55 protein-coding genes (1 of these 55 cut by a window edge) are annotated in these 57,508 nt (G+C 60.4%); 33 read left to right on the forward strand and 22 right to left on the reverse strand.

What is annotated here, in order from left to right; genetic code table 11:
* Window positions 1-390 precede the first annotated feature (390 nt).
* From KVT38_RS04715 to KVT38_RS04725, 3 genes are read right to left on the reverse strand one after another with little or no spacing between them, the layout of a single operon-like run.
* On the reverse strand, window positions 391-663 hold the full coding sequence (locus KVT38_RS04715) for a hypothetical protein (protein ID WP_217592537.1): 273 nt from the start codon (window positions 661-663) through the stop codon (window positions 391-393).
* A 25-nt stretch (window positions 664-688) separates the two neighbouring features.
* Window positions 689-913: a helix-turn-helix transcriptional regulator gene (locus KVT38_RS04720; RefSeq protein WP_217592538.1), complete on the reverse strand. Its 225-nt coding sequence runs from the start codon at window positions 911-913 to the stop codon at window positions 689-691.
* A gap of 2 nt (window positions 914-915) precedes the next feature.
* Window positions 916-1,362, reverse strand: coding sequence for a hypothetical protein (locus KVT38_RS04725; RefSeq protein ID WP_217592539.1), 447 nt, complete (start codon window positions 1,360-1,362; stop codon window positions 916-918).
* Between the two features lie 231 nt (window positions 1,363-1,593).
* Between KVT38_RS04725 and KVT38_RS04730 the strand changes: the two genes are divergently transcribed.
* The 3 genes from KVT38_RS04730 to asd all read left to right on the forward strand — a co-directional run bounded on the left by KVT38_RS04730 (window position 1,594) and on the right by asd (window position 5,272).
* A complete protein-coding gene (locus KVT38_RS04730) occupies window positions 1,594-1,869 on the forward strand; it encodes a hypothetical protein (protein WP_217592540.1) in 276 nt (91 codons plus the stop codon).
* Window positions 1,870-1,958: 89 nt separating this feature from the next.
* Complete coding sequence (locus tag KVT38_RS04735) at window positions 1,959-3,713, forward strand: methyl-accepting chemotaxis protein (RefSeq protein ID WP_217592541.1); 1,755 nt, start codon at window positions 1,959-1,961, stop codon at window positions 3,711-3,713.
* 461 nt (window positions 3,714-4,174) lie between these two features.
* A complete protein-coding gene (gene asd / locus KVT38_RS04740) occupies window positions 4,175-5,272 on the forward strand; it encodes an aspartate-semialdehyde dehydrogenase (RefSeq protein ID WP_217592542.1) in 1,098 nt (365 codons plus the stop codon).
* 114 nt (window positions 5,273-5,386) lie between these two features.
* Here asd and KVT38_RS04745 read toward each other — a convergent pair whose 3' ends face one another.
* The gene (locus tag KVT38_RS04745) at window positions 5,387-6,268 is read right to left on the reverse strand and encodes a helix-turn-helix domain-containing protein (protein ID WP_217592543.1); all 882 of its coding nucleotides are present in this window, start codon (window positions 6,266-6,268) and stop codon (window positions 5,387-5,389) included.
* 190 nt (window positions 6,269-6,458) lie between these two features.
* On the opposite strand from KVT38_RS04745, the gene KVT38_RS04750 reads away from it, so the two are divergent.
* Complete coding sequence (locus KVT38_RS04750; protein ID WP_217592544.1) at window positions 6,459-7,283, forward strand: sugar phosphate isomerase/epimerase family protein; 825 nt, start codon at window positions 6,459-6,461, stop codon at window positions 7,281-7,283.
* Window positions 7,284-7,604: 321 nt separating this feature from the next.
* Here the strand turns inward: KVT38_RS04750 and trpB are convergent, their stop codons facing one another.
* The 4 genes from trpB to KVT38_RS04770 form a co-directional block, all read right to left on the reverse strand.
* The gene (trpB, locus tag KVT38_RS04755; RefSeq protein WP_217592545.1) at window positions 7,605-8,768 is read right to left on the reverse strand and encodes a tryptophan synthase subunit beta; all 1,164 of its coding nucleotides are present in this window, start codon (window positions 8,766-8,768) and stop codon (window positions 7,605-7,607) included.
* A gap of 154 nt (window positions 8,769-8,922) precedes the next feature.
* Window positions 8,923-9,903: a sensor domain-containing diguanylate cyclase gene (locus tag KVT38_RS04760; RefSeq protein ID WP_217592608.1), complete on the reverse strand. Its 981-nt coding sequence runs from the start codon at window positions 9,901-9,903 to the stop codon at window positions 8,923-8,925.
* A 27-nt stretch (window positions 9,904-9,930) separates the two neighbouring features.
* A complete protein-coding gene (locus tag KVT38_RS04765) occupies window positions 9,931-10,737 on the reverse strand; it encodes an alpha/beta fold hydrolase (RefSeq protein WP_217592546.1) in 807 nt (268 codons plus the stop codon).
* Between the two features lie 205 nt (window positions 10,738-10,942).
* Window positions 10,943-11,161, reverse strand: a complete 219-nt coding sequence (locus KVT38_RS04770) for a hypothetical protein (protein ID WP_217592547.1) — start codon at window positions 11,159-11,161, stop codon at window positions 10,943-10,945.
* Window positions 11,162-11,366: 205 nt separating this feature from the next.
* Between KVT38_RS04770 and KVT38_RS04775 the strand changes: the two genes are divergently transcribed.
* Window positions 11,367-13,031: an ABC transporter substrate-binding protein gene (locus KVT38_RS04775; protein WP_217592548.1), complete on the forward strand. Its 1,665-nt coding sequence runs from the start codon at window positions 11,367-11,369 to the stop codon at window positions 13,029-13,031.
* Between the two features lie 68 nt (window positions 13,032-13,099).
* Here the strand turns inward: KVT38_RS04775 and KVT38_RS04780 are convergent, their stop codons facing one another.
* Window positions 13,100-14,443, reverse strand: coding sequence for an aminotransferase-like domain-containing protein (locus KVT38_RS04780; protein WP_217592549.1), 1,344 nt, complete (start codon window positions 14,441-14,443; stop codon window positions 13,100-13,102).
* Window positions 14,444-14,577: 134 nt separating this feature from the next.
* Here KVT38_RS04780 and KVT38_RS04785 point away from each other — a divergent pair, with 134 nt between their 5' ends.
* From KVT38_RS04785 to KVT38_RS04805, 5 genes are all read left to right on the forward strand, one after another.
* On the forward strand, window positions 14,578-15,657 hold the full coding sequence (locus KVT38_RS04785) for a DMT family transporter (RefSeq protein WP_217592550.1): 1,080 nt from the start codon (window positions 14,578-14,580) through the stop codon (window positions 15,655-15,657).
* Between the two features lie 424 nt (window positions 15,658-16,081).
* Entirely contained in the window at window positions 16,082-16,933 is an 852-nt protein-coding gene (locus KVT38_RS04790) for an NAD-dependent epimerase/dehydratase family protein (RefSeq protein ID WP_217592551.1), read from the forward strand.
* Window positions 16,934-17,055: 122 nt separating this feature from the next.
* Window positions 17,056-17,838, forward strand: coding sequence for a sporulation protein (locus KVT38_RS04795; protein WP_217592552.1), 783 nt, complete (start codon window positions 17,056-17,058; stop codon window positions 17,836-17,838).
* A 476-nt stretch (window positions 17,839-18,314) separates the two neighbouring features.
* On the forward strand, window positions 18,315-18,869 hold the full coding sequence (locus tag KVT38_RS04800; protein ID WP_217592553.1) for a MerR family transcriptional regulator: 555 nt from the start codon (window positions 18,315-18,317) through the stop codon (window positions 18,867-18,869).
* 5 nt (window positions 18,870-18,874) lie between these two features.
* The gene (locus KVT38_RS04805) at window positions 18,875-19,327 is read left to right on the forward strand and encodes an SRPBCC family protein (protein ID WP_217592554.1); all 453 of its coding nucleotides are present in this window, start codon (window positions 18,875-18,877) and stop codon (window positions 19,325-19,327) included.
* A 635-nt stretch (window positions 19,328-19,962) separates the two neighbouring features.
* Here KVT38_RS04805 and KVT38_RS04810 read toward each other — a convergent pair.
* Complete coding sequence (locus KVT38_RS04810) at window positions 19,963-20,175, reverse strand: DUF378 domain-containing protein (protein WP_217592555.1); 213 nt, start codon at window positions 20,173-20,175, stop codon at window positions 19,963-19,965.
* A gap of 222 nt (window positions 20,176-20,397) precedes the next feature.
* Window positions 20,398-21,390, reverse strand: a complete 993-nt coding sequence (locus KVT38_RS04815) for a glycoside hydrolase family 43 protein (protein ID WP_217592556.1) — start codon at window positions 21,388-21,390, stop codon at window positions 20,398-20,400.
* A gap of 205 nt (window positions 21,391-21,595) precedes the next feature.
* Here KVT38_RS04815 and KVT38_RS04820 point away from each other — a divergent pair, with 205 nt between their 5' ends.
* From KVT38_RS04820 to KVT38_RS04845, 6 genes are all read left to right on the forward strand, one after another.
* Window positions 21,596-23,383, forward strand: coding sequence for a cache domain-containing sensor histidine kinase (locus KVT38_RS04820; RefSeq protein WP_254638989.1), 1,788 nt, complete (start codon window positions 21,596-21,598; stop codon window positions 23,381-23,383).
* Window positions 23,380-24,168, forward strand: a complete 789-nt coding sequence (locus KVT38_RS04825; protein ID WP_217592557.1) for a response regulator transcription factor — start codon at window positions 23,380-23,382, stop codon at window positions 24,166-24,168. The genes KVT38_RS04820 and KVT38_RS04825 overlap by 4 nt, the downstream gene beginning before the upstream one ends.
* A gap of 107 nt (window positions 24,169-24,275) precedes the next feature.
* Window positions 24,276-25,685 carry an ABC transporter substrate-binding protein gene (locus KVT38_RS04830; protein WP_217592558.1) on the forward strand — a complete coding sequence of 470 codons (1,410 nt, stop codon included), beginning with the start codon at window positions 24,276-24,278 and terminating at the stop codon, window positions 25,683-25,685.
* A gap of 69 nt (window positions 25,686-25,754) precedes the next feature.
* Complete coding sequence (locus KVT38_RS04835; protein ID WP_217592559.1) at window positions 25,755-26,723, forward strand: carbohydrate ABC transporter permease; 969 nt, start codon at window positions 25,755-25,757, stop codon at window positions 26,721-26,723.
* Window positions 26,724-26,726: 3 nt separating this feature from the next.
* The gene (locus tag KVT38_RS04840; protein WP_217592560.1) at window positions 26,727-27,581 is read left to right on the forward strand and encodes a carbohydrate ABC transporter permease; all 855 of its coding nucleotides are present in this window, start codon (window positions 26,727-26,729) and stop codon (window positions 27,579-27,581) included.
* Window positions 27,582-27,654: 73 nt separating this feature from the next.
* Window positions 27,655-28,971, forward strand: a complete 1,317-nt coding sequence (locus KVT38_RS04845; protein ID WP_368859052.1) for an extracellular solute-binding protein — start codon at window positions 27,655-27,657, stop codon at window positions 28,969-28,971.
* 314 nt (window positions 28,972-29,285) lie between these two features.
* Here the strand turns inward: KVT38_RS04845 and KVT38_RS04850 are convergent, their stop codons facing one another.
* From KVT38_RS04850 to KVT38_RS04880, 7 genes are all read right to left on the reverse strand, one after another.
* Entirely contained in the window at window positions 29,286-30,104 is an 819-nt protein-coding gene (locus tag KVT38_RS04850; protein ID WP_217592562.1) for a carbohydrate ABC transporter permease, read from the reverse strand.
* Window positions 30,105-30,121: 17 nt separating this feature from the next.
* Window positions 30,122-31,093, reverse strand: a complete 972-nt coding sequence (locus KVT38_RS04855; protein WP_217592563.1) for a carbohydrate ABC transporter permease — start codon at window positions 31,091-31,093, stop codon at window positions 30,122-30,124.
* A 19-nt stretch (window positions 31,094-31,112) separates the two neighbouring features.
* Window positions 31,113-32,462: an ABC transporter substrate-binding protein gene (locus KVT38_RS04860; RefSeq protein ID WP_217592564.1), complete on the reverse strand. Its 1,350-nt coding sequence runs from the start codon at window positions 32,460-32,462 to the stop codon at window positions 31,113-31,115.
* Between the two features lie 60 nt (window positions 32,463-32,522).
* Entirely contained in the window at window positions 32,523-33,311 is a 789-nt protein-coding gene (locus KVT38_RS04865) for a tyrosine-protein phosphatase (protein ID WP_217592565.1), read from the reverse strand.
* Window positions 33,312-33,344: 33 nt separating this feature from the next.
* On the reverse strand, window positions 33,345-34,166 hold the full coding sequence (locus tag KVT38_RS04870; RefSeq protein ID WP_217592566.1) for a metallophosphoesterase family protein: 822 nt from the start codon (window positions 34,164-34,166) through the stop codon (window positions 33,345-33,347).
* Window positions 34,167-34,358: 192 nt separating this feature from the next.
* Window positions 34,359-35,009, reverse strand: coding sequence for a GntR family transcriptional regulator (locus KVT38_RS04875; RefSeq protein WP_217592567.1), 651 nt, complete (start codon window positions 35,007-35,009; stop codon window positions 34,359-34,361).
* Window positions 35,010-35,669: 660 nt separating this feature from the next.
* Complete coding sequence (locus KVT38_RS04880; RefSeq protein ID WP_217592568.1) at window positions 35,670-36,434, reverse strand: SDR family oxidoreductase; 765 nt, start codon at window positions 36,432-36,434, stop codon at window positions 35,670-35,672.
* A gap of 166 nt (window positions 36,435-36,600) precedes the next feature.
* Here KVT38_RS04880 and KVT38_RS04885 point away from each other — a divergent pair, with 166 nt between their 5' ends.
* Entirely contained in the window at window positions 36,601-37,107 is a 507-nt protein-coding gene (locus KVT38_RS04885) for a GNAT family N-acetyltransferase (RefSeq protein WP_217592569.1), read from the forward strand.
* A gap of 19 nt (window positions 37,108-37,126) precedes the next feature.
* Here KVT38_RS04885 and KVT38_RS04890 read toward each other — a convergent pair whose 3' ends face one another.
* Window positions 37,127-37,600, reverse strand: coding sequence for a DinB family protein (locus KVT38_RS04890; protein WP_217592570.1), 474 nt, complete (start codon window positions 37,598-37,600; stop codon window positions 37,127-37,129).
* A gap of 84 nt (window positions 37,601-37,684) precedes the next feature.
* Between KVT38_RS04890 and KVT38_RS04895 the strand changes: the two genes are divergently transcribed.
* The 8 genes from KVT38_RS04895 (at window position 37,685) to KVT38_RS04930 (ending at window position 42,698) form a co-directional block, all read left to right on the forward strand.
* Window positions 37,685-38,407: an ArsR/SmtB family transcription factor gene (locus tag KVT38_RS04895; protein WP_217592571.1), complete on the forward strand. Its 723-nt coding sequence runs from the start codon at window positions 37,685-37,687 to the stop codon at window positions 38,405-38,407.
* Window positions 38,404-39,084: an aspartate/glutamate racemase family protein gene (locus tag KVT38_RS04900; protein ID WP_217592572.1), complete on the forward strand. Its 681-nt coding sequence runs from the start codon at window positions 38,404-38,406 to the stop codon at window positions 39,082-39,084. Before KVT38_RS04895 ends, KVT38_RS04900 begins: the two co-directional genes overlap by 4 nt.
* Window positions 39,085-39,290: 206 nt before the next feature.
* Window positions 39,291-39,734 (forward strand): SRPBCC family protein, encoded by a 444-nt coding sequence (locus KVT38_RS04905; protein ID WP_217592610.1) that lies wholly within the window; start codon window positions 39,291-39,293, stop codon window positions 39,732-39,734.
* Window positions 39,735-39,899: 165 nt separating this feature from the next.
* The gene (locus tag KVT38_RS04910) at window positions 39,900-40,235 is read left to right on the forward strand and encodes a PadR family transcriptional regulator (protein ID WP_483298156.1); all 336 of its coding nucleotides are present in this window, start codon (window positions 39,900-39,902) and stop codon (window positions 40,233-40,235) included.
* A gap of 2 nt (window positions 40,236-40,237) precedes the next feature.
* Entirely contained in the window at window positions 40,238-40,801 is a 564-nt protein-coding gene (locus tag KVT38_RS04915; RefSeq protein WP_217592573.1) for a DUF2812 domain-containing protein, read from the forward strand.
* Window positions 40,802-40,895: 94 nt separating this feature from the next.
* Window positions 40,896-41,345, forward strand: a complete 450-nt coding sequence (locus KVT38_RS04920) for a DUF1905 domain-containing protein (RefSeq protein WP_217592574.1) — start codon at window positions 40,896-40,898, stop codon at window positions 41,343-41,345.
* Between the two features lie 14 nt (window positions 41,346-41,359).
* Window positions 41,360-42,202, forward strand: a complete 843-nt coding sequence (locus KVT38_RS04925) for an SDR family oxidoreductase (protein WP_217592575.1) — start codon at window positions 41,360-41,362, stop codon at window positions 42,200-42,202.
* A 97-nt stretch (window positions 42,203-42,299) separates the two neighbouring features.
* Window positions 42,300-42,698, forward strand: a complete 399-nt coding sequence (locus tag KVT38_RS04930; RefSeq protein WP_217592576.1) for a hypothetical protein — start codon at window positions 42,300-42,302, stop codon at window positions 42,696-42,698.
* Window positions 42,699-42,777: 79 nt separating this feature from the next.
* Here the strand turns inward: KVT38_RS04930 and KVT38_RS04935 are convergent, their stop codons facing one another.
* Complete coding sequence (locus KVT38_RS04935; RefSeq protein WP_368859053.1) at window positions 42,778-43,455, reverse strand: stalk domain-containing protein; 678 nt, start codon at window positions 43,453-43,455, stop codon at window positions 42,778-42,780.
* A 178-nt stretch (window positions 43,456-43,633) separates the two neighbouring features.
* Here KVT38_RS04935 and KVT38_RS04940 point away from each other — a divergent pair, with 178 nt between their 5' ends.
* From KVT38_RS04940 to KVT38_RS04970, 7 genes are all read left to right on the forward strand, one after another.
* Entirely contained in the window at window positions 43,634-44,203 is a 570-nt protein-coding gene (locus KVT38_RS04940) for a spore coat protein (RefSeq protein ID WP_217592577.1), read from the forward strand.
* A gap of 203 nt (window positions 44,204-44,406) precedes the next feature.
* On the forward strand, window positions 44,407-45,378 hold the full coding sequence (locus KVT38_RS04945; protein WP_217592578.1) for an ABC transporter permease: 972 nt from the start codon (window positions 44,407-44,409) through the stop codon (window positions 45,376-45,378).
* On the forward strand, window positions 45,375-46,250 hold the full coding sequence (locus KVT38_RS04950; protein WP_368859054.1) for a carbohydrate ABC transporter permease: 876 nt from the start codon (window positions 45,375-45,377) through the stop codon (window positions 46,248-46,250). The genes KVT38_RS04945 and KVT38_RS04950 overlap by 4 nt, the downstream gene beginning before the upstream one ends.
* 62 nt (window positions 46,251-46,312) lie before the next feature.
* Window positions 46,313-47,911, forward strand: a complete 1,599-nt coding sequence (locus KVT38_RS04955; RefSeq protein ID WP_217592579.1) for an extracellular solute-binding protein — start codon at window positions 46,313-46,315, stop codon at window positions 47,909-47,911.
* Window positions 47,912-47,973: 62 nt separating this feature from the next.
* A complete protein-coding gene (locus tag KVT38_RS04960) occupies window positions 47,974-50,328 on the forward strand; it encodes a helix-turn-helix domain-containing protein (protein WP_217592580.1) in 2,355 nt (784 codons plus the stop codon).
* 37 nt (window positions 50,329-50,365) lie between these two features.
* The gene (locus KVT38_RS04965) at window positions 50,366-54,085 is read left to right on the forward strand and encodes an OmpL47-type beta-barrel domain-containing protein (protein WP_217592581.1); all 3,720 of its coding nucleotides are present in this window, start codon (window positions 50,366-50,368) and stop codon (window positions 54,083-54,085) included.
* A 35-nt stretch (window positions 54,086-54,120) separates the two neighbouring features.
* Window positions 54,121-55,047, forward strand: coding sequence for an exo-alpha-sialidase (locus tag KVT38_RS04970; protein ID WP_217592582.1), 927 nt, complete (start codon window positions 54,121-54,123; stop codon window positions 55,045-55,047).
* Window positions 55,048-55,167: 120 nt separating this feature from the next.
* Here KVT38_RS04970 and KVT38_RS04975 read toward each other — a convergent pair whose 3' ends face one another.
* The gene (locus KVT38_RS04975; protein WP_217592583.1) at window positions 55,168-55,833 is read right to left on the reverse strand and encodes a YitT family protein; all 666 of its coding nucleotides are present in this window, start codon (window positions 55,831-55,833) and stop codon (window positions 55,168-55,170) included.
* A 170-nt stretch (window positions 55,834-56,003) separates the two neighbouring features.
* Here KVT38_RS04975 and KVT38_RS04980 point away from each other — a divergent pair, with 170 nt between their 5' ends.
* A complete protein-coding gene (locus tag KVT38_RS04980; RefSeq protein ID WP_217592584.1) occupies window positions 56,004-56,456 on the forward strand; it encodes an Lrp/AsnC family transcriptional regulator in 453 nt (150 codons plus the stop codon).
* Between the two features lie 225 nt (window positions 56,457-56,681).
* Here the strand turns inward: KVT38_RS04980 and KVT38_RS04985 are convergent, their stop codons facing one another.
* Window positions 56,682-57,508, reverse strand: partial view of an AAA family ATPase gene (locus tag KVT38_RS04985; RefSeq protein WP_254638990.1) — the 3' portion only. 508 nt of this gene lie beyond the right edge of the window; 827 of the gene's 1,335 nt are visible here — the last part of the coding sequence; its start codon lies off the right edge, out of view — the gene reads right to left on this strand; it ends in the stop codon at window positions 56,682-56,684.

The following is a 57,508-nucleotide window of genomic DNA, read 5'->3' on the forward strand; positions in this document are numbered from 1 at the left end:
CGCGATTTTGGGCTATTTTGGAGTGTCAGGTGAGCGGCGGGGTTGCGAGCGAGGGGGGGAGTGCGAGAATAGCGCGATTTTGCGCTATTTTGGAGTATCAGGTGAGCGGCGGGGTTGCGAGCGAGGGGAGTGAGTGCGAGGATAGCGCGATTTTGCGCTATTATGGAGTGTCAGGTGAGCGGCGGGGTTGCGAGCGAGGGGGGGAGAGTGCGAGGATAGCGCGATTTTGCGCTATTTTGAAGTGTCAGGTGAGCGGCGGGGATGCGAGCGAGGGGAGTGAGTGCGCGAATAGCGCGATTTTGCGCTATTTTGGAGTATCAGGTGAGCGGCGGGGTTGCGAGCGAGGGGAGTGAGTGCGAGAATAGCGCGATTTTGGGCTATTTTGGAGTGTTAGGTGAGCAGCATGAAGTTCGGACCGAGCAGAAACGTCCAATCGTGAATCACCTTCAGCAAGATGCCGGAAGCCTTGTGCGCGGCGGCATCGGGCGCGGCTGTGCCTACGGCGGACACGACGAGGATCGGCTCCATCGCCGCACCCAGAACCACTTGAGCGCCGTGCACGGCGCTTTGTGCGAGACAATCGGTGCCGTTCAGGATCGGATCGTACAGCAGGAGACCCGCGATCGAAGATGCCGCCGCGAGGATAAAGAAGATGCCGGCCATCCTGGAGGCAAGCGTGCTCGAATACTTACTCTACTGCGTCTTCTCCATAGAAGAACACCTCTTCCAAAGGTCGTTTAAAAGCGCGCGCGATGCGGAAGGCCAGCTCCAGCGACGGGGAGTAGTTGCCCTTTTCCAATGCCACGATCGTCTGCCTCGTTACGCCCGTCAGTTCCGCCAACTGCTGCTGCGTCATCTCGTCGTGGTTGAACCGCAGCCTCCGGATATGATTGCCAACCAGGTTCTTGCCCATCGCTAGACGCCCCTCCGGTAGTGGTACAGCCTCGTCGCGGAGCCGGTCACGTCCGAGAGGAAGCCGGCGGCGATCAGGATGACGAACATCGCTTGCGAAGGTTGGCCGGCCGCCAGCGTGCCCATCGACGCCAGAAAGCCGAGGACGAACACCAGGAACGAGTTGCGGAACGCCTTCAGGTCGATCAGCTTGTCGAGCTCGTCGGCGAACGAAGGCTCCTTCTCTCCGGTCGCCATCCGATGGACGATGTTGAAGACGATGCCGATGACGATGTGCGCGAATATCGAGACAAGCGTCAGAATGAGGACGAAGGAGCCCCAGTAGCGAAAGATTTCGTCGGTCTCTGCGCCGGCGCCTGGATGCCGCGGGTACATGATCGACGAATACACTGCGAAAATCAGGACCGCGCTGATCAGCGATACGATGCTCTTCTTTTCTTGATAGGCCATGCGATTGTTCTCCCCTTATTTTGAGTTAAGTTTGGTATTCATAATGTAATATATTTATTACACTATGTAAAGTATATTTTACATTTAAGGTAATAGAACGGGCCAGCACCGACGTCTAGGTATCCAAGTTTTCATAAGATGAACTTCATAAGCATCCATACGGATTCATTCCCGGAAGCAAGCCGCCGATATGCTAGTAGTAAGGTTTTATAAGGAAGGGGCCACGACAGCATGCAGCGACTGAAGTTTATTTACCGCTTTTTTCTTATTCAACCGCTTTGGTTCAGGGTTTTGGCGCCGGCGGCGCTGCTCTTGTCGATTCTCTTGAGCAGCTCGACGTTTGGCGAGGACGCCGCTTACAAAGGCGGAGCCAAGCTGGCGGCGGCAGTCTTCTTCGGATTATGGGGCATACCGTTCCGGCGCAACCGGCAGCTCGCGATCATTTTCTTCGCGCTGGCCGCGTTAAGCTTATATTTGGCGGTAAATACCTTCGTGCAAGCAGGATAAGACGTAGTCTAAGCGAACTATATTTAAGTCGAGATTTCGGGAAAATCAGGAGATCTTGTCGCAAATCATAAAAGGGAGCATGGGCCCGCATGTCTAGATTTCACAACCGCCTTGTATTCAAGCTGTCGGTCATGATACTGACGCTCCTCGTCATCTTGTCCGCCACACTCATTTATTTGCAGGTTCGCAGTACGAAGCAAGCCAGCGAGGAGGCGATCGGCAGCATCGGCATGCATATCGCGGAGGCTTATGCGGGGCAGTTCGATATCGCATCCTATGAGAAATTCACCAAGGACGAGAAGGAAAACGATCTCTATTGGGGCTTGCGCAACGCGCTGAATCGTTATCGGCTTGAGATCGGTGCGCTGTATGTATACACGGTAAAATTCGACGACCTCGGTCAGCCTGTAATTCTGATCGACGGCCAGCCGAAGAACGAAAAGACCGCGTCTCCGATCGGCGAGGTCACCGACATGCCGAAGGCGGCGATCGCCGACGTGCTGACGGGCAAGACGGCCAAGACCGGCATTCTTCACAATCCCGAATACGGCGACTACCTCTCCTCGTTCGCGCCGCTTCGCGACGCAGGCGGGAAGGTGATCGGCGCGCTCGGCATCGATACGGACGTCGCCGTGTCGAATACGATTTTTCGGGACGTCCTGAGAAAAAGCATGTCGGCATTCGTACTTATGGGTGCGCTTACGCTGCTCGTCTTTTTGCTGATCGCCTGGTTCATGGCCCGTGCGCTCCGGCCGCTCGGCACGATCGTCCGCAGCGCGGAAGCGATGGCCGCCGGCGATCTCGCGGGGGCGCAGCGTCTGCTGGGCGCGCGGCGCGTCCGGTCGAAAGACGAGATCGGGCAAGCGTATGCCGCCATGACGGGGATGACCGACCGGCTGAGCGTCACGCTTGGAGGTGTGATGCAGGACGTGACCGCGACGACGGCGGATCTCGTTCGTTCGACCGACCAATCCGGCGCTGAAGCAGAGCGGATGGTCGGGCTTAACGAGCGGATGGAGCAATCGATCGCGCAATTGGCCGACGGGGCGGCGCATCAACGCACGGGCGCTGAAGAGAGCGCGAGGTCGATGGAAGAGATCTCGCAGGCCATTCAGCGCGTCGCCGAAGCGTCGTCGAGCGTCGCCGCGGCTTCCGCGGACGCGCTGGCGACGGCGGAGCACGGCAGAAGCGCCATCCTCGTGCTCAAGGAGCAGGTCGGATCGATGTCCGCCGTCGCCGAGCAGACGACGGGCTCGGTACAGCTGCTGAACGGCTATATGCAGGAGATCAAGCCGGTCCTCCAATCGATCGTGAGCAACGCGGATCAGACGAAGATTCTTGCGCTGAACGCGTCCATCGAGGCGGTGCGGGCCGGGGAGCATGGCGCGGGCTTCGGCGTCGTGGCCGGCGAGATTCGCAAGCTTGCGGAGGCGGCCGCCGCGTCCGCGACGCAGGTCACTGCGCTGCTGGACCAGATACGCGGCGAGTCGGCGCAGATCGGGGAGCGGATGGCCGCGGAAGCGATGGAGATGACGAGAGGCAGCGACCTGTCCGGCGAAGTGGCTTCGCTCTTCGACGATACGGTAGACCGGTTCGTCTTCGTGAACGGCCATATTCAGGAGATCTCGGCGGCTGCCGAGCAGCTGCTTGCAGGCTCCGAGGAGGTCGCGGCTTCGGTCGAGCAGATATCGCAGATCTCGGCGGTGAGCGCGGACAATACGGTGTCCATCCAGCGGATGTCGACCGAACAGCTCGAAGCGGCGCGGCGGATCGCCGACACGACGGCCCAGCTCAAGAAGAGAGGCGCCGTGCTGGAAGCGGCTGTCGCCAAGTTCAAGCTGTAACCGCGTATTCGAATATTTGCTAATTATATTTTTGCAAAAAACAATTTCTCTTTTTTCCGGTATCCTGTAAAATAAGTCCACAACGAAATGCGATGAAGAGAAGCGTCGATAAACGGATTTCTTGACAGAGAACCCCGGGAGCTGAGAAGGGGGAGAAGTCGTTATCGATAAAAAGACTCTGAGCAGCGCGCCGGAATCCGTATCCGATCACGGGGATGGCGCGACAGGAGCTCCTGTTACAGAGCTAGAGTATGGGCATGACGGCATGCCCAACTCGTAGAGGCGGTTACGGCGACGTATCCGCGAACTTGGGGTGGTACCGCGAGAATCCAATCTCGTCCCTAAGACTGGCAGCAGTCTTGGAGGGCGGGATTTTTTGCTGTTCCGGCGGAAGCGTGGCTATCATGCAATAAAGAATGCACGATTAAATTGAATCTGAAATTGGAAGGGGAGCGATCTTTGTGTCGCAATTGCTGAGAGCAGGTATCGTCGGAGGAACGGGAATGGTCGGCCAGCGGTTCGTTCAACTGCTGGATGGGCACCCTTGGTTTAAAGTCACGGCCATCGCGGCCAGCGCAGGTTCGGCGGGGAAGACGTACGAACAGGCCGTGCTGGGCAGATGGAAGCTGGATACGCCGATTCCGGAGGCGGTCAAGTCCATCGTCGTGCAGGACGCCTCGATCGTCGAGGAGTTCGCGGCGGACGTCGACTTTATTTTCTGCGCGGTAGATATGAAGAAGGATGAGATCAAGGCGCTTGAGGAAGCGTACGCCAAGACGGGCACGCCCGTCGTGTCGAACAACTCGGCGCACCGCTGGACGCCCGACGTGCCGATGGTCATCCCGGAGATCAATCCCGAGCATCTGGACGTGATCGCCGCCCAGCGCGAGCGTCTGGGCACCGCGACCGGATTCATCGCGGTGAAGCCGAACTGCTCCATTCAGAGCTACGTGCCGCTGCTGCACGCGCTGCGGGAGTTCGAACCAAAGACGGTCGTCGCCTCGACCTACCAGGCGATCTCGGGCGCAGGCAAGAACTTCGCGGACTGGCCGGAGATGCTCGACAACGTCATTCCTTACATCGGCGGCGAGGAAGAAAAAAGCGAGCAAGAGCCGCTGCGCATCTGGGGCAGCGTGAAGGGTGGCGCGATCGCCCCCGCAAGCGAGCCGCAGATCACGACACAGTGCATCCGCGTCCCGGTCACGGACGGCCATCTGGCCACGCTGTTCGTCTCGTTCGAGCGCAAGCCGTCGCGTGAAGATATCCTCTCACGCTGGGCGAGCTTCAGCGGACGGCCGCAGGAGCTGGGACTGCCGAGCGCGCCCAAGCAGTTTATCACGTACTTCGAGGAAGACAACAGGCCGCAGACGAAGCTCGACCGCGACCTCGAAGGCGGCATGGGCATTTCCGCAGGCCGGTTGCGCGAAGATTCCTTGTACGACTTCAAGTTTGTCGGCCTCTCGCACAATACGCTGCGCGGCGCGGCGGGCGGCGCCGTGCTGATCGCCGAATTGCTCAAGGCGGAAGGCTACATTAAGGCCAAGACGTCCGCTCAATAAGGAACGGGCTGCCGCCCGGTACACTGCGCAAGCCACTCGGCGACACGTCGAGGAGCTTGCGCTATTTTTGCTACTGCCAGGCTTCCACCTGGCTCCTCGCCTTGCTCGCGCCGCTCACCGCTCGTTCCTTGCCTTGATCGTCCTGGCGTATTCGGACGGCGTCATGCCGACGGACTGCTTGAATTGACGCGAAAAATAATGGACGCTGCTGTACCCGAGCAGGTTCGAGATCTCGGTCAAATTGTAAATATCCTCGCGGATATAAGCTTTGGCGCGCTCGATCCGCAGGCGGTTCAGGTAGACGATGATGCCGGTGCCGACCGTTCGCTTGAACAAAATGTTCAACTGCGTGCGGCTCATGCTGAATTGTGCGGACAGGCTGTCCAGCGTGACTTTGGCGGACAGGTTCTGCTCGAGGTACGCGATGATGCGTTTGCCCATGTGCGCGCTCTGATTTTCCGCGGTGGTGGACATGAGCTGCCCGGCCTGCTGCCTTGCAGACCGCGCTTGGCGGATGAGAAGGATGAGCAGTTGCTCCAGGTAGAGCTTGAACAGTTGTTCCGCGGCGAACGCGGCTTCGGGCCGTGGGACGATCGGATATTGGTTCAGGCCGAAGGCGTCCAGTCCTTCCTTCATGAGCCGGGCGAGCAGCGCATGCTCGCCTGTTCCGATGCGGAACAGCTTGTTTTCGTCGAAAAAGGCCATCGCTTCGTCGTCGCAGCGAAAGGTGACGATAAACAGGTTGGGCGCCTTGCTGCCGGTGCTCTCCAGCTGGTGGAGTTCGTTCGGACTATGCACGAGAATGTTGCCCTGGTTCAGCCGATAGTACCCCGACCCCGTATTCGCGTTCACCTCGCCTTTGTCGACGTAGACGATCTCCCAGAAATCATGGCTTTCCGCGACGTATTGCGCCCGATTGGACTGCTCGAAGTAGTAGCAGGTGTAAATGTCGTTCACGACGAGCTGCTGGCGCAGCCTGTGCTTGATAAAATCCATCCATCCTTCCCCTCCGAACTAAAGTATAAACTTTCCGTTCGATTATGCAAAAGAGAGTGCAAAATTCCCGACAAATTTTCTAAATCAAGCCGCGGGGAAACGGGCTATGATGGGGCTAGCAAACTTACAACGCCGATGGGGGACGCGGGCTGCGTCTTGCGTTTTGGCGGATACGGGGAGGGCTTGAGTCTTGGAAATCGGCGTTATTCATACGATCGATGCAAAAGCGCAGGGCAATATGTTCAAGGTCGTCAGCGATTACGGATTCGGCGTGTGCCAGTTGAATTCGTGGAATATGGCCGACTGCACGCCGGAAGTGGCTGCGCGGGTCGTCAAGGAGTCGGTTGAGGCTGGCGTTCGCGTCTGCGCGGTATGGGCGGGCGTGCCGGGGCCGGCGGCGTGGAACTTCACGCAGGGGCCGCTCACGCTGGGTCTCGTGCCGGAAGCTTACCGCGAGGAGCGGGTGAAGGCGCTGAAGAGCTGGGCGGATTTTGCGTCATGGATCGGCGCCCCAGCGATCATCACGCACGTCGGATTTATCCCGGAAAATATGACGGATCCCGCTTATCCCGCGGTCGTCGAAGCCGTTCGCGAGGTGGCCGCGTACTGCGAGAGCAAGGGGATCGGCTTCTGGTTCGAGACGGGGCAGGAGACGCCGGTCGTGCTGCTGCGCACGATCCAGCGCGTCGGCACGTCCAACCTCGGCATCAACCTCGATCCGGCCAATCTCATCCTGTACGGCAAAGGCAATCCGATCGACGCGCTGGACACGATCGGCGCCTACGTGCGCAACGTCCACGTGAAGGACGGGCTGTACCCGACGGACGGCGACAACCTGGGCGAGGAAGTCCGGGCCGGCACGGGCAAGGTGAACTTCCCCGCGTTCGTGCGCAAGCTGAAGGAGATCGGCTTCACCGGCGAGTACATCATCGAGCGCGAGATCACCGGCGAGGAACAGCGGCAGGACATCCTGCGCACGACGGGCGATCTGAAGCAGTGGCTGCAGGAGGCTTGAGCGGCGGCGCGCAAGTTGGCCCGGCGCGAAGTTTTGGGCAGTGAAGCGAAGCGGAAAGTGCCAACGTAGATCGATAGTTGGCCGGTGCGCGGCGCTGTAGGGCATGAAGTGTCGTCGTAGATCGATAGTTGGCCGGCGCACGACGCAGAGGAGCATGAAGTATCCAAGTAGATCGATACTTGGCCCACGCACGGCCCAGCAGAGCACGAAGTATCCACATAGATCGATAGTTGGCATCCGAGCACGGCGCCGCAAACCGCAAAAAGCCGCCCCCAACATGACTTGGGGGCGGCTTTTTGCACGCTCACGGGCGTTGCTGGTTCACTTTTTCAGCATATGGAACACTTGCTCGACGTCCTTGTCGCCGCGGCCGGACAGGTTGACGATAAGGATGTTGTCCCGCGTCAGCGTCGGCGCCAGCTTCTTGGCGTGGGCGACCGCGTGCGCGCTCTCCAGCGCCGGCACGATGCCCTCGGTGCGCGACAGCTCCTGGAACGCCGCCAGCACTTCGTCGTTGGTGACCGTCACATACTCTGCGCGGCCGGACACCTTCAGGTGGCTGTGTTCCGGTCCGATGCCCGGATAGTCGAGTCCGGCGGCGATCGAGTAGGTTTTGCGCGGCTCGCCCGCTTCGTCCAGCAGCACCAGGCATTTGAAGCCGTGGATGATGCCCGGCACGCCTTCGGTCAGCGTCGGGGCCTGGTCGGGCTCGACGCCGATGAGACGCACGCCCGGCTCGTCGATGTAGTGCGCGAACGCGCCGATCGCGTTGCTGCCGCCGCCTGCGCAGGCGATGACGGCGTCGGGCAGCCGGCCTTCCTTCTCCAGGATCTGCCGTTTGGACTCCTCGCTGATGATCGCCTGGAAGTGCTTGACCATCGTCGGAAACGGATGCGGCCCGACGGCCGAGCCCAGCAGGTAGAACGTATTCTTATAGTTTTGCACCAGATCGCCCAGCGCCTCGTCGACCGCGTCCTTCAGCCGGCCCTGCCCCTTGTCGACAGGGATAACCTTCGCGCCAAGCAGCTCCATGCGGAATACGTTCAGCGCCTGCCGCCTCGTATCCTCGGCGCCCATGTAGATGACGCAGTCCATATTGAACATGGCGCAGGCCGTCGCCGTCGCGACGCCATGCTGTCCGGCGCCCGTCTCCGCGATGATGCGCTTCGCGCCCATCCGCTTGGCGAGCAGAATCTGGCCGATCGCATTGTTGATCTTGTGCGCGCCCGTATGGTTCAGATCCTCGCGCTTGAGATAGATCTTGGCGCCGCCCCAGGCATCGGTCAGACGCTCCGCATAGGTCAGCGGGCTCTCGCGGCCGACATACTCCCGCAGGTAATAGCGCAGCTCCTCTTTAAATTCGGGATCGTCCCTGAACTTGTAAAATTGCTCGCTAAGATAGCTTAGCACTTCCTGCAATTCCGGCGGCACAAAGCTGCCCCCGAACTCCCCGAAGTATCCTTCCTGCAGCGTCTCCTGGCTCATGCAAGCGCCTCCACATGTAAGATTGCGATTTCTCGCGTTACTGCTTCCAGCGTATCACAGAAAGGCTGCGGACAGTAGTCTCAACATGACCGTTTTCGGCGCGGTTCGAGCATGCGGGCGCGAATGGCGGCCGGGTTTTCAAAGCGGCTATGCGTTATAATTCGGCCTCCGCGTGCGTGACGCGATTGCGCCCGCCGGCTTTGGAGGCGTAGAGCGCCTGGTCGGCCCGATTCACCAACGACTCGTCGGTATCGCTCGGAGAGACCGTCGCCGCGCCGACGCTGATCGTGATGCGGAGCCCCTCCCAGGAGGCGGCCTCTACGCCGGCGCGATACCGTTCGGCGGCTTCCAGGGCGCTTGCGCGGTCCGCGCCGGGCATAAGCACGACAAATTCTTCGCCGCCGAACCGGGCTGCGATGTCGGCCGAGCCCGATGCCGTGCGCAGGAGCGCAGCGAGGCTTGCGAGCACCAGATCGCCGACGGGATGTCCGTAGGTATCGTTGATCCTTTTAAAATGATCGATATCCAGGATGAGCAGCGAAAAGGGCTGCCCGGTCCGCGCGTTGTCTTCCAGCAGCGCAGCGAGGCTGTCCTTGAAAAAGCGGCGGTTGCGAAGACCCGTAAGCGGGTCCGTCGTGGCCAGCGCTTCCCACTGCGCGTTAAGCCGGAGCAACTCCTGCTGCTTGGCTTCGTATTCGGCGTGAAGCTGCTCCAGCCGCATGTTCGCCTCGTGCGTAGCCTGGTATAGCGCTTCAAGCTGCGTTTTTGTCCGCAAAATGTCTTTTTCATGCTCGATACGCTTGTTCATCTCCAAGGCGACGCAATCGATGAAGAGCTCGCCTCCGCGCTCCTGCCGAACGCCGTTCATCAGAACGGGGAGGTCCCGCCCGTCCTTCGTCCGCAGGGCGAGATACATCTCTTTGACATGTCCGTATAGCTGTATGTATGGATAGAAATAGGTATGGAAAAAAAGCCGGTTGGCAACCGACAGGATCGATTCGACGTGCCGATTCGCCAACTCCAGGCTGTCGTATCCGAGCATATGGAGCATCGTCCGATTGACCGACCGGAGAAGCAAACCTTCGGCGGTAATCGAGAAGTAGCCGCAAGGGGCGTCGTTTAGCTGTGCGTCCAGTTCCATTTGACTGCCTTTCTCCGCGGCCTAGGCGTCGGTCAAGTATTGCCGGATGAGTGATGTCGTTTCTTCCGGATGGCTGAGATGCGGGTAGTGGCCTTTGGCGTTCATCGTCCGAAGCGTGCTGTTCCTCAGGTGCGCATGCAAATAATTGCCGACCTCGATCGGCGCGATGCTGTCTTCGGCGCACTGCAGGATCAGGGCCGGCACAGGCGCGCGGTCGAGCTCTTGGCGGCAGTCGGACAGGAACGTGACCTCCGCGAATTGCCTGGCGATATGCGGGTCCCTGGAGCAGAAGCTCTGCTCGAGCTCCTCGGTCAGCTCGCCGCGATCGGGGTCTTGCATCGCGATCGGCGCCATATAACTGGCCCAGCCGATGAAGTTCATCTCCATCATGTCGAGCAAAGCCTGAATCTCACCCGCGTCGAAGCCGCCGAAGTAATCGGGCGCATCGTTGACATAACGCGGAGAGGCGCCGATCATCACGATCCGGTCGAATCGGCTCCCGTCGCGAATCGACGCGAGCAAGCCAATCATTCCGCTGACAGAATGCCCGACGAATATCGCGTCCCGCAGCTGCAGCGCGTCCAGAATCTCGTTCACGTCCTGGGCATACCCGCGCAGATCGCCGTACTTGCTTGCATCGTAATATTGTAGCTGCGACCGGCCGGAGCCGACGTGATCGAATAATACGACGCGGTAATCCGCTTCGAAGCCGGGCACGATGTAGCGCCACATGTCCTGATCGCAGCCGAAGCCGTGCGCGAACACGATCGTCCGCTCCCCTTTACCCAGCACTTTTACGTTGTTCCTTGCGAAAATATCGATCGTCATCGGCGTACCCTCTCCATAGCGATACTATTATAGACAAAATTCGATTTTATTCGATACATTGGATTGTTGTTTATTATAGCGGACAGAAGACGAGAGCGCGACAATCGTTTAGTTATTTGGCCGTACGCAGCGCAAATAGGGCCGGAAGGGCTACCTGTGCGGCGCCCTGGCGACCCGAAGTTATGGGCGGCGGCGATCGCCTTCGCTAGAACAGCTTTTTAAACGAGCCGATGAGGTCTCCCGCCTTATCCGCAGTCAGTTTGGCGCGGACGCCGGCAATCATCGCGTTGACCTGGTCGTCCGGCAGATTGACGCCGACGATCGTCTCGATCGCGGCGGCAGGATTGTGCTTGAACTTCTCCGCGATGCCCTTGTCGTTCTTGATCCTGGCGACGATGTCCTCGACTTTTTGCTTGATATCCATCGTATATTCTCCTCCTCATCCATTTGTACGTTGCCTATACACTTCTCTATCTAAACCGAATGCGGCGGCATTAAGCACGCGAACCAAATTTGTAGTTAAATTTGCCTATTATAGTGGCGATAATTTCGACAAAATCCGATAATATGAATACACAACCACGAAGAAACGAAGAAACGAATCGCAGCAGCGATAAGGAGTTACGAATATGAAGTTCAAGCTCGCCCCGAGGTTTGCCGTCTCGCTGTCTCTGGTCATTGCGCTCGTCGTTCTGCCGGCGTGCGAAGGGCGATCCGGCAAAGGGGGCGAAGGCCCGGCGCAGGCTTCGCTGGCCGTCGAAGCCGCCTGGGACGCGGACGCGGCCAAAACGGTGAACGTCGGCGTCACGTATGCGCCGAGCGACATCAACCCGCTCTCGCCTGCCGGCCCCGTGTCGGCTTATGTCGCAGGCTTGCTTTTTCCCCCGCTGGTGGAGATCGATGCCGACCTGCAATACAAGCCGATGCTCGCCGATTCGATTGAGACGGCGGACAACCGAACGTTCAAGATCAGACTGAACGAGGCGGCGAAGTGGACCGACGGCGCGTCCGTCACGGCGGACGACGTTATTTTTACCCTGAAGCTGATGGCGAACGCGATGGTGGCGTCCAACTATGCGTATTTGTTTGCGATTGTGGAGGGACTCGGCCCTTCGGGCTTCCTGCCTGACGGGGAGTCGGACATATCGGGCGTGCGCAAAATCGACGCGCATACGGTGGAGATGAGGACGAAAGTGGCGACGACGCTCCCGGTATTCGAGGATACGGTCGGCCGCAATCTTCGGACGCTGCCGCGCAGCGCGTTCAAGGGCGTCGCGCCCGAAGACATCGACAAGAGCGGCTTCATGCGCACGCCGAATGTGACGTCGGGGCCTTTCAAGCTCGAGCGGTACGAGCCGGACCGGTTCGTGGGACTGATCGCGAATAAGGACTACTTCAAAGGAGCGCCGAGGCTGGAGCGGCTCAACTTCAAGGTGCTGCCCGGATCTGCGCTGGCGGACGCCCTGGAGCGCGGCGAGATCGATATGAATATCCCTTCGGCCGGCGTTATTCCGGTTAAAGACTATGCGCGGATCGAAAGGCTGCCGAACGTCTCGACGGTGGGCGGTCAGCCGCTGACCACGCTATATATGTATGTGAACGAAAAAGCCGTGCCCGACCGCAAACAACGCAAAGCCATCTCGCATGCGATCGACCGCCGGAAGCTCGTCGACAAGCTGCTGGGGGGCGCGGGCGAGATCGTGGACGGCTACTTCAGCAGCGTCAGCCCGTATCGCAGCGCGTATGCGAAGCCGGCGGCCTACAATCCGGCGCGGGCGAGGCTGCTGCTCAAGGAAGCGGGCTGGGACGGGCGGAAGGCGCTGGCACTGTCCGTGCCGTCAGGCGACGACGCGATTCGGGAAGCGGCTTACAGCGTGGCGGACAGCCTAGGCAAAATCGGCATCCAGGTCAGCGTAGAGATCGTCGGGCGGGCAGATCTGACGGACAAGCTCCTGAAGCAGGACTTCGACCTGAGCCTACTGCCCTTGACGATGACGCCGGTCAATCCGTTGCCGGATCTCGCTTACCTCCTCGGCGCGGGCAATCCGAACGGCTACAAGAACGAACGGGTGAACGAGCTGCTGGAGGCGATCGGCGCCGAGGTCGACGAGACGAAGATCAAGGCGTTGTACGGCGAGCTTCAGGCCATCCTCGCGGAGGACGTGCCGATGCCTGCGCTTTATGCCGCCAAGGCGCTCGGCGCCGTGAACGAGCGTGTCATCGGCGCGACGCCGAAGGACCTCGGGATGTTCATCAATGTGCAGGATTGGACCGTGCGCGGGGATGAAGCCTGAACGCCCAAGTTAGGCGTGAGCCAGGCGACGCGTGAGCGAAGCGGCGATGCGAGCAGGCTTGCCTGCCGCTAGCTCCGCCGCATTCGCGCGATCTCTCCGAAGAGGGCGGCGATGCCTTCGTCGATTCGATCGTCCGCGATCTGCGAGATGCTGAGCTGCAGCAGCGATCGCTTCGGAAACGAAGGCAGGAAGCAGGCATTCGCGTCCCGCAGTTCGATTTTCTTTTTGGCGAGGCGATCGATCAGCGTCTTGGATCTTAGCGTCGGCGGAAGCTCGATATGCGTATGCATGCCGGCGTCCAGCCGAAGATGGCGTACGTCCGGCGTGGCATTGTACGCGTCGAGCGCCCGGACCAGCCGCAGCATGCGATGGCGGTACGTATCCGAGATCCTGCGCTTGCGACGCTCGAACATGCCGCTCTGAATATAGATCTCGAGCGCCGCTTGCGACAGCATCGAGCTGTCGATGTCGGTGAAGCGCTTGTACCTGCTGAAGACATCCTGCAAGTCTGGCGGCAGCACCGCGACGCCGACACGGAGGCCGGGGAACACGATTTTCGAATAGCTCTTCAAATAGACCACGTGCGACGCGCCGTAAGCGTGGATCGGATCGGCTTTCGGATCGGTCTCGAGATCGGCGAGGAAGTCGTCCTCCACGACGATGACGTCGTACCGCTTGGCCAAGGCTGCTATCGCTTTTTTCGTCTCGGTTCCGTAGGAGGCGCCGAGCGGATTTTGGAACCGCGGGATCGTATAGAAAAACTTGATGTCGCCGGCGCGGAACAGCGCCTCCAGCTCGTCGAGGTCGATACCCCGCGCCGTTCTCGCGATCCCTTGGACGGGAGCGCCGAAGAGCGCGAGCATCTCCAGCAAGATCGTGTACGTCGGCTGCTCTACCAGCACCGTCCGCCCGCCCGAAGGAAACGGCATATGCGTCAGAATCGACAGCGCCTGCTGTACGCCGGACGTTACCGTGATTCGCTCCGGCTGAGCGAATACCTGGTAGGCGGCCAGGTGCTTGCTCAGTACTTGGAGCAAGGAAGGCAGCCCCTGCGGCGTGCCATAAGTGAACAGATGATTGCGATACCGATCGATCGCCTTGTTGATGCAATGCTGGAAGTCGAGGTAAGGGAACACCTCGGGATCCGGCGCGACGGACGCGAAGTTCCAGCCTGCGTTCGCCGAGGCGGAAGTCTCCGTTTGCTTCTGCGTCACGGCGTAATAACCGCTTTGGGGGACGGAATAGAGTCTGTGCCGTTTTTCAAGTTCGGCATAGGCGCGAAGAACGGTGCTTTTGCTGCAACCGTAGAATTCGGACGCTTCGCGGACGGACGGCAGCTTCTGTCCGCCTCGGATGCGTCCGTCTTCGATCTTGCGTTCGATATCATGGATAAGCGCCTCGTATCTCATCATGCTGGATTCACTCCTCGGCAGCTGACTGTACCGGTACAGTTCGTCGATGTAAAGATGGCGGGGGCGAGGCCGGTGCTTTATGCTGAGAGCATGAAGCCGGCCGGCTCCGCATTCGAGCAAGAGGAGGAAAAGGCATGACCGACTTGCCCGCAACCGCCAAAAGCAACGCCGCCATCTATGCGTTGGCTATATTATACGCGATCGTCATCGGGTTTTCCTTTATGTTCACGAAGCTTGCCTTGGGTCACGCCGACCCCTTCGACATGCTCGCCTACCGCTTCGCCCTGTCGTTCGCGGCGCTCGCGATTCCGGTCCGTGCCGGCTGGATTCGCATGCCGCCCAAGCAGAAGGGGCGCCCGCGCTTGCCGCTGCTGCTCGTCAGCCTGGTGTATCCGACCGCTTTCTTCGGCCTTCAGTCGGTCGGACTCGACGCCGCGACGACCTCCGGCGCAGGCATCTTCTCGGCCACCTCGCCTATCTTTGCGCTGCTGCTCGGCGCGCTGCTGCTGAAGGAGCAGGCGAGCAAGCTGCAGCTCCTGTCCGTCCTCGTGTCCGCGTTCGGCCTCGTCTTCATGACGGGCATCTCGCCGGACGCGCTGCGGGGGACGAGCGCCGTCGGGGGCGGCCTGATCCTGCTGTCGGCAGTCGCCCTCGCGCTGTATGGCGTGCTGGCCCGCGGCTTGCGTCATTCGTACTCCGCAGTCGAACTGAGCTACGCCATGATGCGGACCGGCTGCTGGTTTTTCGTCGGGCTCGCGCTCGTGCGCCACTTGGCGCAAGGCACGATGTCCGCGCTGCTCGCGCCGGCATCCGAGCCGGGATTTTGGCTGCCGCTGCTCTACATTGCGATCATGTCGTCGCTCGTCTCGTCGTGGCTGTCCAACTTCGCGCTCGCGCGCATCGAAGCGTTCAAGGTCAGCCTGTTCGTCAACCTGGGCAACCTTGTCTCCATCTCCTCCGGCGTTCTGATCATGGGCGACCATTGGAGCGGCGCGCAGACGATCGGCACGATCTGCATGCTGACGGGGGTGATCGGAGCGAACTATCGAGGGGGGCTACGCGGCGCAGCCGGCAGCAGGGGAACCGGGGCAGACTCGGCGGAAGTGGAAACTGAGGCGGAGAAAGTCCCGGGCAGAAACAACGGCGTCGCCGCGAGCGCCGAACCATCGCCGGAAGTCCCGGATAGGAACAAAAGCGCGGTCTCGTCCGCCTAACCGTCGCCGGAAGTTCTGGATGGAAACAAAAGCGCGGTCTCGTCCGCCTAACCATCGCCGGAAGTCCCGGATAGGAACAAAAGCGCGGTCTCGTCCGCCTAACCGTCCCCGGAAGTTCTGGATGGAAACAAAAGCGCAGTCTCGTCCGCCTAACCGTCCCCGGAAGTCACGGATAGGAATAACCTCTTCGTCCCACCCGTCGCGCGGTCTCCGAAGGTCCCGGGTAGAAGCAGCGGTGTCGCCTCGAGGGTCGAACCATCGCCGGAAGTCCCGCATGGAAACAAAGCGCGGTCTTACGCGCTCCCAACTGGTCGCCCCGGTCCCGGATGTAAACTAACCCGTCGTCCTGGTGGCTGGCGAGCGAGCGCATTAAACCAGGCTGCATGTCCCGCACAAATAACCTTATTTCGGAGGTCGATCGCTCATGAAAATCGCAGTTGCAGGCGCCTCGGGCGCGATCGGAAAATCGCTCATCCCCTTGCTTGTCGCGGCCGGTCACGAGGTGACGGCTTTCACCCGGCAACCGACGAACGCAGCGTGGCTCGAAGGGCAGGGTGCCAGGGCAGCCGTGCTCGATATATTTGACCGCGAAGCCGTGTTCGCGGCGATTCGCGAGGCCGCGCCGGAGACGGTCGTCCACCAGCTCACCTCGCTCGGCGCGCGCGACTTCGCGTCGAATACGCGGATTCGGACGGTCGGCACCCGGCATCTGGTCGAAGCCGCGTTGGCCTCGGGCGTACGCCGGATGATCGCGCAGAGCATCTCTTGGGCGTACGCGCCCGGGGAAAGCCCTGCCTACGAGGAGGAGCCGCTCGACCTGGACGCGCCGGCGCCGCGCAGCGGAACGATCCAAGGCGTGCATGCTTTGGAGACGGCGGCCTTGGAGATGCCGGAAGCCGTCATCTTGCGGTACGGGCTGTTCTACGGCCCGGGAACCTGGTATGCGAAGGACGGCTTCATAGCCGAAGAGGTTCGCCGCGGCGCGTTGCCTGCGACAGACGGCATATCGTCGTTCGTCCACGTCGACGATGCGGCAAGGGCCGCGCTGCTCGCGCTGGACTGGCCGTCCGGGGCTGTGAACGTCGTCGACGACCGCCCGGCGCCGGGCAGCGAGTGGCTGCCGCAGTATGCCGATCTGCTGGGCGCGCCCGCTCCGGAGCCGATGCCCGGCGCCGCCCGCGGCGAACGCGGCGCGTCCAATGCCAAGGCGAAAAGGCTCGGCTGGCAGCCGCGCTTCGCCGATTGGCGCGACGGCTTCGCCGCGACGCTTGGCTGATCGCTATAATAGAATGCTTGGCTGAACTTTCCAATATATTGAATCCCCCCGTCGCTCCTCGCGTATACCCTTAAGATGCAAGACGCGAAGCGATCATGGAGATAAAGGACGGGATGCGGATCATGTCTTTCTTCGGACGGGTATTGGCGAGTGTAGGGGTCGGGTCGGCCAAGCTGGACACGGTGCTGGATAAATCCGCTTACGCGCAAGGAGAAGAAATACGCGGCGCGGTGCGCCTTCAGGGCGGCAACCTGGAGCAGCGAATCGACGGAATCGAAGTATCCGTTATGACTACGTATACGCGCGAGATCAACGACAGGCCGATCCAGCAGACGGCGGTCGTGGCCAGGTACCGCGTAGCCGACGCGGTCACGGTACAGCCGCAGGAACGCAGGGAGCTCCCTTTTTCGATCATCCTGCCAGCGGGCGTGCCGATCTCGATCGGGAGCGGTCAGGTGTGGATCAAGACTGTCGCGGACATCCAAGCCGCCGTCGATCCGACAGACGAGGACAGCATTCATGTCATTCCGGAGGCGGGCCGCAAGGCCGTCCTCGAGGCGATCGAGCAGATCGGGTTCCGCCTCCGCAAGGCGGAGACCGTCTATGCGCCCCGCCTGGGCGGCGCCTTGGCCTTCGTCCAGGAGTTCGAGTGGATCCCGTCGAGCGGAAGATACCGCGGTCTTCTCGACGAGCTGGAGCTTACCTTTGTCGGATCGCCGAACGGCGAGGTCCGATTGCTGCTTCAGATCGACCGGCGCTCCAGTGGCCTGGCGGGCTTTTTTGCCGAAGCGACCGACACCGACGAGAGCTTCGTGCGAGTGACGCTCACGCGGCGCGACTTGGACGGCGGCGTCCCTCATATCGCGGGCGTGCTGCAAGGCATCATCGACCATTACGCGCATTGACGCGATGCATACAGCAAAGGCCGGGCGGGCGAGACGTCCGGTTTTTGCTTAATCTCATTATGAATAATTGTCAGAAAGCAGTTAATTATGATCTGGCGGACGGATCGCGGCAATTTAGCTGTTAAAAGGCAGCTAACCCGTCCCTTTAGTCCTGATGCAAACAGATTTTTTGGAATTAGCTGCCTTTTAACAACTATTGGAAGGCAAATTGCAACTTTCTCAATAAATAACGGCCTTCTAACAACTATCGGTCGCCGATTGCAAAAATCGTCCCCTCTTTTCACGCCTAAGCTAGTTAATCCCTGCCCCCACACACCACCATCTGCCCCTCGTCCTCCAGGCCGCCACCGTATAAGCACCGGCGTCGCGGTAGCGACGGTTCGTTTCATATAAAATTCCTTCTTGCACCTTACGCTGCGTCACGTTTTATAGTATTGTTACGGGCAAAGAGACGGCCGGATGGGGAGGCGGAAAAAGTGGCCAAGCATCGAGAAGGTTCGGCAGACGGCGGAGCGGGAGCGGCGAGCCGCCGCTGGAAAGTGGGGGACATCGCTGCGCTGACAGGGCTTACGATTCGCACGCTGCGCTACTACGACCAGATCGGCTTGTTCTCCCCTTCCGGTCAGACCGACTCGGGGCATCGGCTGTACGACGAATCGGACCTGTCCCGCTTGCACCAGATTCTGGCGCTCAAGGAGCTGGGCCTGCCGCTCACGGAGGTCCAATCCGTCCTCGAGCGGGACGCGCCAGACTTGTCCGAGATCATCGCCGCCCAGATCGGCCGTCTGCGGGAGAAGATCCGCGTCCAGCAGAAGCTGCTGAGCGAGCTGGAGCAAGCGTCGGCTGCCGTACGTTCGCACGCGCCGCTCGGGGTGGAGGCGTTCACGAAGCTGCTCGGCATGATGAAGCAGAGCCACGAGAAGTACTTTTGGGAGCGGCGGACGCAAGCCGAGCAAGCGCTCGACCGTTTGGGCGATTGGCTGGCGGACGAGCCCGAGGAAAATCAGGAAGACCACGATCAGGGAGGATGAACGAAATGGAACAACGCTCGACGCATCACGCCAGCTTTACGGTGGAAAGAACGTACCCCGCGAGGCCGGAGCGCGTCTTCAAAGCCTGGTCGGACGCCGGGGCGAAAGCGCGCTGGTTTACCCCCGCCGAGACCTTCGAATTCCGCGTCGGCGGCCGGGAGTACAGCCGCGGCGGACCGCCGGACGGGCCCGTCTTCACGTTCGATGCCTTTTACCAGGACATCGTGCCGAACGAGCGCATCGTCTACTCGTACGTTCTGGACATGGACGACAGGCGCATCTCGGCTTCGGTGACGACGGTTGAGCTGCATCCGGTCGAAGGCGGCACGCGGCTGGTTTTTACCGAGCAGGGCGTGTTCCTGGACGGACTCGACACGCCGGAGCAGCGCGAGCATGGCACGAACGAACTGCTGAACATGCTCGGCGACGCGCTACGGAGCGAGCCCGAAGCGTCTTGATTTGATGGCTAGACTGCGCTCGTTTAGGCGGGGGAGCGGTGAGCGTGACGCTTGTGGGCCGAACGGTGCGAACGAGCAGCCAGCAAATAGCGCAGAATTGCGCTATCCTAGGCCCGCTGTCGCACTGCAACATAAGCGCGAAGTGCGTGGGGCGGCTGCGGCGAGCGAATGGCCAATAAATAGCGCAAAATTGGGCTATCCTAGGCCCGCTGTCGCGCTGCAACATAAGCGCGAAGTGCGTGGGACGGCTGCGGCGAGCGGATGGCCAATAAATAGCGCAAAATTGGGCTATCCTAGGCCCGCCGTTGCGCTGCAACGTAAGCGCGAAAGTGCGTGGGGCGCATGCGGCGAGCGGATGGCCAATAAATAGCGCAAAATTGGGCTATCCTAGGCCCGCTGTCGCGCCGCAGCGTGAGTGTGATGCGCATGGGGCGCCCGCCGCGAACGGAATGCCAACGAATAGCGCAAAAGTGCCCTATTCTGCACTCGCCTTCGCGCCCGCAGTCACACTCACCATCACGCCCGCCTGTCGCCCGTGGTCCCTGCACGACTACCGGGCCGCGCCTAGACAAACAACGAGAGCCGGACAGTCGCCCCTGGAGGCGGCAGTCCGGCTCTTTGCCGTGCCAAAAATGTTAACGAGCGCGCGAATCGTTGCTGACGTCGTTGAAAAATTTGATCGCATACAGCGCGCAGATGCCGACGATCGTATACACGATGCGGGAAGCGACTTCTTCCTGACCGCCGAACAACTCGGCGACGAGATCGTACTTGAACAGACCGACCAGCAGCCAGTTGATGCCTCCGATGATCAGAATGGCGAGCGCGATAGCGTTTAGCGTCTTCATTACGGATCCACTCCTTCAGCCGAATTTTGGCGGTTCATCGAGAAAATACCCCTTTGCGGCGATTTCTATTCATAAGTTACGCAATCCCGCCAATTCTTATGTTTATTTTCAACAAAGAAGCAAGGAGTGCATCCGAAAAAAATCGCTGCGCCATAGCTGAATCCGCCAAAATCACGCCAAAAAATCCGGTTAACGCGCCTGCGCCTCCGCCTACTCCTACTCCTACTCCTTTTCCTCCGGATAAGGATCGATCGTGCGAATGGAGCCGTCAGCCTCATAATGCAGCTCGGTCATCTTCACGCAGCGCTTGTTGTCCGCCCCGCCCGACAGCGAGCTGTCGTGGTAGAACAGGTACCATTTGTCCCGATAGCGGACGATGGAATGGTGCGTGGTCCAGCCGACGACGGGCGTCAAAATCGTGCCTTTGAACGTGAATGGGCCGTACGGATCGTCCCCGACGGCATAGACGATCTTGTGCGTCGTTCCGGTCGAGTAGGAGAGGTAATACCGCCCTTCGTGCTTGTGAACCCAGGGTCCCTCGAAATACCTGCGGTCCTCGTCCCCGGCGCGGATCGGCTCGCCGGCTTCGTCCACGATGCGGATCTCGCGCGGCTTCTCCTTGAACCCGAGCATGTCGTCGGTCAGCTCCGCCATCCGCGGCCCCAGCGCGGGCTCGTCGCCCGACGGCCCTTCGGCGTCCGGCTGGAACGCGCCGGTCTGCCACTTTTCCAGCTGGCCGCCCCACAGACCGCCAAAGTAAACGTAGGACTTGCCGTCGTCGTCCGCGAAGACGGCCGGATCGATGCTGAAGCTGCCGGGAATATAGCTCGACTCCGCGCGGAACGGTCCTTGCGGCGAGATGCCCGTCGCGACGCCGATCCGGAAGACGTCTTTATGGTCCCGCGCCGGGAAGAACAGATAGTACGTGCCGTCTTTGTAGGCTGCATCCGGCGCCCACAGCTGCTTTTTTGCCCAGGGAATATCGTTCAGATGCAACGCCTCTCCGTGATCGAGCGCCTGCGTCAGATCCTCGCTCAGCGAGAGGACGTGGTAGTCCTCCATGTCGTATTGGTCGCCGTTGTCGTTCGACGTCATCTCATGGTCGAGATCGTGCGAGGGGTACACGTACAGCTTGCCCTCGAAGGCGTGGGCGGAAGGATCCGCCGTGTAAATATGCGTCACGAGCGGCGCGCCGCCCCGCGATTCTGTTGTCATAACAATCCCTCCGTGTAAGCGCTGTCGCATCGATTTCCCCTCATCTTAGCAAATATAAATCCGCGCTGATACGGCACGATCATTAGGTTTTATACCTATAATCTTTAGGAGTTGGCCGCCGGCGCGGAACGGTTGGCTGAACGTTCGGTCTTTGTGATACAGTAAACGGGATTGGACTCATGCGAAAAACGGGCGGGCGATTCGATTGGTCAAATGGAGCGAACTGAACACGCTGCGAAACCAGATTTTCGCCGCTTTTACGTTGACGATGATCGTCGTGCTGACCTTTGCGGGCATTTATATTTACGGTCAGGTATCCGACCTGCTGCGGAGCAGCGCGGAAAAACATATCCAGCAGACGGCGGTGCAGGCGAACGGACGGCTCGACGCGCTGCTCGACCAGATCGACTCGCTGACGACGCAGGTGGCGACCAACGATTACGTGCAGAAGCTGCTGCTCCAGGAAGCGGACGGCGTTCGCGCCGCGTTCGCCCAACGCCAGTCGCTGCTGCAGATCGCGAGCACCTACACGGCCTATTCGACGGGCATCCGCTCGATGGAGCTCTACGCCAGGGATTACCGCCGCTTGTTCCCGCTCGATCAGACCAGCTTGAACGCGCGGGTGTCGCAGGAGATGATCTGGCAGACCGACCGCGTGAAGGGGCGGCTCGTCTGGTTCGGACTCGACCCGGCGCAGCCGGATACGGTGCTCGCGATGCGGCGCATCAGCCTCATCGACCGCGGCTACGCGGCGGGCGGCTATCTGGCGGTCCGGCTCAGCCGCGATTACTTCGAGATGAACGCGAAGACCGCCGGAGAAGGGGAGGCGCGCCGCGACGAAGAGTACATGCTGCTCGCGGACGGACAGGGCGCGCCGATCACCTCGGATCTGTCGGCCGAGGACGCCAAGGCGGTGCTCGACCAGACCGGCTCCACCGTCTCCGTCGGCGGCGAGGAGCTGCTGTCCGTACGGCAGCAGTCCCGCACGACGGGCTGGACGCTCGTGCTGCTCACGCCGGTCCGCGCTTCGACCGAAGGCATCTCCGTGCTGCGCACCGCGATCCTGGTGTCGATCGGCATCGGCGCGGTGGCTTTTTTGCTGCTGACGCTGCTGCTGTCCACGCTCATCACGCGCCCGATGCTGAAGCTGATGCGCACGATGCGCGGCGCGCGGCTCGGCGGGCTCAAGCAGAACCTGTCGCCTTCGCCGACGATCGCCTCCCTCGAGATCCGGGAGCTGAACAACACCTACAACCAGATGGTGACGCACATGAACGAGCTGATCCAGGTCGTCTACGAGAAGGAGATCACCCAGAGCCGCACCGAGCTGAAGGCGCTTCAGGCGCAGATCAATCCGCACTTCCTGTTCAACACTTTGGAAGCGTTCTATTGGTCGCTCGAGGACAAGGGAGACGAGGAGCTGGCGGGCATCGTCGTCGCCATGTCCGGCTTGTTCCGTTATGTCATCGGCGGCACGGGCGGAGACGACGAATGGGTGACCGTACGCGACGAGCTCGAGCATGCGCAGCGGTATTTGCAGATTATGAAAATGCGTCTGATCGACCGGCTCGATTGGCGCATCGCCGCGGACGAGGGGCTTATGCACGTGCCGATTCCGAAGCTGATTATTCAGCCGCTCGTGGAGAATGCGATCTTGCATGGCGTGGAGAGCCGGATCGGCCCCGGATCGGTCACGATCCAGGTGTCGTCGGGCAAGCCGGGCATCGCGACGATCGCCGTCATCGACGACGGCCTCGGGATGGACGAGAAGACGCTGGCCAAGCTCCTGCAAAAAATCGAAGGCGGCAACCAGGAGCCCTCGTCCAAAAAGGGCGCCGGGGTAGCTATGTCCAACGTGCAGCGGCGCCTCAAGCTGTATTATCCGGACGCCGCGGGGGCCGGCAGCGGTTTGCGCATCGAGAGCAAGACAGGCTCCGGCACGATCGTCCGCTTTGATATCACTATTCCTCCGGGAGGAGTCGAACCGTTGTGAAAACGTTATTGATCGTCGATGACGAGCCGCGCACGCGTCTTGGCATCCAGAAAACGCTCGTCGCCTGGGCGGCGGGCAAATACCGGATCGAATGCGCCGCGAGCGGCGTCGAAGCGCTCGAATGGCTGAAGACGAATCCGGCCCATATTCTCATCACGGACGTGCGGATGCCAGAGGTCGACGGACTGCAGATGCTGGAAGCGCTCGCGAAGCGCGGGCCGCTGCCCGTCGTCATCGTCATCTCCGGCCATGCCGAGTTCGAGTATGCGAAAAAGTCGCTGCAGCTCGGCGCGTTCGACTACATCCTCAAGCCGCTCGACAAAGCGGCGCTCATCGACACGGTGCAGCGGGCGTTCGAGCGCGACAGCGACAAGGATCGCCTGGACGCGATGGAAAAGCTTGTCGATCCCAAGCTGCTCGAGGTAGGCCGCGACGAAGCGCGGTACGGTACCTCCATCAAGGATGCGATCGAATTTATTTACGGCCATCTGCATGAAGCCATCACGATGAAGCAGGTCGCGGAGCAGATTCACCTGAACGCGAGCTATTTCAGCGTGCTGTTCAAGGAGCAGACGGGCGTGACTTTCAGCGATTATCTGACGCGGATCAGACTGCAAAAAGCCAAGGAGCTGCTCGTCGCGACGCGGCTGCCGGTGTGGGAAATTGCGGAGAAGGTCGGTTATCAAACGGTCAAATATTTCATCAAGGTGTTCAAAGAGAGCGAAGGGACGAGTCCCAGACAGTACAGGCAGCAAACGGCGGACGACAATCCGTCGATCCAATAAAAGTGGAATTTCTCCCAACGGCCGTTCACTGTTACGCTTACATTTCCGGTTTTATACTGTGTATGCGATTACAAAGTGACTGTGCTCGTAAAAAGGGAGGCTAAAAAATGAAACGCGCATTATCTGCAAGCACCGCCATCGTCCTCTTGTCTTCCGTCCTGGCCGCATGCGGCTCGGACGCCTCCAACAACGCGGGTGCCAGCCAATCGGCCAGCCCGAGCGCCGGCGCCGCCTCGAGCAGCGCCGCGCCTTCGGACAGCAGCAAGCCAAAGGATAAGGTGACCATCAACCTCTGGAGCTTCACCGACGAGATCCCGAACATGACGAAAAAGTACATCGAGACCCATCCCGACGCGAACGTGGAGTTCAAGACGACCGTCATCGCGACGACGGACGGGGCCTACCAGCCCGCCCTCGACCAGGCGCTCGCCGGCGGCGGCAAGGACGCTCCGGACATTTACGCGGCCGAATCGGCGTTCGTCCTGAAGTACACCCAAGGAGACGCCTCCGACTACGCGGCGAACTATGCCGACCTCGGACTCGGCGACGATCTGGTGAAGGAAGCCGGCATCGCCCAGTATTCGGTCGACATCGGCAGCAAGGAAGGCCAGTTGAAGGGCCTCGCCTACCAGGCGACCGGGGGCGCCTTCATCTATCGCCGCTCGATCGCCAAGGACGTATTCGGCTCCGACGATCCGGCGACGATCAAGACCGCGGTCGGTCCGGGTTGGGATAAGTTCTTCGACGCAGCGGCCAAGCTCAAAGCAAAAGGCTACGGCATCGTATCCGGCGACGGCGACATCTGGCATCCGATCGAGAACAGTTCGGATAAAGGTTGGATCGTGGACGGCAAGCTGCATATCGATCCGAAGCGCGAGCAGTTCCTCGATTTCTCCAAGCAGCTCAAGGATAACGGCTATTCGAACGATACGAAGGACTGGACGGAAGCCTGGTACGCCGACATGTCGGGTACCGGCAAGCAGCCGATCTTCGGCTTCTTCGGCCCGGCATGGCTCATCAACTACGTCATGAACGGCCAGGTCAAGGATACGAACGGCGACTGGGCCGTGACCGAATCGCCGACCGGCTTCTTCTGGGGCGGCACGTGGCTGCTCGCGAACAAGGACGCCGCGAAGGACGAGGCGAAGAAAGCGGCCGTCGCCGACTTTATCAAGTGGGTGACGCTGGATACATCCGAGACCGGTCTCCAATATTACTGGGCGAACGGCACGATGAAGGCCGGCGAGCAAGGCACGAAGGACAGCGTCGCGTCGAGCGTCGTCATGTCCAAGTCCAACGGCGAAGTCGCGCTGCTCGGCGGGCAGAACATGTTCGACGTGTTCGTCCCGGCCAACGCCAACGCAACCGGCAAGAACCTTACCCAATACGACGAGTCGATCAACCTCATCTGGCGCGACCAGGTGCGCGAATATGCGAACGGCACGAAGAGCCGGGACAAGACGATCGCGGACTTCAAGCAAAAGGTCAAGGACCAGCTCGACATCGACAGCGAATAAGACGGCACTTTGCGCCGAAGGGGCGGGTCGACGGCCCGCCCCTTTAATTGAATAAACGAGGTGGTAGCCATGCGCCGCAAGAGCGTCAGCTATTCGAGATTCGGCTACATGTTCAGCTTGCCTTTCATACTCGCGTTCCTTGTATTCTCGTTCTATCCGGTTCTATATACGGCGGTCATCGGCTTTACCGACATGAAGGGCGTCATTCCGAAGCCGGTTCACATGCTGGACAATCCCTTCGGCAACTTCACCGATCTCATTATGCACAACACGTCGTTTCGCATATCGTTAACGAATACCGCGTTGATCTGGATCCTGAACTTCATTCCCCAGATCGGACTGGCGCTGCTGCTCACCGCCTGGTTCACCAACCAGCGTCTCAAGGTGCGGGGGCAAGGCGCGTTCAAGGTGCTCCTCTACATGCCGAATATTATCACGGCGAGCACGATCGCCGTGCTTTTTAACTCTTTGTTTTCTTACCCGATGGGTCCCGTGAACAGTCTGTTCGAGAGTCTGGGCTGGATCGACGCGCCGGTCAACTTCCTGCAGGACAAGACGACCGCGCGGGGCATCGTCGCCTTTATCCAGTTCTGGATGTGGTACGGCAACACGATGATCATCCTGATCGCCGGCGTCATGGGCATCAATCCCGCGCTGTTCGAGGCGGCCGCCATCGACGGGGCGAACGGCTGGCAGACGTTCGTGCGGATCACCCTGCCGAGCCTGAAGACGATCATGCTCTACACGCTGATCACCTCGATGATCGGGGGGCTGCAGCTGTTCGACATCCCGCAGCTGTTCCTGTTCGGCGGCCCCGACGACGCGACGCTCACGACGTCCGTATTCATCTACGGCCAAGCGTTCAAGGGCAGCTACATGTTCAACAAAGCGGCGGCGGCCAGCATGATCATGTTCGCGATCGCGGCGGTTCTGTCGGGTCTCTTGTTCTACCTCATGCGCGACCGCGACGCCGCCCGGCTCAAGAAAGCGCAAAAAAGAATCGACAAGGCTGCGCGAGCGGCGGCAAGGGGGCTGTGATTCATGGAAAACGTACGGGCCGAATCCAAAGCCTCGCTTCACGTCAATCGCACGATCGTCTATATCGTCTGCATCGCCCTGGCGCTGCTCAGCATCCTGCCGTTCTGGATCATGTTCGTGAACGCTACGCGTTCGACGGCGGAGATCCAGAGCGGGCTGTCCCTGCTGCCGTCCACGCATATGAAGACGAATCTGGACGTGCTGCTGAGCAAGAGCTTCGATCCGCTCAAGGGATTTTTGAATTCGCTCATCATCTCGGGCTTCTCCACCCTTTGCGCGGTTTACTTCTCGTCACTCACCGCCTATGCGCTGGTCGCTTATAACTGGAAGCTCCGTCAGGCGTTCTTTACGTTTATTCTGCTCGTCATGATGATCCCGGCGCAGGCGAGCGCCATCGGCTTCTACAAGTTCATGTACCAGCTGCATTGGACGAACAGCCTGCTGCCGTTGATTTTGCCGGCCATCGCGGCCCCGGCCATTGTGTTCTTTATGCGGCAGTACCTGCTGTCCATGCTGTCGATCGAAATGGTCGAGGCGGCGCGCATCGACGGGGCCGGGGAGCTCTACACGTTCAACCGGATCGTGCTGCCGATCATGGTGCCCGCCATCGCTACCCAGGCGATCTTTGCCTTCGTCGCCAGCTGGAACAACCTGTTCATGCCGCTCATCCTGCTCACGCAGAAGGAAAAGTACACGCTGCCGATTATGGTCAGCCTGCTTAAAGGGGATATTTACAAGACGGAGTTCGGTTCGATCTACATGGGGCTTGCCCTTACGGCCTTGCCGCTCTTCGTGATATACTTCCTGCTGTCCAGGTATATTATCGCAGGCGTCGCGCTCGGCGGCGTCAAAGAATAAGAAGGGTACAAACCTCGATCCGTCCGGCTCCGCGCCTGGCGGATCGTCATGCTGCATGGTGGAGGCAAAAAACGTGCGCATAAAAATTCGGGCGGTATCGGCGCTGACGGCGGCCGGCTTGGCCCTCGCCACGGCCGGATGCGGGCGGGGCTCGGACGATCGGCTCGCCGCGAACCCCGGCGCCGGCGATCAAGTGACGATCAGGATGATGCATCTGTGGCCGGAATCCGGCGCGCCGGGCCAGCACCGGATCGTGAACAAGATCATCGAGGAGTACGAGGCGGAGCATCCGAACGTCGTCGTCAAGCAGGAAGTGCTCGATAACGAGCAGTACAAGGCGAAGCTTCGGGTGCTCTCCGCCGTCAACGAGCTGCCGGACGTCGGCTTGACGTGGGCGGCGGGCGCGCTGCAGCCGTTCGTGGCGGGCGGGCTGTTCACGCCGCTCGACGACCTGCTGCGCGGCGAGTTGAAGGACTCGTTCGTGGCGGGCACGACGGAAGCGTATGCCGTGGACGGCAAGACTTACGCGCTGCCGCTCGAATTCAATATCGCGCCGATCTACTATAATAAGGAGCTGTTCCGCGAGTTCCATCTGGAGGTTCCCAAGACGTACGACGAGCTGCGCGATGTCATCGGGAAGCTCGCCGCGGGCGGCGTGGCGCCGATCGCGCTGGGCAATCAGGACCGCTGGACCGGGTCGATGTGGTACATGTACATGGCCGACCGCATCGCGGGCGCGCAGAAGCTGACGGACGCGATCGCGGGCCAGCGCTCCTTCGCCGATCCCGGACTCGTCCAAGCCGCCCGGAGCGTGCAGGATCTGGTGGACGCGGGCGCGTTTCCCCCGGACTTCAACGGCTTGTCCAACGACGAAGCCAAGGCGATGTTTCTGAGCGGCAAAGCCGCCATGTACATGGTGGGCGCGTGGGAGCTGCCGAACTTCACGACGAACCAGGACATCCCCCGCAGCTTCCGCGACAACGTCGGCTTCTTCAAGTTTCCGACGGTCGCGGGAGGCAAGGGAGATATCGACGGCTGGGTCGGCGGCCCCGGCGTCGGCTTGTTCGTCGCCGAGAACTCCGAGGTGAAGGCGGAGGCCAAGTCGTTCGTCGAGTACTTCGTCAAGCGCTGGGGCGAGCGCTCCGTCACCGACGCGGGCGTCATCCCGGCGACCAAGGTCGACACGGCGGCCGTCAAGCTGCCGCAGCTGTACGTCGACCTGCTTAACGAGATGAACAAAGCGACGAGCGTCACGCTGTTCGCCGACGTACAGATGACGCCCGCCGCCGCCGAGACGCACCTGAACCAGATCCAAGCTCTGTTCGGCAAGGCCGTCACGCCGGAAGCGTTCGCGACCGCGCATGATAAGGTGATTAAGGCGGGGCAGTGAGGTGGTGTGTGGCGATAGGCGTCGGTTGATGCAGGCCGGATAGTTGTCAAAAGGCATCTAATTTCACGTCAGTCAGGCGACTTGCGCGAATAGTTGTCAGAAGGCAGTTATTTCCTCGCCCTTAGCCGCATATCCGCCACCACCCGCCGAAATAACTGCTTTTTAACACTTATCGCTTCACGATTCGGGAAATCGGCAAAAATAACTGCCTTTTGGCAACTATTTCCCCGAGTCCGCCCGCGTTAACGACAAAATCGCCCTCCCGCCACCTACGCGTGGCCGCCGGAGGGCGATTTCTTTTTCGCATACAACAGTCACTTGATCCCGAACCGCACGAACGAGTCCACGATCTGGCGGCGCAGCAGCAGGTAGATGAGGAGGATCGGCAGGCACGAGACGGTCGTGGCCGCCATCAGCGAGCCCCACATGTTGGAGTCGGAGTTGACGAACAGCTTCAGTCCGATCTGCAGCGGTGCGTTCTCCATCTTCTTGGTGATGAGCATCGGCCACAGGTATTCGTTCCAGCCGTTGATGAACAGGATGATGCCGAGCGAGGCGACCGAGGACTTGATGTTCGGCAGGATGAGCCGCGTCAGAATGCCGAAGTCGCTCTGTCCGTCGATGCAGGCCGCCTCGATGAGCACCTTCGGGAACGACTGGAAGCTTTGATACAGCGACAGGATGGCGAAGGTGGATACGGCGAACGGCAGTACGATGCCCATCAGCGTCTCGTTCATGCCCATATTGTTGACGAGCACGTAATTGGGGATCATGATCGATTGGAAAGGGATGAGCCACGTCAGGCTCAGCAGCGTGAAGATGAGCGTCTGACCGCGGAAGCGCCAGCGGACGAGCGCATACGCCGCGAGCAGGCCGGTGAACAGCTGCAGCACGGTCATCAGGATCGAGACGCCGAACGAGTTGAACATCATGCGGAAAATCGGCATCTGCTCGAACGCGTAGCTGTAGTTGCTCAGGATCGGGCTCGGCGGCAGGAAGTCGGACTTGAAGATGTCCGATTCGTTTTTGAACGACGAATTCAGCATCCAGTACAGCGGGAACAGCGCGATCACGCACATGAGCGACAGCAGGCCATGCTGCAGGATCGAGACCGCCGGCGGTTTTCTTTTCATGGTCGGCTCCTCCCGTCTTAGTTATCGTAAAAGGAAAATCGGCGCGACAGCGAATTAAGCAGCAGCGAGATGACGCCGAAGACGACGAAGAACAGGAGCGACGCCGCCGAGCTGAAGCCCGCGTTGAGATTGGAGAAAGCAAACTTGTACATCTCGTAGTAGACGTTGGTCGATGTGCCGTACGGACCGCCGGTCGTCAGGATGTCGATGTACGCGAACGTCCATTGGCTGGAGAACAGGATGCTCATCGTCAGCATGAAAATAATCATCGGCGACATGAGCGGGACGGTAATGCGCCAGAACTGGCGCATGCTGCCGGCGCCGTCCTGAGAAGCGGCTTCGTAGTACTCGCTGTTGATCCCCGTCAGCGCCGCGGAGAACATGATCGTGCTGAAGCCGATCATCTTCCACCCCGTGATGAGCAGGATGATCCACTTGGCGAAGGACGGATCCGAGAAGTAGGCGATCGGCGTCTCGATCAGGCCGAGCTTCATCAGCGCGGTGTTCACGAGCCCGCCGGACGGATGGAACAGCCACCGCCAGATCGCGCTCACGGATACCGGCGCCAGGATCATGGGGATGAAGAACAGCGCGCGGTACACGTTTTTCATGCGGCCTGCCGTGTGATGGGTGACCGCGGCCAGCGCGAGCGGAATGACGATGGAGAACGGCAGCAGCAGTACCGTGTAGAAAACGGTGTTACCGATCGAGTCGGCGAAGCTTTTGTTCGCCAGCAGCCGCGAGAAGTTGTCGAATCCGACGTAAAGCGGCTCGGTGCCGGGGACCATGCTCCATTTGTGGAAAGCCAAATAAAACGTGTACAGCAGCGGCCTGTACATAAAAATGCCGAGCAGGACCAGCGCAGGCAGCAGGTACAGCCAGGGCTTCAGCATGCGAAGCGCCTTGGTCCGGGTCCGAGGCCGGTCCAAGGCTACGGGCGGCTTCCCCGCAAGGGGGGGCGCGTAGGCGTTTTCGATCGCTTGGCTCATGACGGCTCCTTTCGATTCGTTACTGGATCATCTGGTTGATGTCGTCCTGCGCCTTCTGCAGCGTTGCCTTGACGTCGCCGTCCTTGGTCATGACGGACTTGACGATGGCGTCCGTGAACGCGGTGGCCGCTTCGGTGGCGTATTCGCCCGGCCAGATGGCGACCGGCTGGATATGGGACAGCTGCTCGAGGTTGATCCGGTAGAGCGGGTTCTGCTCGACGAAATCCTTCAGACCGTTCGGGTCGTCAGCCAGTGCAGTGCGCAGCGGGAGGTAGCCGATCTGCGAGGTGATGATCGTATAACCGCGGTCGCCGGTGACGAAGCGGATGAATTCCCAGATCGCCGCGCTCTTCTCAGGGGTGTCCGAGCGGATCGCGAGCACGCTGCCCGAGTTGACCGGGACGGCCGGCTTGTCGCCGAACTGCGGCAGACCTGCGCCGTATACCTTCCAGCCGCCGGCTTCGGACGCCTTCTTGATGCCGCTGTAGAGCGAGGTCGAAGAGGCGTACATGCCGAGGTTGCCGGCCATGAACTGTTCTGCCAGCTCCGTCTCCGTGCCTGGCGCCGATGCGCCGTTCTGGTAAAGATCCTTCCACGTCTCGATCGCCTCGACGCTCTCGGGGCTCGCGAATTCCGCCGACTTGCGGTCCTTCGACAGTACGCTGCCGCCGTTGCTCAGGATGAGGCCTTCGGTGATCCAGCCGTTGGTCGGCGTCAGGCCGAAGCCGTCCTTGCCCGTGGCGGCCTTGATCTTAAGAGAGGCTTCCTTGATCTCGGCCCAAGTCTTCGGCGGTTTCGCCGGATCGAGTCCGGCCTGCTCGAACAGCTTGCCGTTGATGAAGACGATCGGCGTGCTGAACGTGAAGGCGAGGCCGTACATCTTGCCGTCGATCTTGCCGAGCTCAAGCGCGTTGGGCGAGATGCCCTGCAGATGCGCGTCCAGCTCCGCCTTCGGGAATACGTCCTCGTACGCTTTGAAGCCGAGGCTCAGGCGGGAGGCGTCAAGCGTGCCGAACGGATGCTGTACGACGTCGACTTCTTTGCCCGCTGAGATGTCCGCCTTGTACTGCTGCATCGTCGTGTCCGCGACGCCTTCGACGACAACGCCTTTTTCCTTGCCGACCGTGTCGTTGAACTCCTTGATCAGCTGCTCCATGCCGGGCTTCATCGTCGGGTAAGCCAAGCTGTAGGAGTAGAACGTAACCTTGGTCGGATTTGCGGGATCGAGCTTGGCGAGCTCCGTCTGGCTTGGCGCCGCGGTAGCGGCAGCCGCGTCGGCTTCGCCTTCCGCGGCGGAGCCGCAAGCGGACAGGCTGGCTGCGGATGCGACGGCGAGTGCCAGGGCGGTGCCTTTCATAAACGGTTTCATAAAATCAGGAATCCCCCTTTTCAATAATGGATGCCGTTGGATGGCGATTCTTCTAAGGAATCAGGCTTCCAGGCAGAAGGCTTGGATGCGCGCCCGATCCTCGGCATCGATGCCGAATTCGGCGAACAGATATTGTTCGAACGTGCCGTGCGCGGACAAAATGGCGTTCATCGAGGCGTCGAGATACCGCTCCTGCAGCGCCATCGTGCGGCGCATCGTCTGGAGCGACGCTTCGTCGAGATATTGCGCGGCCATGTCGAACATCTGCGCATGGAACTTCTCGAGCGTCACGTTCGACAGCAGGTAATCCTCCATGATCGTCTCGTATGGTACGCCGAGCGTGAGCAGGATGAGCAGGGCGCCGACACCCGTGCGGTCCCGTCCGCCTGCGCAGTGATGGACGAGCGGCAGGCTCGTCTCCGGCGTGCGCAGCAGCGACATGAGCTGCTTGTAGGAGGCGTTGTTGATCGGGAGGCTGGCATAGAGCCTGTCCAGCATATTGTCCGTGAACGCCTTATGCATGCCGCTCTTGAACAGCTGCTCCATCGTCACGTGCGGCGCGCTCTCGGCGGCTTCGTTGGCGGGCACGCGGATGTAGCGCGCTTCGCCGATGACCGGATCCGGCTTTTCTTCGGCTTCGGCACGGTTGCGGTAGTCGAAAACGTGCTTCAGGCCGATGGCGCGCAGCGCCTCGTGGTCGGCTTCCGTCAGGCCGGTCAGCTCGGCGGCGCGGAACAGCAATCCCTTTTTGACCGTTCGGCCGTCTTCGGTGCGCAGTCCGCCCATGTCGCGGAAGTTAAAGGCGCCTTCCAGCGGCAGCAGGCAGGCCGGCATTTGAATCGTCGTCATGTTGCGTCTCTCCTCGGTTATCGAAGTCGGTAATCAGTGCTGGGCGACGAGCATGGCGATCGGGAAGCGGAAGTACTCTTCGCCGGAAGTCGGCAGCACGGTCGTCTGGATCGAAATGCCCTCTTCGGAGATGTCGACGATGTTGAAGCCGCAGAAATCGACCATCTTATAGTTCTCGGCGTCCGCCAGCTCGCCGGTGAACGCCGTGCCTGCGGCCGCGACGTTGACGATGCCGCGGTAGGTGCCGACGTTGTTGGAGTGGACGTGTCCGGCCATGACGCCGATGACATCGGTGTCTTCTATCACGTCGCCGAGCTGCGCGCGGTTCGCCAGCAGGTGGTCGCCGGACATGCCGCGAACGCTCATCATCGGATGATGGATCCCGATGATCGTGCCGAGCGGGGCGGGGGTCGCAAGCTCGTCCTTTAGCCAGGCGAGCTGCGCGGCGTCGAGCTCGCCGTCGTGGCGGCCAGCGACTTGGGAGTTTAGGCCGATCAGACGCAGGCCGTTGAAGTCGAGTGAGTAGTAGTAGGCTTCTTCGGTAGGCGATTCGCCGAGGTAGCCTTGGCGGAACGCGGAGCGGTGGTCATGATTGCCGAGTACGACGTGAACGGGCGCGCCGATCAGTGCCGAGCATTCGTCGATTACTGTGCGGATGTAAGCATAGTCGGCTGCATCGCCTTCATGCGACAGGTCGCCGGTGATGAGCACGAAATCCGGCGCAACATTCGCGTCGCGGAGGTGGCGGAACGTCTGCTTGACCTTTTCGGCAAGCTTGAATTTGGCGAAGGGGCCCTCGGAGCTCGGCGCGTTCATGTGCGTGTCGGTCAGGTGGACGAATTTCATGCTTTTCATCTTCAATAGCCTCCTTGGTTTTTGAAAAGTTATCTTGTATACAAGAATTATTGATCTTGTATGTAAGGTGGATATAAACGAGCGAACGGAGTTGTGTAAAAAGTGCAGGCACGCAAAAAAGCTCCGAAACGGGAGGTTTCGGGGCTTTTTCAACGATGCGGCGGCGCTGGGAAGCGGCGTCGCTATATGTTTTTATACCTTGTAACCGTTTCTGAGCAGCTCTTCGCGCGAGTTGCGTTTGGACGCCTGGATGGCGGCTTTGGCTTCCACGTAGTTGCCTTCGGTTAAATGACGGTAAATTTCGGCGTACAGCTTCTTGCCCGTATAGGGACGGTTCGAGCCTTCGGTCGACCGATAGGCGACGACGACGTACAGCACCTTGTCCTTGTAACGGTCGAACGTCTCCATGATGCTGCGGTTGCCGATCGTGGAGAGCAGCGTGCTCATGAACATGAGGCCCGACTCGTAATACTCGCGGTGCATCTTGCGCTCGCTGGCCTCGATGAGCTGGTCCAGATAGTAACGCAGCCGCTCGAAGTCGGGCTCGTACTGATCCTGCTCCATGCGCTCCAGCACGAACAGATAAAGCGCGTTAAGCAGGTCGAACATATCGTACAGTTCCTTGACGTCGATACCTTTGACGAGGATTCCGCGCTTGACCAGCGTTTCCAGGAATCCTTCTTTCTCCAGCTGCATGACCGCGGCGCGGACGGGGGTCCTGCTCATGCCGAGCCCGCTCGCGAGCTCGCTCTCCGAGAGCAGCTGGCCGGGCAAATATTGACCGCTGAGCAGCCGCTGCCGGAGTTCCTGGTAGGCGACTTCCGCGAGAGGCAGGTCGGACATAAAAGGCAATCTCCTTCGAATCGTTGCCGATCGTGATATCCATTTAGTATATCTTGTCGATCGGCGGCGGGCAATGCGGCTCATTGTTAACGTGTCTGCGCGCAGAAAAGGCCAAATCGTTTCTTGTGTGTGCTTGTGCAGGATACAAGCCTGCATCGTATGATGAGCCTCCAGACGCATCGCCTTCTGTAGGAGAGGCGATTGGCTATGCGAGCGCCGGATGTGGTGCATCGCCTTCTGTAGAAGAGGCGATTGGCTCGGCGAGCGCCGGATGTGGTGCATCGCCTTCTGTAGGAGAGGCGATTGGCTATGCGAGCGCCGAATTTGGTGCATCGCCTTCTGTAGGAGAGGCGATTGGCTATGCGAGCGCCGGATGTGGTGCATCGCCTTCTGTAGGAGAGGCGATTGGCTATGCGAGCGCCGGATGTGGTGCATCGCCTTCTGTAGGAGAGGCGATTGGCTATGCGAGCGCCGGATGTGGTGCATCGCCTTCTGTAGAAGATGCGATTGGCTCGGCGAGTGCCGAATTTGGTGCATCGCCTTCTGTAGAAGAGGCGATTGGCTCGGCGAGTGCCGAATTTGGTGCATCGCCTCCTGTAGGAGAGGCGATTGGCCATGCGAGTGCCGAATTCGGTGCATCGCCTGCTGTAGGAGAGGCGATCAAAGCCTCGAGCCCCCGCTCGCATCGATGAGCTGGCCCGTCACCCACCGGCTGTCCGGGGAAGCGAGGAACGCGGCGATGTCGGCTACATCCTCGGGCTGTCCCCACCTGCCGAACACGGATAGCCCCGCGGCGAACGCTCTGCCTCCCGGATCTTGGAGCGTTCCCGCGTTCATGTCGGTGTCGATGATGCCGGGTTGGATGGCGTTGACCCGGATGCCGCGGCCGCCGAGCTCCTGCGCCAGATTCAGCGTGAGCGTATTGATCGCGCCTTTGGACACGCTGTAGCCGAGCAGATTCGGCAGGGGAATTCGCGTCACGGCGGAGGACAGATTAATGATGCTGCCGCCGTCGTTCATGCGCTTTAGCGCCTCCCGAATGACGAGGATCGGCGCCTTGACGTTGATCTCAAGCACTTCGTCCAGGGACGCAGCCGTCGTTTCCTCAATGCCGATCTGCTGCCCGATGCCCGCGTTGTTAACCAAAATATCAAGCTTCGTACCGGCCGCCGGCCCGTCCAAGCGTCCGTCCAGCGCCTCGAACAAAGCTTCGATGCCGCCGGCGCCCACAAGATCGGCGCCGATCGCGAAGGCCGACCCGCCGCCGGAACGGATCTCGCGCACGACCTCCTCCGCTCGCTCCCGGCTGCTTCCGTAATGCACCGCCACGGTCGCGCCATCCGCGGCAAGGCGCAGCGCGATACCGCGTCCGATGCCTCTGCTCGCCCCCGTCACCAAAGCGACCTTACCATGCAAGTTACCCATTCGGATCATCTCCCTCCGTTTTTACAAGTCCAGTTATAGCACGGACGTTCTTTTGCGATGTTGCGCTTCTATTCGGAGAGAAGGGACAAGCCTTCGGATCGATGGAAGAACGGGGCGCCGACTGATAGAATGGGATCATCGAACGATAAGCGAAAGAGGCGATAGCATGAGCAAACGAACGCAAGTGGAAATCGTACCCTGGTCGGCGGAACATCTCGAGCTGCTGCACCGGCTGAATGCCCCGGAGATGACCAGATCGCTGGGCGGACCGGAGACGGAGGAGCAGGTCGCGTCCCGGCACGAACGGTACCTGCGGATCGCCGAAAAAGGAACGGGGCGCATGTTCGCCGTCCTTGCGCTGCCGGAGCGGGAGCTTGCGGGCAGCGTCGGCTATTGGGAGCGGACCTGGCAGGGGGAGCAAGTATGCGAGATGGGCTGGGGCATTCTGCCGGCCTATCAGGGACGGGGGATCGCGACCGCCGCGGTTGAGCAGGCGATCGAGATCGTTCGCAGCGAAGGCGCGCGCGACGCCGTCCACGCGTATCCGGGCGTTGACAATCCCGCGTCCAACGCCGTGTGCCGCAAGCTCGGCTTTACGCTGGCGGGAGAGATCGAATTCGAATACCCGCCGGGCAGCTGGATGCGGTGCAACGACTGGCGGCTGGAGCTTTGAAGGGCTCCGGCGAATAGCGTCAATCCCAAATATCCGGCCGGCTGATCTGGAGCAAACGCATATACTGCAGCAACTGACCTGTATGGACGGCGTCATGATAGGATTTGCGTTCAAGCGCATCTCCGAGGCAGCGTTCGATCGGACGATGCGGCCAGCGAATCAAGACGGTCCCGAACGTGCTGACGTCCAGCGATTCCACATGGGACAGGAACCGCGCGTGGTTCGCTTCGCTTCGCACGATCTCGTCCTGAATGCTTGTGTAGGGTCGATCCTGCATCGGTGCCATTTCCTCCTCGGTCGGCAGCCGCTGTTCGGTCAAGATCATATGCCAGTAATAGTCGTGCTCCAGCACGTGCCTGATCATCTGTCCGACGGACAGGGCCGTGGCATCGGGCTGCCAGTGAATATGCCGATCCGGGATGGCGGAGGCGGCTTTGATAAATCTTCTGCGGGTTTCTTTCAGATCAAGCATGATGAGCGATTTGGCGTCCATGTTTAACCCTCCTGGAATGGGATCGGCGATAACCGTCGTTAGGACTGTATTGTAGTACGACGACATTTCGGTTAGCATCGAAGTATGAATGCATATCAGAATATCGTATCTGTCGCTTCGCTGATCGGCGATCCGAGCCGCGCCAAGATGCTGGACGCTTTAATGGGAGGACAGGCGCTGCCGGCCGGAGAGTTGGCTTATATCGCCGGCGTGTCGCCTCAGACGGCCAGCGCGCATCTGTCGAAGCTTGTAAACGGGAATCTGCTGAAGGTTGAGTCGCAAGGCCGGCACCGCTATTATCGCTTGGCGAACGCGGAGGTGGCGCAGTTCGTGGAGATGCTGGAGGTGCTGTCGCCTGCCCGCCCCGTCAGATCGCTTAGACAATCCGAGGAGCTTGTCAAAGTGCGCCATGCCCGTACCTGCTATGACCATCTCGCGGGCCGGCTGGGCGTCGCCTTGACGAACGCATGGCTGGAGCGGTCGTATCTGTCGATCCTCTCCGACCGGGAATTCGGCCTGACGGACGAAGGCGCCGACCACTTCTTGAGCTGGGGGGTCGACCTCCGCACGCCTTCTCCGGGAAGGCGCGTATTCGCCAAACGCTGCCTGGATTGGAGCGAAAGGTATCATCATGTCGGAGGGTACCTAGGCGCACGGATCGCATCGGCGGCGCTCGCGAACGGCTGGGTCGAGCGCATCGAAGGAACGAGAGCCTTGCGCGTCACCGAGCGAGGTCGAGACAGTCTCAGGGACTTGTACGGCATGGACTGGGCGTCGCCTGATCGGAATCGGAGGAATCCCGAATGACGCTTAATATCGCCTGCCTGCACGCGCATGAATCGAATATCGCTTACGTCGACGGACTTCGCGTGCCCGAAGGGCTGTCGTGGACCCATTACGTCGATCCGGGGTTGATCGCGCGCATGAGCGCGGATACATCGTTCTCGGAGGAGCAAGCGCGAGCACATGTCGTTCGCCAGCTGGAATGGATGGCGAAGGCGAGCGCCGACGCGATCCTGATCACTTGTACGAACGATATCGCCCTGCTCGACGAAGCGCGGCTGGCGGTCAAGCTGCCGGTTCTTAAGATCGACAAGCCGTTCTTCGAGGAAATCTGCCGGCGCGCGGGAACGCATGCGCTGCTGTTCACGAACCCGGCGACGGTGGAAGGGACGACGAACCGGCTGTACGATTATGCGGAGCGTCTCGGCTATGCGCGTCCGCAGATCGAGACCGTCGTACTGCCGGAGGCGTTCGATCTCATCATGCGCGGTGAAAAGGAAGCGTATCGGGCCGTCGTTCAGGCGGAGCTGAAGCGGCTTCTCGACGCCGATCCCGCAAGGCCCGTCTCCGTCGCGCAGCTGTCGATGGCCGACGCGGCGGAGCAGGCGGGGGCCTCGCGGGGCGCGACGATCGGCCATCCGCTTCGTCCGCTTGCCGGAGCGGTAGAAGCGCTGGCGCGGGAGCTCGGCGGCCGCAAGTAGCGCCAATCAGCGCCGGACGTCGGCCTTCCGTCTGGCCGAAGATGGACTGCGCATTCAGCCGGCCATGTCGGAAGCCCGCAATCGGTAAGAAATTCGCAACGCGCAAACATGCTAGAATAGGGATGAAGACCAGACTCTTTTAACGCGAGGAGAGATCGTCGGTGGCTTCCCTGCACCTCAGCCAAATACCGGTGGCGACAGCGGAGATGCTCGTACGCAAGCCGGTGGAAGAAGTATTTGAAGCATTTGTCGACCCTTCGGTGACAACGCGGTTCTGGTTCACCAGGAGCAGCGGCCGATTGACTGCGGGAGCGCGCGTCCGATGGGAATGGGAGATGTACGGCGCTGCCGCGGAGGTTGACGTCCTGCAGTTGGACCCGAACAGGCGAATCCAGATTCGTTGGGGCGATGAGACGAGCGGCTTCACCCAGGTGGAGTGGAGCTTTACGAGCCGCGGGGAAAATGAAACCTTCGTAAGCGTCGTCAACTCGGGCTTTCAAGGCGACGGCGATGCCGTCGTGGCTCAGGCGCTCGACTCGACCGGCGGCTTCAACATGATGCTCTGCGCGCTGAAGGCGCTGCTCGAGCACGACATCGAGCTGAACGTCGTTGCCGACAAAGCGCCGGACGCGCACGTGCGTCCTAACTAATAAGGCATACACGTATTGGACCGTCAGGACAACCAGTCCTGACGGTTTCTTTACGTCTGGCGTTTGAGTTGCGCGGTACTATATTGACATCCGATATATCGCATTATATTATATCGTCATACGATACATCGCCAGGCGGTATAGTGGCGACATGGAGGATCTCACTTGGACAAATCAAAGCAAATGCTGCCGCTGACGGAGGCGTTTTACTACATCCTGGTGACGCTCTGCGCGGAGCCGTCGCACGGTTACGGCATGATGCAGGAGGTCGATCGGATGAGCGGCGGACGGCTGAAGCTGGGGGCGGGCACGCTGTACACGGCGCTGAGCACGCTGCAGGGCAAGGGACTGATCGAGCCGTATCCGGGCGCCGAGGGCGCGGATGCCAGGCGCAAGCTGTATGCGATCACGGCGGACGGGCGCGCGGTGCTGGCGGCGGAGGTCGAGCGGCTGGCGGAGCTGCTCGCGGCGGGACGACATGCCTTGAACGGGAGGGATTAACGGTGGCGCGGACAGAGAAGAGATGGCATGCTTGGATGAGCTGGGACTACGAGAAGGAAGAACGTTGGCTGAACGAGCTGTCGGCTCGCGGGCTGCACCTGACGAGGGGCAGCGCGTTCAGAAGCGAGTTCGAGCGCGACGAGACGGTCCGGTATACGTATGGCATCGACTATCAGGGCGGGTTGACGAAAAAGAACGGCAAGCTGGAGGAGTACATCGAGCTGTACCGGGATATGGGCTGGGAATACGTGAACGCGTACAGCGGCATTTGGCATTATTTCCGCAGACCTTGGGAGCCGGGCGAGACGCCGAGGCTGTACACGGATCGCGAATCGTTGACCGAGCATTATAAGAAGCTCCAGCGCATGCTGCTGATTGTGCTGCTCATGAATGTCGTGATTGTGGCGGCCAACTTTAGAAGCATCTTGTTCCTGGCGGACGATGAGGTCCGTTGGGGGCTCGCGGTGCCGGTGCTGGCCATCTATGCGATTCTGTTCGTCCTGCTCGGGTACGGCGCCGCGCAGATGAATCGAAGGATCAAGAAGATCGGCGGAGAGAAGACGTAGATGCCCCGCATCGCAGTAGGCGGCGTGTCTCGTTCGGCGGGCGTCGGCCTGCTATACTGGTGGGGAAGCGATCATAGCAAAGGAGCGGGCGACGTTGAAGTTCAAAGCGACGGTTGAGTTGAACGGCAAGACGGCGACGGGCATCGAGGTGCCGGCCGAAGCGGTCGAAGCGCTGGGATCGGGCAAAAAGCCGGCGGTATACGCGACGGTGGGCGGCTATACGTATCGCAGCACGGTTGCGGCGATGGGCGGGCGCTACATGCTGCCGCTGAGCGCGGAGCATCGCGGCGCCGCCGGCGTGGCGGCGGGCGACGAGGTCGAGGTGGAGCTCAAGCTGGATACGGACCCGCGCGAGGTGAAGCTCCCCGACGATTTGGCCGCCGCGCTCGCTGGCGCGCCTGCGGCGCGCGAATTTTATGGCGGACTCTCCAACAGCAACAAAAGCCGCGTCGTCCTCTCGGTCGAAGGCGCCAAGACCGCGGAGACGCGTCAGCGCCGGATCGACAAGGCCGTGCAGGCGCTGAGCGAAGGCAAGACCGTATAAGGGGGACTCGGGATATGAGCGGCATTATCGCAATTACGGGCGCTTCGTCCGGAATCGGGCTGGCGACGGCGCTTAAGCTGGCGCAAGAGGGTTGGATCGTCTACGCGGGAACCCGCCACGTCGAGCGGGATCGGGAACGCTATGCCGGACAGGACAACCTGCACTGGATCGAAATGGAGGTCACGGACGTCGCCTCGCTGGAGGCTGCGTTCGGGGCGATCGAACGGGAACAGGGAGCGCTCGACGTGCTGTTCTGCAATGCGGGCTTCGGATTCCTCCGCGCATTGGGACAAGCCGACCCCGCGGATATTCACCGGGTGTTCGACACCAACGTCTACGGCGTGATGCATACGATTCGCGCGGCGCTGCCGCTGCTCCGCCAAGCGGCGAACGGCGGCTACATCATTGCCACCTCCAGCGTCGGCGGTCTGGTCGGTCAGCCGCTCAACGAGATTTATTGCGCCAGCAAGTTCGCGGTCGAGGGGTTGCTGGAGAGTCTGGCGACGTATTACAAGCCGACGTTCAACATCGACGTCACGCTGCTCGAGCCTGGCGCCATCGCGACACAGTTCGTGGGCACCGTGATGGAGCAGGTGAATGCGACGGGCGGCATTCTCGACGACGAGTACAAGCCGGTCGTCCAGCGCTACCTGGACGGATTCGCGAGCCGCAATGCTGTGCCGCAGACAGCGGAATCGGTCGCAGATGTCGTGGGGGAGCTGCTGCAAATGGAGACCAAGCCCCTGCGCATCCGGACCTCCGAGGCCGCCGAGACGTTTGCGCGCTTCAAGACCAGCCAGGATCCGACCGGGCTGGATGGCATGCTGAATACGCGGAAAATCCAACTGAACCAATAGGCGCGCGACACGCTGGAATCGGTTATACCATAATAAGCATAGGAACGAATGGCTGCCGGATCGGTACCGATAATCGTCGGGTGAAAGGGTGAACGTCATGCGCGTCATTCCCGCTTCTCGAAGCAAGCGATGGCTCTCCTGGGGCGCGACGTCCTGGCTCGTCACGACCCTGCTGTTCTGGCTCATACGGTTTGCCGTGCTGGGACAGCCATGGACGGCCGTGCACGCTTTTCGCTTTTTGCTGGTGGCACTCGTCGTCAGCGCATTCGCGGCCCTATGCGGCTGGCTCGGCGCGCGGAGGCTCGCCCTGTCGACCCTGGCAGGAAATCTGCTCGGTCTGCTGCTCATGGCGTTCGTTTCGCGCGGCAACACGGGTTGGGAGGATCTGTCGAGCCTGCTCGTTTATATGGAGCTGCTCGGGCTTGGATTGGCGGTCGGCGTTGTGCTGGAGTTGGTGGTCTGGCTCGTGGGCAGGACCCGGCATCGTCACGGCTGAGGGACGCAAAATGACATAAAAAACCCGTCAGTGCCGCGGCACTGACGGGTTTTCGCGCATCATCGGGGCTCGCTCGTCCTTACTTGAAGTAAGAAGTCGTCAGCGGAATGAACACCGAGCCGCCGTCGGATGTTTCGGCCCATACGTAGAGCGCGTCGGAACCCCCGATGTCCACTTCAACCGTGGTGAGACCATCGCCCATGGCGATCGGCTTCGTTTTCAGCTCGATATCGGTGTCGCTGTCCCGAACGTTGAACGCCTTGATGTCTTTGCCGATCGCGGCAACTTGAATGTACAGTTTCTGGTATTTCTTTTTCGGATAAAGCATGAACGAAGCGCTGCGATCGCCGCTGTGGTTGTCCAAGAACACTTCCTTGTAGTCCTTGCCGTCGTAGACGGTCTTGGACGGATCCTTCGTGCGATTGTCGCCCTCGAAGCCGGTCGCGATCGATATGCCGTCGACCGTCTCGCCGAGCTGGATAAGGCCTTTGTTATCCACGTGCACGGCGACGCCGAGCGCGTCGGAGACGGATCGGATCGGCAGGTAGGTCGTATTGTTGTAAGTGATCGGCGCCAGCGTGCCGCCGTTGCCGTCGCGCAGCTGGAACGGCTTGCCGTTCACCTTGAAGCTCAGTCCCGAATTGAGGAACGCCTTGATCGGCGTCAAATTCGATGCGGCATAGGCGCCGGCGCCCATGCTGGCGACCATCGACAGCCCGATGACGGCTGCGGTCAGCTTTTTCTTCAATCTGTTCACGCTCCTGTGCCATTTATTTGCGGATATACGATTCTAGTATAGAAATAGCTGGAAAGTCAGCGCAAATATTTTTCGGATAATTGATTCCAAAGGCCTATGTTGCTTGGCTTCGCATATCCCTCGTTCCGATTGGCATACTACTTGCGACGCGTATCCAATCGAAGGGGGTTTTTCCAAATTGAATCTCGGTAACCATGAGGCGCTTGAGCTGAACGAATTGCTGATGAGCTGCACGAACTCCATACAGTCGATGGCGCTGTTCCTGAATCAGGCGAAGGATCCCGAGCTGAAGGAAATGATCGCGAAGCAGTATCCCGCCCATGTCCAGGATTACAATATGAAAATCGAATTCGTGAAAAAAATGACGGGCTCCACGGACAAGCTGAACGTCCCCGGCCTGTCGATGACGGCGCTCCTGCCCGTAGCGGCGCCGCCGTACCCGTCCATCGAGCCGCAGGTGAAGCTGGCCGAGCTGGACGACCGGTCGATCGCCACCTCGTATCTGCTGACGCTCAAGCGTGCGGGCCGCGAGTACGCTTGGGCGGCCTTCGAATGCGGGACGCCGCAGCTGCGGGCGTTTCTCGAGGACGCGTTCCGCATGTGCTCGCACCAGGCGCACGAAGTATGGTCGTACATGGGCCGCAAAGGCTGGTACCCGATCGTGCCCGCGACGGGCAACCTGATGGAGACGATCGGCCAGATCTACCGGGAAGTGCCGCATCACCAGCCGATGACCGTATACCAATAAGCCAAGCGCTAACGAAAAACACCGAGCGACCCAGTCGTTCGGTGTTTTTCGTTGCGTTTTTTTATCCAAAACGCTTATTCGCCCGATTCAACAAGATTAAGCGATCTGGTTTCTTGTAGCCCGCCCGGCGCCTGTGTGAGAATGCAGCTAACTCCCTTGCGGTCGATAGTAAGCGCTTTAATTTGAAAGGAGTGCATTCACAAATGGCAATACCCGTACGCTGGCGTGCGGCTCGGCTTCGTACCCAAGGGGCTGGGGCGGACGCCCGGAGGCGATCCTGGAACCGAATAAAGCGTTATGGTCCGATCTACGCGCTTTTCGTGCCGGTGCTCGCATACTTCGCGATCTTCCATTATGCGCCGATGGTCGGGGTAATCATCGCTTTTAAGGATTACAACTTCCGGGAAGGGATATTCGGCAGCGACTGGGCGGGACTCAAGCATTTCCGGCGCTTTATCGAGAACGGGGATTTCTGGATTATTTTTCGGAATACGCTCGTGCTGGCGTTTTACAGGCTCTTGTTCGGCTTCCCCGCGCCGATCCTGTTCGCGCTGCTGATTCACGAGATGCGGTTCGCCCGCTGGAAACGGATCATTCAAACGGTTTCCTATCTGCCTCATTTTGTATCGTGGGTCGTCGTCTATGCGCTGATGTACAATTTTTTCTCCGAAAATGGTCTTGTGAACGCCTTGCTCAAGGGAGCTGCGGGCCATACGCTGCCGTTCCTATCCTCCGCCGATTACTTCAGGACAATGTTCGTAGGGAGCGCGATATGGAAGGAAATCGGGTGGAACGCGATTATTTTCCTTGCGGCTCTTACCCGTGTGGACCCCGAGCTGCACGAGGCATCCGCGATGGACGGCGCGAATCGGTTCCGGCGGCTCTGGCATATTACACTGCCGGGCATCGGCAGCGTGATCGGCATCATGTTCATTCTGAGCCTTGGCGGCATTCTGAGCGTCAGCTTCGAGCAGATTCTGGTCATGATCAACCCGCAGGTCTCGTCGGTCGCCGAGGTCGTCGACTACTACGTCTACCGGGTCGGACTGCTGAACACGAACAATTACAGCTATGCGACAGCCGTCGGATTGTTCCGTTCCGTCATCGCCCTTGCGCTCGTGCTGATCGCCAACCGTCTGGCCAAAAAATTCGATGAGGAGGGCGGTATCTGGTGAAACGATCGACAAGCTCAAGCTTTACCAGGCCCCAAGCGGCAGACTTCATTATCCTGGGCGTCCTCGTGCTGCTCGGCATCACGACCTTGTATCCGTTCGTGAACGTGCTGTTCGCGTCCTTCGCGGACATGAAGGACATCGTCGAACAAGGCGGCATGCTCTTGTTCCCGCGATCCGTCCACCTGGACAGCTACCTGTACGTGCTTCGCTTCTCCGGCATTCCGGAGGCGTACCGCATTACGATTTTCATCACGATTGTCGGCACGCTGATCAACCTCGTCATGACGTCGCTCGGCGCCTACGTGCTGTCGAACCGGGAACTGCCGGGGCGCAATGCGCTTATGGCCATCGTGCTGGTGACGATGCTGTTTAACGGCGGCCTGATTCCGACCTACCTCGTTGTGCGCGCCCTTCATCTCGTCGATACGGTATGGGCGCTCATGCTGCCTTTTGCCATCAACGCCTGGCTGCTCATCCTTATGCGCAACTTCTTCCAGGGTATCCCCGCGAGCCTGCGGGAATCGGCCCGAATCGACGGCTGCTCGGAGCTTGGCATTCTGGTGCGCATCATGCTGCCGCTGTCGCTGCCGATCGTTGCGACGTTGTCGCTGTTCTACGGAGTCGGTCACTGGAACGAATACATCAATGTCGTCATCTACATCAACGATCCGAAGCTGTCTACGCTTCAACTGGTGCTGCGCAAGATGTACACGTTTTCCCTCGACCAGCTCGACGGGGACAGCCTGCCGCCGCCGGTCGAGTCGATTCGCGCAGCCACCGTCATCCTCTCGACCCTGCCCATGATGATCGTCTATCCGTTCCTGCAGAAGTACTTTGTTCAGGGCGTCATGGTCGGCTCCGTGAAAGGCTAACGCTATGGTTATCAGCCTCTATGGCTTATAATAAAACCCAGAATGAAAGGGAGATCATTGAAATGCACAAGAAAAAGAAAGCCCGCTTTGCCGCCTCGCTCGCCGCTTTATCGCTGACGGGAACGCTCGTAGCCGGATGCAGCAACGACGGCGACTCGAAGGAGACTGCACCGGCAAGCGGAGAAGCGTCCGCCCAAGCAGGGCAGACCGCATCTTCCCCCGTGCCGGTATCGCTCATCCAGCCCGATCTCGGCCGGGTATGGAAGAACGACAACCCGGTTACCGCGGAGCTTGAGAAAAAGACGAACGTCAAGCTGAACGTCACGATGTTCCCGAACAACGACTTCAACAACAAATACAACGTGCTTGCAGCTTCGGACGATATTCCCGATATCAGCCGGCTGGGCTCCTTCGATTATCAGAAATACGTGGACCAGGGACTTTTTCTGGAGCTGAGCGAATATGTGGACAAGTTCGGCCCCAATCTCAAGCAGGCGATCAAGCCGGAATTGTGGGAGCTTACGAAGTATAAAGGCAAGCAGTACGTCATCCCTTACGAAAACCAGGCGGGCAAGGAAGTGCCGGTCGTACGGGCCGACTGGCTCGAATCGCTGGGCCTGAAGATGCCGGCCAATCTGGACGAATTCGAAGCGATGCTGAAAGCGTTTACGTTCGACGATCCGGACAAAAACGGGAAGAACGACACCTATGGCCTCGGCTCGGCCAATACGTATGCCGAATCGTTTATGCCGATTTTCGGCGCCTATGGCATTGCTCCGGGCTTCATCGGCGGCAGTACGCCGATGGCCAGCTATGCGAAGGACGACAAGATCACGCCGGTCGCCGTTTCGCCGGAATACAAAGCTGCGCTCGAATATATTAAAAAGCTTTGGGACGGCAAGGTCGTCGACCCCGAGCTGTTCACGATCAAGCCGGACCAAGCCCAGCAGAAGCTGGCGCAAGGCAAGATCGGCTACTTCAACGCCTGGTGGTCGATCGCACCCCAGCAGCTTATGCAGCAGCTGAAGATGAAGGAGATCGTGCCGAACGCGAAGTGGGAACCGATCTCCCCCGGCATCGCCGGCCCGGAGGGCAAGAGCGGCATGTACTCGTTCGGAACGGTAGGCGCAGCCCTCGCGATCTCCGCCAAGGTCAAAAATCCGGAAGCGGCCATCAAGTTCCTCGACTATCTCGCGACGGACGAAGGCTGGGAGCTGAGTCATTACGGCATTAAGGGCACGCATTATACGTCGGTCACGGAACCTCGGACGCCGGAAGGCCAGAAGGCCTTCGACGAGAAGTGGCTGGACCCGCTCAGCCAGCTCGTCTCCAGAGGGGACTTGACGGGCAAGGCGAGCGCCGCCACGACGGACCCGGTGCAGATCGAGAACAATCGCTTTATCGACGCAGCCTCGAAGTATACGCTTTATCAGGATGCGTTCTACGGCATTCCGCTGACCGAGGAAGAGCAGACCTACGGGCCGGATGTGGCCAAGTACGAGGAAGAAATGCTGATCAAGTTCGTCACCGGCACCGAACCGCTCTCCAAGTGGGATGAGTATGTCGAGACTTGGAAAAAGAAGGGCGGCAAGACGATTCTGGATGCCAAGATCAAGTCGTACAACGAACTAAAGTCGGCCCAGGCCGCAGCCGGCATCTAAGCGCAACGTCGTAGGCGGAGCCGGGCCGCCCGGCTCTGCCGCTGCATGGAGGAGGGGGCCTTTTGAGACAGAGAAAAACACCGCGCTTCATGCAAAGCAATTGGTTCGAGTATTTCTATTACTTTCTCGCCTTGTCGCTGCTGGTCGCGTTCACGGCCGGCTACGCCCTGTATTCGTCCTCGTCTTCCTTGCTGTGGAAGGAGGCCGTCCAGAGCAACAGCAATACGCTTCAGCTCATCCAGAACGGTCAGGAGATCGTGCTGGGCGAAGTCAACAAGGCGATGGAAAATGTGCTGCTCGACTCCTCCTTTCTCAGCTACATGGACGAAGACCGTCAATCGGACATTTTCAGCCGGCTGCAATTCCAGCACCGGCTGGACAACGTCGTGCTCGCGAGTGACCATATTCATTCGCTGTACATTTACTACACCGGTCCGCATGCGGTGCTCTCTTCGGTTCAGGGCGCCGTGCCGCTGGCTGCTTTCGACGATCGGGACTTTGCCGAGTCGCTCGCCGGCGAGCCGTCGCCCAAGTCAATCGTCCGATCGCGCTCGCTGCCGGGGATCTCGTCGGCGCAGCGGGAGCCGGTCATCACCATTGTGAAAACATTGCCGATCATTTTTAAAGGAAAGCAGCCCGCAGCCTACGTCGTCATCAATATCAAAGGCGATTACCTGGTCCGTATTATGAACTCCTTGAATACGAACAAAAACGCGCATCTGATCGTCACCGACCGCGAAGGCACGATCGTGTCCCACAAGTCGTCGGACGAGGCGCTGTTCTTCGGCGGGACGCCCGGCACGTTCGATGTATCCCGGATGAACGGAGAGTCGGGCAGCCTGTTCGCCAACGTGCAGGGCACGAAGTCGCTCGTCTGCTACGTCAAGTCCGAACCGAGCGGCTGGATATACATCTACACGGTTCCGAAGTCTGCGGTCACGCACAGCCTGCGCCTGTGGAGCAATGCAACCGTCGTCATCTGCCTGCTCGCCGTCCTGCTCAGTCTGGCGGGCTCCGCCCTGCTGTCGCGGCGCGTCTTCCATCCGCTGTCGCGGATCTTGTCGACGCTGCGGGGCGCGCATCCCGACACGCCGGCAGGGGATCGGGGCGCAGGGAAGGAGATGACGCAGATCGAGCTGAATGTCGGACGGCTGATCGATCGCAACCGCGATTTGTCGATGCTGCTCAAGGACTACGAGATTCAGAGCCGCAACACGTTCCTGCTGCGGCTTGCCGACGGCGGCGAGTGGGTGACGGCCCAGACGCTGGAGCGACTGGCCTATTACGGCGTGCATCTGGAGGAAAAGGGATCTTTTATCGTCGCCATCGTTTCCATGGACGATTTCTCGCGGTTCAGCGCGGAGACGAACGAGGCCGAGCGGAATACGCTGCTGCTCAAGCTGTCCGAGCTGCTGCACAAAGAGGCGTTCGAACGAATGCCCTGGCAGGGCTATCTGGTCGAGACCGAACCGGGCGAGACGGCGCTCGTCCTGCAGTACGGCGGCACCGGCGCGGAAGCGGCGGCGTGGATGGGGCAGCTCAAGCCATGGTTCCGCCAGCTTCACGAATCGCTTCACGCGTTTGCCGGGATGACCTTCACCGTTGGCGTGAGCACCCCGCACGAAGGGCTGCAGGCGCTGAGCGAGAGCTATGGCGAAGCGCAGGCGGCGGTCAGGCAGAAGCTTGTATACGGCTACAACAACGTCATCTTCTACGAGGCTGTCAGGACAGAAGGGGGAGCGGCCATCTACCCCCTCGGCATCGAGCGGAATCTGCTCGCCCAATTCAAGCTGGGCAGCAGGGAAGGCGTCTCCCGCGGGCTGCGAGATTTCGAGGCCTATTTGCTTGAGCATCACGCCGGGCGAATCGAGGTTGTGCGGCACTACTTTTTGCAGCTGTTCTCCTCTTCGCTCAGATGCGTGTACGAGATCGACGCCAACCTTGGCTTCCAGCCTGTCATCCAGCAGCTGAGGCACACGGATCTGCTCGGGCTGGAGACGATGGGGCGAATGGTCGGCTACATGGAGCAGCTGTACGATACGGTTCTCGATCATCTGGAACAGAAGCGCAGCCGCAAGAACAAGGAGCTGGCCGAAGGCATCGACCGTTATGTCGAAGCCCATCTTGGCGGCGATCTGTCCGTCGAGCGAATCAGCGATACGTTCGCCATCAGCACGTCTCATCTCCGCAAAATTTATAAGGAAGAGACCGGTACGACGCTCAAGGACATGATCGGCCGCAAGCGGATCGCCAAAGCGAAGGAGTTGCTCGGCGACCCGCACAACCGGATCGGGGATATTGCCCTCGAAGTCGGCTACCTGACCGTCCAATCGTTCACCAAGGCGTTTAAGCTCGAGACGGGCAGGACCCCGGGCGAGTACCGCGACCAGGTGCTGCGGGAAAATCTGAAGCAATAGCGCATTTCGCCGTACAAATCGGAAGGAGGAAGCGCGGATGAGAGGGATGCGATTTATCGATCGAATGGGAAAAACCGTTTGTCTGCTGATGGCGGCCCTGCTGCTCCCCATTGGGCTTTTCGCGCCGGCGTCTGCCGGCGCGGCCGACGGTGCGGCTGAGGGCGCGATCGTCATAGAGGGAGAGGCCGCGAACGCGACGAATTTTGCGCCGGGCGTGCAGACCGCTTCGGGTTACAGCGAAGGCAAGTACCTGGCGGTGTTGACCAACGCGCAGGCGCCTGCCGACGGCTACTTGGCCGAGTACCGGGTTCAGGTGCCGAAGGCGGGGACCTACCAATTGGATATCGCTGCGACGCCGCCTTCGATCAATTGGGCGTCGCCCTACGACCTGAAGGTGAACGGCGGGAGCTTCGCCCGCGTCAGCAATGCCGTGGAATACGGTCAGGTGAACAGCACCGTCCGCAGCTACCATCTGAATCCGGTAGAGCTGCAGGCCGGGGAGAACACGCTCACCTTCCGCGTGACGGAACGGCGCGTGCAGCCCGACCAGCGGTATACGATGTTTATCGATTGGCTCCGACTGACGCCGGTGCCGCTGCAGCTCAAGGAGATGTCGTTCGAGGCGCAGCTCGGCGTCTTTCAGGCGGGAGTGTCCGTGAGGTTCGCGGTTTATTTGAACGGCGCGGCTGCCGCGGGAGACGAAGTCTCCTACGCGATTCGGGATTATTGGGGCGACGTCGTTGCGGAGCAATCGGCAGCGGTCTCCGCCGGCGAGAAAAGCGCGCCGGTCGACCTGGGCGCACTTCCCGCGGGACATTACACGGTAAATGCCGAGTTGTCTGGTACAAACAGTCGGATAACGGGTTATTTTGCGGTGGTCGCTCCGCTTGCAGAGCGTCAGGCACTGTCCGATACGCCGTTTGCCATGGACACGGCGGCTTCCTGGCTCGTCCCCGGCGCCAAGATGGACGATTTCGTGTCCGCGTTGAAGCTGTCCGGCGTGACCTGGATCCGCGACCGGTTCCGTTGGAACGATGCGGTCAATCCGGCTTCGGGCTCGTACCATTTTGACGCCGATCCGTCCAAGAAGTTCATTCAGGCGATATCCGCCGCGGGCATCCGCATTCTGGACATGTATGCGGGCTCTCCCGCCTGGACGCGGAACGGAACGGGCACGCTGCCGACCGATTTGCTGGCCGCCTACCGTTTCGCCCATGACTCCGCCGATTATTACGGCGACCAGGTTGCGGCATGGGAGGTTTGGAACGAGCAAAATCACGGGTTCACGACCGACAGCGAGCCGGCCGACCAGTATGCGTCCTTTTTGAAGGCCGCTGCGATCGGCTATGCGGATTCGGCTGCGAAGCCGATGGTCTCCATGGGCGGGCTCGCCTACCTGCCGGGCAACTATGCGAGGCTGATGCTGCAGAACGAGATTTTCCCTTATATCGATATTTATAATTTCCATATCCATCAGCAATACCGGACGGACACGCCAGTGATTCCATACCCGGAAGGTGTCGTCACGCATGAGCAGTTCAAGGATCAATTCGGGGGCGAAGGCAAGCCCATGTGGGTGACCGAGGCGGGTCTCGGCGTTCCCGCGGCGCCGCCGGAGGAGCTGACGGCAGAGGCGCAGCGGCTGCAAGCGCGCTATGCCGTCACGTCGACCGTCACATCCTTGTCCCAAGGCGCGGACCGGCAGTTCGTCTTCGTGACGCCGCCTTATCAGGAGGGCGCCAACTTCTGGGGGCTGTTCAGCCGGGCCTTTACGCCGTATGCGTCCTACACCGCCGTATCCGCCATGACCGAGGCGATGGGCCGCGCCGAATATGCGGGTCGACTGCAGGAATTGCCGGCGGGCGTGACCGGTTATGTATTCCGGGACGGCGACGATACCGTGTCGGTGCTGTGGTCGGATTCGTCCCGGCAAGTGACGCTGCAGGGAGAGACGTCCGAAGCCGTTCGGACGGACCTGATGGGACGGAAGACATCGCTTGCGCCGTCGGCCGGGGACGGCAGCTATACGATAGAAGCGGGACCCGATCCCGTCTACGTGCGCATGCATGGCGAACCGGAAGGGTTGACTTCCGGGGCCGCACCGCAGGCGGCCAAGAGCGAAGCGGAGGCCGAGCCGCTTACGGCTGCGGAGCGCGTCGTCTTATTCCAGCGCTATCCGGCTGACTTGCAAGCGAACAGCAAGAAGAACGGGTATGTTCTTCAGTTGAATCAGCCCGTGACGCTGTCCGTCGAGGTCTACAACTTGAACGACCAACCGATGACCGGCACGATTGAAGGTCAGGCGCTCGGCGGCTGGGTGCTCGGCGAAGCGTCCAGGCCGGTGGCGCTGGCGCCGTTCAGCAAGGCGGTCGTCACGTTCACGCTCTCGGCCGGGCCGCACGTGGTCGCCAATCTTTCGTCGCCCGTTCGCTTCCAGGGCAAATTCGGCGACGAGCGGACGACGAGCTCCGTCTCCAATGTCATTACCCTGAGCGAAGTGGAGATCGGCGATCCGGTTCCGGGAGCCGCAGATCCGGCAAGCTGGCGACTGGATCTGCCCGACGCGATCGCGCCTGTGGGGACGGGGACCGTGACATCGGGAGCCGCGGCCGGCGAAGTCCGATTCGATTACCAATTCGCCGAAGGCGGGGACAAGTGGGCTTACCCGTTCCTGAACCTGCCGGCCGGAACCGACTATACGGACGAATCGGGCTTTGCGTTTTACCTTTATGCGGATGCGGACATTCCCGATACGACGATGCGGATATTTATTAACGAAACGTCGGGCGCACGGTATTTCACGCAGTCCGGATACGCGATCAAGCAGGGCTGGAACCAGATCCGGGCGCCGTTCAGCGACTTCTCGCTTTTCGGCGGCAACGATCCAGTGACTCGGCTGGATCTGGACCAGATCGCCAGCATTCAGCTGGGCGTCAACACGAAGGTCGGCGATATGCCGCCGTTTACGATCAAGCAGTTCGGCGTTTATCGGCTTCCGGTCGACGCGGAGGCGCCCGTCACGACGGCGTCGCTGTCGCCCGAGCAGCCCGACGGCGCCGACGGGTGGTACGCGAGCCCCGTCACGGTCGCGCTGCAAGCGACCGACGATGTGGCGGGCGTCGCGGAGACCGTCTACAGCCTGAATGGGGGGGCCTCGTGGCAGCTCTACACGGCTCCGATGACGTTCGATACGGACGGGACTTACGATCTCAGCTACCGGTCGACGGATTATGCCGGGAATAACGAGCAGCCGCAGTCTATAAGCTTCCGCATCGACCGCACCGCTCCCGCGATCGATCTTGCCGCCTATGATGGACAGACCTACAGCGGAGCCGGCGATCTGGCGCTTGAGATAACGCCGGCGGATGATTTGTCCGGCGTGGATAATAACCGGACGGCGGCGAGGCTGGACGGTCTCGAGGTTGCGCCGGGGGCGGCGATTCCGCTCTATACGCTGGATCCGGGAACGCATACGTTAACGGTGGATGCGGCCGATCGCGCGGGCAACGCGGCGAAGCATGCCGTCTCCTTCCGAACGGCACCCACCTTGGAAGGGCTGACGGGGCTGATCGGCCGATTTGCGGATCGAGGATGGATCGACAGCCAGGGAATCGCGAACAGTCTGCTGGCGAAGTTGAGCCGGGGGAATCTCGCGGCGTTCCGGCACGAAGTGCAGGCGCAAAGCGGCAAGCATATATCGACCGCGGCTGCCGGCTATCTGATCCGGGATGCCGAGTGGATCGATAGCGAGAGATAAAGTCGCGTTTTTATTCTAAACGGGAGGTTATGCCGATGGCACCAGGGGACGTTTTGAGCCGAATTCCGTCGCCGGTCGTGCTTCAAGGGAGCAGCCGGGTCGCCTGCCGCGATCCGGCGGTGCTGTACCACGACGGCGTTTACCGGCTATTTTGCACCCTCGTGGAGACCGAGGAAGACGGACGCGTTTTCTTGTATACGGCCGTATGCGACAGCAGGGATCTGATCCGGTGGAGCGAACCGAGGAAGTTGACGCCGAGGGATGCCAGTCTTAATTATTCGAGCCCGGGCAACATCGTGCGCTTCGAGGATCGCTGGGTGCTGTGCTTGCAGACGTACCCTCGTCCTGACGGCGAGAAATACGCCAACGAAACGGCGCGTATTTATACGATGGAAAGTGCCGATCTTCTTCATTGGACGCAGCCCGAGCTGCTTCGGGTGAAGGGCGATGACGTTCCGGTCGAGCAGATGGGGCGAATGATCGATCCTTACCTGATCGCAAGCGCGGAGGAGCCGGGGAAATGGTGGTGCTTCTACAAGCAGAACGGCGTCAGCATGTCGTATTCTTACGATCTCAAGCATTGGACGTATGCCGGACACGAGCCCTCGGCCGGCGAGAATGTATGCATCGTCCGGTTTCGCGATCGCTATCTGATGCTTCATTCGCCGGAGAACGGCATCGGCATGATGACCTCGAAGGATTTGACGAATTGGGTGCCCGAGGGGCCGCTGCTCACGCTCGGACAATCGGAATGGCCGTGGGCGGGGGGCCGGATCACAGCCGGATTTCTGCTGGATGGCACGGGCATCGAAGGGATCGGGAAGTATTTGCTGTTCTTCCATGGAACGGGTCCGGAGAACGAAGAGATCATTTTCGATACGCACGCCTGTATCGGCATCGCTTGGAGCGACGACTTGGTCGAGTGGCACTGGCCGCACAAAAGGACGGAGCGATCGGAATAGCGGAGGAGTTAAACAACGACCGCAAAGGCTGCGGTGCCGTTCCACGACTGCGTGGGCTATGCGATAAACCGACGAAAACACCGAGCGACCCATTCGTTCGGTGTTTTTCTTTGGCGTTTTTTATCCTGCCGCGACGGAGGAAGTGGAAGTGGAAGCGGAGGCAGAGACGGAGCCGTCCTGACCGGGCGCCCGGCCACGCGCGGCGTCCAAGCGTCCCTTGTACAGCGATATCACCGTGCCGGTGATCGCGAGCGAGAGCGCGGAGATCAGCGCGCCGCCGAGGGAAATGGCGGACAGGCTCGTCGCAATGACCGCCAGGTCGAACGCGAAGCCGGTCTTGCCGGGGTCGCGCCCGTATTTGAGCTGCAGATAGCGTGCCAATACCGTCGAACCGCCGAACGATGCGCCGTTTTTGAACAGGATGCAGATGCCGATGCCGACGAGCGCGCCGCCGGCGACGGCTTCGCCCATGACGGGCAAGCCGTATGCGGGCAATAGCCCCTCGAGCGATGTCAGGCCGGACAGCAGGACGATGGCCCCGATCGTCCGGAGCGTGAACGAGCGGCCCATTTTGACCCAGGCAAACAGCAGGAAGGGCAGGTTGATCAGAATAAACAGAATCGGGAACTTCATATGGAGCAAGTAGGAGAGACTGAGCGCCAATCCGGCGCTGCCCCCGGTGACGATCCGGGCTTCCTTCAGCAGCGATACGCCGATGGCCGTGACGATGCAGCCCAGAACGATGAGCAGCCATTCCCTGCGTCGCTGATGCATGATATGATTCATGACAAACGCCTCCGCTTCTGATTGCCTACCATGAAGTAATGTTATATTCCATGATACGCAGCCAGGAAGCACGGAGAAATGTTGAAGTGAAGCTCTTTTGTGTTACTTAATCTCACATTGAAACAATAAGCGCCGGATGTCCTGCAATTTGAAGGTGAGGGTGAATCTACATGGATCGCATAGACATCAGCCTGCTCAAGCTGCTGCAGGAGGACGGCCGGATGACGGTCAGCGAGCTGTCCAAGCGGCTGTCGCTCAGCCGCCCCAGCGTCTCGGAGCGTCTCGCGCGCTTGCAGGAGCGGGGGATCATTACAGGCTTCAGCGCCGTTGTATCGGCGCCGGCAGTCGGACGAAGCGTACAGGTGATTATTCAGGTCAGCGAGCTCAAGATATCGCCGCTCGTGTTCGAGCGCCGGATCGCGGAAGAACGCGACGTTTTGGAGTGCCACCGCGTGACGGGCGCCGTTACATTCGTCATTAAGGCGGCTGTGACGGACCTAAACGCGCTTAACCGCCTCGTCGAGCGGCTGATCCCCTGCGGCATGCTGAATACGTCGGTCATTCTGTCGTCCCCCGTAGCGGGGCGGGCGGTGCTGCCGCAGTCGGAGGCGTCGGACGCCTGAGCGCCGACCGGCCGGATCTTATCCGCCGCGGAAGCGCAAAGCGCATAACCAAAAGGCGGAGCTGCCGGCGCTCCGCCTCTTCGCACTGCCTTGCGCTGCCCTGGGGGCAAGCAATCGTTTAAGATGATTAATCTATCGCAGCGTACATCATTAATCGAGTAAAAGCGAAGCGGCCTGCGTAAGACGTCGCGCAAAAGTACGCGATTGAGCGCCTAATTCGTGGCATCAGTCCCCCGCCGAGAACCCCACTCTTCGCCCGGCGCTCTCGGTCATCCACTCCCGGCTCCGTCCTTTGGACAGATCGGTTTTCATCCCCGCGATCAGCCGTTCCCAATCCGTGGCCCCGGTCTGATGCAGCTCGAGCGCGGCGGAGACGTACAGCTCGGCAAGCTGCGCGAACGTAAATCCCTCCGTCAAGCGCGCTATCCCGGGCAGTGCCGCCTCTTCCGTCAGTCGTCCCGCTCCCTTGTAGGTCAGGTAGGCCAGCCGCAGCGGTTCGCTCGGCAGCTTGACCTCGTAGGCGCGATCGAAGCGTCCGGCCCGGTTCATAAGCGCGGGATCGATTTTCTCCGGATAGTTCGTCGTGCCGATGAGGAAGATGCCTTCCCGCGAGGTAGCCCCGTCGAGTGTATTCAGGAAGTACGAACGGCACGACTCCGGCATCGAGTCGATGTCCTCGACGACGAGCACCATGGGGGCCAGCTTCACCGCGGCGTCGAACACCTGCTGGATCGATTCGCTGCCGGTGAACTCGGTGATCTGCCAGTAGGCGACCGGCGCGTTCACGGTAGCTGAGATCGATTTGACGAGCGTCGTCTTCCCGTTGCCCGGCTTGCCGTACAGCAGGATGCCCCGCTTGTAAGGAACGCCGTAGGTCTGATAGAAGCTGCGGTCGTCCGCGAAAAACGTATCCACGGAACGAAAGACTTGCTCCTTCAGGGACTCGTCCATAAACACGCCCTCCCGGTCGACCGGGCGCTCCGCGGTCTCGCGGCTGCGCTCAAGGCCGTCGCGGGTATCCGTGAACACGAGCAGCTGCCGGTCGGCCAGCT

It is taken from the genome of Cohnella sp. GbtcB17, from assembly GCF_019091135.1.
GTDB lineage: Bacteria > Bacillota > Bacilli > Paenibacillales > Paenibacillaceae > Cohnella.

Coding starts and splice junctions, on each gene's coding strand:
- KVT38_RS04775 (WP_217592548.1), top strand. CDS start 11,367: ATGAAGTTCAAGCTCGCCCCGAGGTTTGCCGTCTCGCTGTCTCTGGTC.
- KVT38_RS04720 (WP_217592538.1), bottom strand. CDS start 913: ATGGGCAAGAACCTGGTTGGCAATCATATCCGGAGGCTGCGGTTCAAC.
- KVT38_RS04875 (WP_217592567.1), bottom strand. CDS start 35,009: ATGTCCGACCTGCCTCTCGCGGAAGTCGCCTACCAGGAACTCCGGCAG.
- trpB (WP_217592545.1), bottom strand. CDS start 8,768: ATGAGCCAGGAGACGCTGCAGGAAGGATACTTCGGGGAGTTCGGGGGC.
- KVT38_RS04980 (WP_217592584.1), top strand. CDS start 56,004: ATGGATCGCATAGACATCAGCCTGCTCAAGCTGCTGCAGGAGGACGGC.
- KVT38_RS04945 (WP_217592578.1), top strand. CDS start 44,407: ATGGCAATACCCGTACGCTGGCGTGCGGCTCGGCTTCGTACCCAAGGG.
- KVT38_RS04815 (WP_217592556.1), bottom strand. CDS start 21,390: ATGACAACAGAATCGCGGGGCGGCGCGCCGCTCGTGACGCATATTTAC.
- KVT38_RS04925 (WP_217592575.1), top strand. CDS start 41,360: ATGAGCGGCATTATCGCAATTACGGGCGCTTCGTCCGGAATCGGGCTG.
- KVT38_RS04955 (WP_217592579.1), top strand. CDS start 46,313: ATGCACAAGAAAAAGAAAGCCCGCTTTGCCGCCTCGCTCGCCGCTTTA.
- KVT38_RS04725 (WP_217592539.1), bottom strand. CDS start 1,362: ATGGCCTATCAAGAAAAGAAGAGCATCGTATCGCTGATCAGCGCGGTC.
- KVT38_RS04895 (WP_217592571.1), top strand. CDS start 37,685: ATGAATGCATATCAGAATATCGTATCTGTCGCTTCGCTGATCGGCGAT.
- KVT38_RS04900 (WP_217592572.1), top strand. CDS start 38,404: ATGACGCTTAATATCGCCTGCCTGCACGCGCATGAATCGAATATCGCT.
- KVT38_RS04765 (WP_217592546.1), bottom strand. CDS start 10,737: ATGACGATCGATATTTTCGCAAGGAACAACGTAAAAGTGCTGGGTAAA.
- KVT38_RS04880 (WP_217592568.1), bottom strand. CDS start 36,434: ATGGGTAACTTGCATGGTAAGGTCGCTTTGGTGACGGGGGCGAGCAGA.
- KVT38_RS04715 (WP_217592537.1), bottom strand. CDS start 663: ATGGCCGGCATCTTCTTTATCCTCGCGGCGGCATCTTCGATCGCGGGT.
- KVT38_RS04745 (WP_217592543.1), bottom strand. CDS start 6,268: ATGGATTTTATCAAGCACAGGCTGCGCCAGCAGCTCGTCGTGAACGAC.
- KVT38_RS04795 (WP_217592552.1), top strand. CDS start 17,056: ATGTCTTTCTTCGGACGGGTATTGGCGAGTGTAGGGGTCGGGTCGGCC.
- KVT38_RS04870 (WP_217592566.1), bottom strand. CDS start 34,166: ATGAAAAGCATGAAATTCGTCCACCTGACCGACACGCACATGAACGCG.
- KVT38_RS04855 (WP_217592563.1), bottom strand. CDS start 31,093: ATGAGCCAAGCGATCGAAAACGCCTACGCGCCCCCCCTTGCGGGGAAG.
- KVT38_RS04930 (WP_217592576.1), top strand. CDS start 42,300: ATGCGCGTCATTCCCGCTTCTCGAAGCAAGCGATGGCTCTCCTGGGGC.
- KVT38_RS04850 (WP_217592562.1), bottom strand. CDS start 30,104: ATGAAAAGAAAACCGCCGGCGGTCTCGATCCTGCAGCATGGCCTGCTG.
- KVT38_RS04785 (WP_217592550.1), top strand. CDS start 14,578: ATGACCGACTTGCCCGCAACCGCCAAAAGCAACGCCGCCATCTATGCG.
- KVT38_RS04730 (WP_217592540.1), top strand. CDS start 1,594: ATGCAGCGACTGAAGTTTATTTACCGCTTTTTTCTTATTCAACCGCTT.
- KVT38_RS04835 (WP_217592559.1), top strand. CDS start 25,755: ATGCGCCGCAAGAGCGTCAGCTATTCGAGATTCGGCTACATGTTCAGC.
- KVT38_RS04865 (WP_217592565.1), bottom strand. CDS start 33,311: ATGACGACGATTCAAATGCCGGCCTGCCTGCTGCCGCTGGAAGGCGCC.
- KVT38_RS04975 (WP_217592583.1), bottom strand. CDS start 55,833: ATGAATCATATCATGCATCAGCGACGCAGGGAATGGCTGCTCATCGTT.
- KVT38_RS04770 (WP_217592547.1), bottom strand. CDS start 11,161: ATGGATATCAAGCAAAAAGTCGAGGACATCGTCGCCAGGATCAAGAAC.
- KVT38_RS04780 (WP_217592549.1), bottom strand. CDS start 14,443: ATGATGAGATACGAGGCGCTTATCCATGATATCGAACGCAAGATCGAA.
- KVT38_RS04970 (WP_217592582.1), top strand. CDS start 54,121: ATGGCACCAGGGGACGTTTTGAGCCGAATTCCGTCGCCGGTCGTGCTT.
- KVT38_RS04860 (WP_217592564.1), bottom strand. CDS start 32,462: ATGAAACCGTTTATGAAAGGCACCGCCCTGGCACTCGCCGTCGCATCC.
- KVT38_RS04890 (WP_217592570.1), bottom strand. CDS start 37,600: ATGGACGCCAAATCGCTCATCATGCTTGATCTGAAAGAAACCCGCAGA.
- KVT38_RS04840 (WP_217592560.1), top strand. CDS start 26,727: ATGGAAAACGTACGGGCCGAATCCAAAGCCTCGCTTCACGTCAATCGC.
- KVT38_RS04965 (WP_217592581.1), top strand. CDS start 50,366: ATGAGAGGGATGCGATTTATCGATCGAATGGGAAAAACCGTTTGTCTG.
- KVT38_RS04905 (WP_217592610.1), top strand. CDS start 39,291: ATGCTCGTACGCAAGCCGGTGGAAGAAGTATTTGAAGCATTTGTCGAC.
- KVT38_RS04790 (WP_217592551.1), top strand. CDS start 16,082: ATGAAAATCGCAGTTGCAGGCGCCTCGGGCGCGATCGGAAAATCGCTC.
- KVT38_RS04805 (WP_217592554.1), top strand. CDS start 18,875: ATGGAACAACGCTCGACGCATCACGCCAGCTTTACGGTGGAAAGAACG.
- KVT38_RS04735 (WP_217592541.1), top strand. CDS start 1,959: ATGTCTAGATTTCACAACCGCCTTGTATTCAAGCTGTCGGTCATGATA.
- KVT38_RS04810 (WP_217592555.1), bottom strand. CDS start 20,175: ATGAAGACGCTAAACGCTATCGCGCTCGCCATTCTGATCATCGGAGGC.
- KVT38_RS04830 (WP_217592558.1), top strand. CDS start 24,276: ATGAAACGCGCATTATCTGCAAGCACCGCCATCGTCCTCTTGTCTTCC.
- KVT38_RS04885 (WP_217592569.1), top strand. CDS start 36,601: ATGAGCAAACGAACGCAAGTGGAAATCGTACCCTGGTCGGCGGAACAT.